General features: G+C 72.6%; 50 protein-coding genes (1 of these 50 cut by a window edge). 30 read left to right on the top strand and 20 right to left on the bottom strand.

Annotated features, from left to right (window positions below; genetic code table 11):
* The 4 genes from HS99_RS07040 to HS99_RS07025 all read left to right on the top strand — a co-directional run.
* Positions 1-1002, top strand: a 1002-nt coding sequence (locus HS99_RS07040; RefSeq protein ID WP_063737791.1) for a DUF8829 domain-containing protein, incomplete at its 5' end; no start/stop codon positions are given.
* A gap of 189 nt (positions 1003-1191) precedes the next feature.
* The gene (locus HS99_RS07035) at positions 1192-1830 is read left to right on the top strand and encodes a hypothetical protein (protein ID WP_063737792.1); all 639 of its coding nucleotides are present in this window, start codon (positions 1192-1194) and stop codon (positions 1828-1830) included.
* Between the two features lie 308 nt (positions 1831-2138).
* Complete coding sequence (locus HS99_RS07030) at positions 2139-2936, top strand: SGNH/GDSL hydrolase family protein (protein WP_030283042.1); 798 nt, start codon at positions 2139-2141, stop codon at positions 2934-2936.
* Between the two features lie 170 nt (positions 2937-3106).
* Positions 3107-3904, top strand: coding sequence for an SGNH/GDSL hydrolase family protein (locus HS99_RS07025; RefSeq protein ID WP_030552214.1), 798 nt, complete (start codon positions 3107-3109; stop codon positions 3902-3904).
* Positions 3905-3989: 85 nt separating this feature from the next.
* Here HS99_RS07025 and HS99_RS07020 read toward each other — a convergent pair whose 3' ends face one another.
* Positions 3990-4877, bottom strand: a complete 888-nt coding sequence (locus HS99_RS07020; protein ID WP_030552212.1) for a nitroreductase/quinone reductase family protein — start codon at positions 4875-4877, stop codon at positions 3990-3992.
* A gap of 756 nt (positions 4878-5633) precedes the next feature.
* On the opposite strand from HS99_RS07020, the gene HS99_RS44675 reads away from it, so the two are divergent.
* Positions 5634-6473, top strand: coding sequence for a hypothetical protein (locus HS99_RS44675; protein ID WP_157846578.1), 840 nt, complete (start codon positions 5634-5636; stop codon positions 6471-6473).
* Between the two features lie 99 nt (positions 6474-6572).
* Here the strand turns inward: HS99_RS44675 and HS99_RS07000 are convergent, their stop codons facing one another.
* Positions 6573-7703: a polysaccharide deacetylase family protein gene (locus tag HS99_RS07000; protein WP_063737793.1), complete on the bottom strand. Its 1131-nt coding sequence runs from the start codon at positions 7701-7703 to the stop codon at positions 6573-6575.
* A gap of 262 nt (positions 7704-7965) precedes the next feature.
* Positions 7966-9792 (bottom strand): AMP-dependent synthetase/ligase, encoded by a 1827-nt coding sequence (locus HS99_RS06995; RefSeq protein ID WP_030283028.1) that lies wholly within the window; start codon positions 9790-9792, stop codon positions 7966-7968.
* A 528-nt stretch (positions 9793-10320) separates the two neighbouring features.
* Here HS99_RS06995 and HS99_RS06990 point away from each other — a divergent pair.
* The 5 genes from HS99_RS06990 to HS99_RS06970 all read left to right on the top strand — a co-directional run bounded on the left by HS99_RS06990 (position 10321) and on the right by HS99_RS06970 (position 16570).
* Positions 10321-13413: a sensor histidine kinase gene (locus HS99_RS06990; protein WP_050366449.1), complete on the top strand. Its 3093-nt coding sequence runs from the start codon at positions 10321-10323 to the stop codon at positions 13411-13413.
* Positions 13410-13829 (top strand): roadblock/LC7 domain-containing protein, encoded by a 420-nt coding sequence (locus tag HS99_RS06985; protein WP_030283024.1) that lies wholly within the window; start codon positions 13410-13412, stop codon positions 13827-13829. Before HS99_RS06990 ends, HS99_RS06985 begins: the two co-directional genes overlap by 4 nt.
* Before the next feature lie 209 nt (positions 13830-14038).
* Positions 14039-14368 (top strand): DUF742 domain-containing protein, encoded by a 330-nt coding sequence (locus HS99_RS46350; RefSeq protein WP_232543114.1) that lies wholly within the window; start codon positions 14039-14041, stop codon positions 14366-14368.
* A 103-nt stretch (positions 14369-14471) separates the two neighbouring features.
* On the top strand, positions 14472-15008 hold the full coding sequence (locus HS99_RS06975) for a GTP-binding protein (RefSeq protein ID WP_030283018.1): 537 nt from the start codon (positions 14472-14474) through the stop codon (positions 15006-15008).
* A gap of 836 nt (positions 15009-15844) precedes the next feature.
* Complete coding sequence (locus HS99_RS06970) at positions 15845-16570, top strand: winged helix-turn-helix domain-containing protein (RefSeq protein WP_043388456.1); 726 nt, start codon at positions 15845-15847, stop codon at positions 16568-16570.
* 103 nt (positions 16571-16673) lie between these two features.
* On the opposite strand, the gene HS99_RS06965 is transcribed toward HS99_RS06970, so the two are convergent.
* Positions 16674-17666, bottom strand: a complete 993-nt coding sequence (locus tag HS99_RS06965; RefSeq protein WP_030283014.1) for an aldo/keto reductase — start codon at positions 17664-17666, stop codon at positions 16674-16676.
* Between the two features lie 322 nt (positions 17667-17988).
* Between HS99_RS06965 and HS99_RS06960 the strand changes: the two genes are divergently transcribed.
* The 4 genes from HS99_RS06960 to HS99_RS06945 all read left to right on the top strand — a co-directional run bounded on the left by HS99_RS06960 (position 17989) and on the right by HS99_RS06945 (position 20825).
* Positions 17989-18558 (top strand): TetR/AcrR family transcriptional regulator, encoded by a 570-nt coding sequence (locus HS99_RS06960; protein WP_030552199.1) that lies wholly within the window; start codon positions 17989-17991, stop codon positions 18556-18558.
* A gap of 109 nt (positions 18559-18667) precedes the next feature.
* Positions 18668-19279 (top strand): DUF4865 family protein, encoded by a 612-nt coding sequence (locus HS99_RS06955; RefSeq protein WP_030283010.1) that lies wholly within the window; start codon positions 18668-18670, stop codon positions 19277-19279.
* Positions 19280-19368: 89 nt separating this feature from the next.
* A complete protein-coding gene (locus tag HS99_RS06950; RefSeq protein ID WP_078867254.1) occupies positions 19369-19860 on the top strand; it encodes a carboxymuconolactone decarboxylase family protein in 492 nt (163 codons plus the stop codon).
* A complete protein-coding gene (locus HS99_RS06945) occupies positions 19857-20825 on the top strand; it encodes a phosphotriesterase family protein (RefSeq protein WP_046386778.1) in 969 nt (322 codons plus the stop codon). Before HS99_RS06950 ends, HS99_RS06945 begins: the two co-directional genes overlap by 4 nt.
* Before the next feature lie 162 nt (positions 20826-20987).
* Here the strand turns inward: HS99_RS06945 and HS99_RS06940 are convergent, their stop codons facing one another.
* Entirely contained in the window at positions 20988-21752 is a 765-nt protein-coding gene (locus tag HS99_RS06940; protein WP_030283003.1) for an SDR family NAD(P)-dependent oxidoreductase, read from the bottom strand.
* A 137-nt stretch (positions 21753-21889) separates the two neighbouring features.
* Between HS99_RS06940 and HS99_RS06935 the strand changes: the two genes are divergently transcribed.
* The gene (locus HS99_RS06935) at positions 21890-22501 is read left to right on the top strand and encodes a TetR family transcriptional regulator (RefSeq protein ID WP_078656801.1); all 612 of its coding nucleotides are present in this window, start codon (positions 21890-21892) and stop codon (positions 22499-22501) included.
* A gap of 137 nt (positions 22502-22638) precedes the next feature.
* Entirely contained in the window at positions 22639-23790 is a 1152-nt protein-coding gene (locus tag HS99_RS06930; protein WP_030282999.1) for an alpha/beta hydrolase, read from the top strand.
* 64 nt (positions 23791-23854) lie between these two features.
* Here HS99_RS06930 and HS99_RS06925 read toward each other — a convergent pair whose 3' ends face one another.
* The 3 genes from HS99_RS06925 to HS99_RS06915 all read right to left on the bottom strand — a co-directional run bounded on the left by HS99_RS06925 (position 23855) and on the right by HS99_RS06915 (position 26290).
* Positions 23855-24184 (bottom strand): MoaF-related domain-containing protein, encoded by a 330-nt coding sequence (locus tag HS99_RS06925; RefSeq protein ID WP_046386777.1) that lies wholly within the window; start codon positions 24182-24184, stop codon positions 23855-23857.
* A 538-nt stretch (positions 24185-24722) separates the two neighbouring features.
* Positions 24723-25130, bottom strand: a complete 408-nt coding sequence (locus HS99_RS45770) for a hypothetical protein (RefSeq protein ID WP_157846577.1) — start codon at positions 25128-25130, stop codon at positions 24723-24725.
* A gap of 362 nt (positions 25131-25492) precedes the next feature.
* Entirely contained in the window at positions 25493-26290 is a 798-nt protein-coding gene (locus tag HS99_RS06915) for an IclR family transcriptional regulator (protein WP_063736401.1), read from the bottom strand.
* A 201-nt stretch (positions 26291-26491) separates the two neighbouring features.
* Between HS99_RS06915 and aceB the strand changes: the two genes are divergently transcribed.
* Both aceB and HS99_RS06905 read left to right on the top strand, forming a co-directional pair.
* A complete protein-coding gene (gene aceB, locus HS99_RS06910) occupies positions 26492-28144 on the top strand; it encodes a malate synthase A (protein ID WP_030282990.1) in 1653 nt (550 codons plus the stop codon).
* A gap of 145 nt (positions 28145-28289) precedes the next feature.
* Entirely contained in the window at positions 28290-28691 is a 402-nt protein-coding gene (locus tag HS99_RS06905) for an allophanate hydrolase-related protein (RefSeq protein WP_030282988.1), read from the top strand.
* Positions 28692-28984: 293 nt separating this feature from the next.
* Here HS99_RS06905 and HS99_RS06900 read toward each other — a convergent pair whose 3' ends face one another.
* From HS99_RS06900 to HS99_RS06870, 7 genes are all read right to left on the bottom strand, one after another.
* Positions 28985-30370, bottom strand: a complete 1386-nt coding sequence (locus tag HS99_RS06900) for an 8-oxoguanine deaminase (RefSeq protein ID WP_030552196.1) — start codon at positions 30368-30370, stop codon at positions 28985-28987.
* A 70-nt stretch (positions 30371-30440) separates the two neighbouring features.
* Positions 30441-31946, bottom strand: a complete 1506-nt coding sequence (locus tag HS99_RS06895) for a nucleobase:cation symporter-2 family protein (protein ID WP_078958666.1) — start codon at positions 31944-31946, stop codon at positions 30441-30443.
* 312 nt (positions 31947-32258) lie between these two features.
* Complete coding sequence (pucL, locus tag HS99_RS06890) at positions 32259-33179, bottom strand: factor-independent urate hydroxylase (RefSeq protein ID WP_030282981.1); 921 nt, start codon at positions 33177-33179, stop codon at positions 32259-32261.
* Positions 33180-33209: 30 nt separating this feature from the next.
* Positions 33210-33545, bottom strand: coding sequence for a hydroxyisourate hydrolase (uraH, locus tag HS99_RS06885; protein ID WP_030282979.1), 336 nt, complete (start codon positions 33543-33545; stop codon positions 33210-33212).
* 108 nt (positions 33546-33653) lie between these two features.
* Complete coding sequence (gene uraD, locus HS99_RS06880) at positions 33654-34157, bottom strand: 2-oxo-4-hydroxy-4-carboxy-5-ureidoimidazoline decarboxylase (RefSeq protein ID WP_050366448.1); 504 nt, start codon at positions 34155-34157, stop codon at positions 33654-33656.
* Positions 34158-34381: 224 nt separating this feature from the next.
* Positions 34382-34765 (bottom strand): helix-turn-helix domain-containing protein, encoded by a 384-nt coding sequence (locus HS99_RS06875; RefSeq protein ID WP_030282975.1) that lies wholly within the window; start codon positions 34763-34765, stop codon positions 34382-34384.
* Positions 34762-35007, bottom strand: coding sequence for a thiamine-binding protein (locus HS99_RS06870; protein ID WP_078656799.1), 246 nt, complete (start codon positions 35005-35007; stop codon positions 34762-34764). Before HS99_RS06870 ends, HS99_RS06875 begins: the two co-directional genes overlap by 4 nt.
* A 219-nt stretch (positions 35008-35226) precedes the next feature.
* On the opposite strand from HS99_RS06870, the gene HS99_RS06865 reads away from it, so the two are divergent.
* From HS99_RS06865 to HS99_RS06810, 12 genes are all read left to right on the top strand, one after another.
* Positions 35227-36069: a TIM barrel protein gene (locus tag HS99_RS06865; protein ID WP_030552188.1), complete on the top strand. Its 843-nt coding sequence runs from the start codon at positions 35227-35229 to the stop codon at positions 36067-36069.
* 132 nt (positions 36070-36201) lie between these two features.
* Positions 36202-37095, top strand: a complete 894-nt coding sequence (locus HS99_RS06860; protein ID WP_030282968.1) for a 2-hydroxy-3-oxopropionate reductase — start codon at positions 36202-36204, stop codon at positions 37093-37095.
* A 466-nt stretch (positions 37096-37561) separates the two neighbouring features.
* On the top strand, positions 37562-38704 hold the full coding sequence (locus HS99_RS06855) for a glycerate kinase (protein ID WP_037829275.1): 1143 nt from the start codon (positions 37562-37564) through the stop codon (positions 38702-38704).
* A gap of 167 nt (positions 38705-38871) precedes the next feature.
* The gene (gene allB / locus HS99_RS06850; RefSeq protein WP_030282964.1) at positions 38872-40251 is read left to right on the top strand and encodes an allantoinase AllB; all 1380 of its coding nucleotides are present in this window, start codon (positions 38872-38874) and stop codon (positions 40249-40251) included.
* 79 nt (positions 40252-40330) lie between these two features.
* Positions 40331-41560: an allantoicase gene (gene alc, locus HS99_RS06845; RefSeq protein ID WP_070043272.1), complete on the top strand. Its 1230-nt coding sequence runs from the start codon at positions 40331-40333 to the stop codon at positions 41558-41560.
* A 103-nt stretch (positions 41561-41663) separates the two neighbouring features.
* Positions 41664-43124 carry a catalase gene (locus tag HS99_RS06840; protein ID WP_030282960.1) on the top strand — a complete coding sequence of 487 codons (1461 nt, stop codon included), beginning with the start codon at positions 41664-41666 and terminating at the stop codon, positions 43122-43124.
* A gap of 377 nt (positions 43125-43501) precedes the next feature.
* Complete coding sequence (locus HS99_RS06835; RefSeq protein ID WP_046387358.1) at positions 43502-44281, top strand: IclR family transcriptional regulator; 780 nt, start codon at positions 43502-43504, stop codon at positions 44279-44281.
* 195 nt (positions 44282-44476) lie between these two features.
* Complete coding sequence (locus tag HS99_RS06830) at positions 44477-45394, top strand: metal-dependent hydrolase (protein ID WP_033351831.1); 918 nt, start codon at positions 44477-44479, stop codon at positions 45392-45394.
* 35 nt (positions 45395-45429) lie between these two features.
* The gene (locus tag HS99_RS06825) at positions 45430-46518 is read left to right on the top strand and encodes a PDR/VanB family oxidoreductase (RefSeq protein ID WP_030552185.1); all 1089 of its coding nucleotides are present in this window, start codon (positions 45430-45432) and stop codon (positions 46516-46518) included.
* A 15-nt stretch (positions 46519-46533) separates the two neighbouring features.
* Positions 46534-47466 (top strand): M24 family metallopeptidase, encoded by a 933-nt coding sequence (locus HS99_RS06820; protein WP_063737794.1) that lies wholly within the window; start codon positions 46534-46536, stop codon positions 47464-47466.
* Complete coding sequence (locus HS99_RS06815) at positions 47463-49223, top strand: SDR family oxidoreductase (RefSeq protein WP_030552183.1); 1761 nt, start codon at positions 47463-47465, stop codon at positions 49221-49223. Before HS99_RS06820 ends, HS99_RS06815 begins: the two co-directional genes overlap by 4 nt.
* Positions 49224-49347: 124 nt before the next feature.
* Positions 49348-49971 (top strand): LysE family translocator, encoded by a 624-nt coding sequence (locus tag HS99_RS06810; protein ID WP_030282947.1) that lies wholly within the window; start codon positions 49348-49350, stop codon positions 49969-49971.
* 17 nt (positions 49972-49988) lie between these two features.
* On the opposite strand, the gene HS99_RS06805 is transcribed toward HS99_RS06810, so the two are convergent.
* The 5 genes from HS99_RS06805 to HS99_RS06785 all read right to left on the bottom strand — a co-directional run.
* Positions 49989-51173, bottom strand: coding sequence for an XdhC family protein (locus tag HS99_RS06805; RefSeq protein ID WP_030552181.1), 1185 nt, complete (start codon positions 51171-51173; stop codon positions 49989-49991).
* A gap of 143 nt (positions 51174-51316) precedes the next feature.
* Positions 51317-52801 carry an NCS2 family permease gene (locus HS99_RS06800; RefSeq protein WP_030282942.1) on the bottom strand — a complete coding sequence of 495 codons (1485 nt, stop codon included), beginning with the start codon at positions 52799-52801 and terminating at the stop codon, positions 51317-51319.
* A gap of 300 nt (positions 52802-53101) precedes the next feature.
* The gene (pucD, locus tag HS99_RS06795; RefSeq protein ID WP_043388449.1) at positions 53102-55468 is read right to left on the bottom strand and encodes a xanthine dehydrogenase subunit D; all 2367 of its coding nucleotides are present in this window, start codon (positions 55466-55468) and stop codon (positions 53102-53104) included.
* On the bottom strand, positions 55468-55950 hold the full coding sequence (locus HS99_RS06790; RefSeq protein WP_030552177.1) for a (2Fe-2S)-binding protein: 483 nt from the start codon (positions 55948-55950) through the stop codon (positions 55468-55470). The genes pucD and HS99_RS06790 overlap by 1 nt, the downstream gene beginning before the upstream one ends.
* Positions 55947-56373: the 3' end of an FAD binding domain-containing protein gene (locus tag HS99_RS06785; RefSeq protein ID WP_030282937.1), read on the bottom strand. It continues 461 nt past the right edge of the window; only the last 427 of its 888 coding nucleotides appear in the window; its start codon lies off the right edge, out of view; the stop codon is at positions 55947-55949. Before HS99_RS06785 ends, HS99_RS06790 begins: the two co-directional genes overlap by 4 nt.

Raw genomic sequence — 56373 nt, 5'->3', positions numbered from 1 at the left:
GCCGCCGGTGGCGGGACCCGGATGAAGTCGAACAAGCTGCCCAAGGTGCTGCACGAGGTGTGCGGGCGCTCGCTGGTGGGTCACGCGGTGTCGGCGGCCGGGGCCGACTTCGCCGGGCTGGCGAAGTACGGGCTGTTCGGTGCGCTCGGGCACCAGGAGTACCTGCTGCGGGCGCAGCAGCAGCTGACGGGCCTGTACGAGCAGGGGCTGGAGGTTCACCTGCGCGTGCTGGAGGCGGGTGACTTCGAGGACTACTGCTCGGCGCTCGGGCTCGATCCCCGGGCCCCGGCCGCGCGGGTCGCGTACGCGGGGGATCCGGAGCTGGCCGGCGAGCCATTCGTCTACGCGGGGGAGCCGCTGGTGGACCTCCTGCCGGTGCTGCTGGACGACCACCGGGCGCGGGTGCGGATGTCCGTGGCCTGCGCGGCGCTGCTGGGCGCGGTGGGTGACGACCCGACGGGGCAGCGGCGGATGGCGGCCGTGATGAGGTACGTGACCTCGGTCTACCTGGCGCTGGCCGAGGGTGCGGGGGAGGGCTGCCACCTGCTGACGCTGCGCTGCCACGGTCCGGAGGACGGCGAGGAACTCACCTCGGCTGTGGACGTCTGCGTGGAGCGGGGGCACCTGCACCCCGCCGGGCGGGATGCGGAGGCGTTCTGCGTCACGCTCGCGGCCGGGGTGGCCTCGGGCGGTGAGGGGGCGCTGCTCCTGCACGGCGATCCGTCCGCGGGGAACGGGGACGGGCCGCCGGACAGGTCGCCCGACGGGCCCTCGGGCGGGCCGCCGGGCGGACCGGGGCCCGGGCCGCGGGTGCGGGGCTGGGCGCTGGCCGGTGGGCGGCTGCGGCCGATGACCGCCCACGAGGTGTTCGACGAACTGGCCGACGACGCGGCGCGCGGGCTGCCCTTCCCGCCCGGTGTGGTCCCGCAGCCGGGGTTCCGGCTGCCGGACTTCCCGGGGGCGGGGGCCGAAGCCGGGGGCGGGGGTGGGCCGCTGGGGTGATCAGGGTGTTCGCGGCCGCCGCATCCGCCATGCGGTGCTGGGGACTGTTCATCGACCGCCTGTTCGGGGAAGATCGGAGAAGATCAACAGCAGGAGCGCGCGGTACCCCACGCCGCCGCTCCGGCCGCTCTGCTCGAACCGTGCTCCGCAGGTCCGGCGAGCCCGACAGCGAGAGGGGGGACGCGCGGCATGGGCCGGATCGAGTTCACGGCGGAGATCGCCGAGCTGCTCGGGAAGGTGCGTCGGCGTCCCACGGCGGGCTGGCCGTGGCGGCCGGGCGAGCAGGTGCCGGACGGGCTGCCGACGAAGCAGTCCTGGGGGTGGCTGTTCGCCCCGGACGGGCGGGTGCTGACCCTGGTGAACCCGAGGGACGGGATCTGCTCGCTGCCCGGCGGCTCGCTGGAGCCGGAGGACGCCGCTGACCCGGCGGCCGCGCTGGCCCGGGAGGCGAGCGAGGAGGCCCAGGCCGTGATCGGCCGGCCGTACTACCTCGGCTACCTCTACGACCGGGTCGGTTCGGCGAACGGCGGGCACGAGTGCGCGCGGGTCCGGATGGCGGCGGCGCTGCGGGCGGTCGGGCCGAGCGAGGCCGACCCGGCCTCGGGTCGGCACTACCGGCGGCTGCTGGTCGCGCCGGGGCTCGCGGTCGAGTTGCTGGGCTGGGGGGCGCCCGGGCTGCGCCAGGCCCGGGCGGCGGTCGCCGCAGCCGTCCATTGGCTCGGCGTGCCCGCCGCCGCGAACGAGACGATCGAGGAGCTGCCGGTCGAGGGCTGCACGGTCTTCCCCGGCCCGGTCTACCCGGGTGGCGGACGCTCCCCGGGGCGCTGAGTCGCGCCCCCGGTAACACCGTTCGGGCCCCGGCGCGCGTGCCGTTGCGCGCCGCGAACTGACGCACCGGCGGCCGTACGCTGACCGCCGGCTGACCGCGAGCCGACTTCTCGAAAGTTTTTCGTCTACACGCGATGACCGACGCGCGTCGACATACACCAGCACCCACCTGCGTGAACTCACGTTCTGTCGGGAGCAGTTCACTTCTCCGCTATCAGACTGTCCGTCAACGTCCTTGGCGTGAACGCTTCCGCGTTCGGCTACCGCCTGGTATCCCTTCTGTGACCCGCGTCATACCAGGAGGTGCAATGCTCCGCCCTGCTCGTGTCCTGTCCGTCGCCGCGATAGCGGCCGGCCTCACCATGACGACGCTCTTCACCGCGTCCGCCGCCAATGCGGCCGGCGTCAACTACGTCGCCCTCGGGGACTCCTATTCGGCCGGCGTCGGTGCCGACGGCTACCTGGGCGACAGCGGTAGCTGCAAACGCAGCACCAACGCCTACGCCTATCTGTGGAAGAACGCGCACAAGCCGTCCTCCTTCGCCTTCGTGGCCTGTTCGGGCGCGAGAACCGGGGACGTCCTCAACAGTCAGATCTCCGCGCTGAAGAGTTCCACCACGCTGGTCAGCCTGTCGGTCGGCGGCAACGACGCGGGCTTCGCCGACACCATGAAGACCTGCGTCCTGGGGTCCGACAGCGACTGCCTCAACGCCGTCAGCACGGCGAAGAGTTACGCGGTCAACACCCTGCCGGGCCAGTTGGACCGGGTGTATTCCGCGATCAAGTCCAAGTCGCCGAACGCCCACGTCGTGGTGATGGGCTACCCGCACCTGTACAAGGTCGGCGGCGACTGCCTCTTCGGCATCGGTGACACCAAGCGCGCCGCCATCAACGCCGCCGCCGACGCCCTCGACGGCGTGATCGCCAAGCGGGTCGCCAACGCGGGCTTCACCTTCGGTGACGTGCGCAGCGCCTTCACCGACCACGAGATCTGCGGCTCGCTGAGTACCTGGCTGCACAGCACCACCCTGCCCATCGACGAGAGCTACCACCCCACCTCTGCCGGCCAGGCCAGCGGCTACCTCCCGGTCTTCAGTCGCTCCTGAGCGCGTCGGTCAGGACGTCCGCCCGGTCGCCCGCGTGGCGGCGCCCTTGTGCCGGGGCAGTTCACTTCTCCCCGCGCCCACGGTCCGCCGACAACCTTGGCATGAACACTCTCGCTTTCGTCCACCGCTCGGCATTCCTTCCGTGTCCCACGCCATTACCTGGAGGTGCGATGTTCCGCCCAGCTCGTGCTCTCTCCGTCGCCGCGACAGCGGCCGTCCTCGCCATGACGACGCTCTTCACGGCGTCGTCCGCCAACGCGGCCGGCGTCAACTACGTGGCGCTCGGGGACTCCTACTCGGCCGGCGTCGGTGCCGGCAACTACCTGAGTGACAGCGGTAGTTGCAAGCGCAGCACCAACGCCTACGCCTACCTGTGGTCGAACGCGAACTCCCCGTCCTCCTTCTCCTTCGTCGCCTGTTCGGGCGCCAGAACCGGTGACGTCCTCAACAGCCAGATCTCCGCGCTGAAGAGTTCCACCACGCTGGTCAGTCTCACGATCGGCGGCAACGACGCCGGGTTCTCCAGCACCATGCAGACCTGCGTGCTCGGTTCCGACAGCGACTGCCTCAACGCCGTCAACACGGCCGAGAACTACGCGGTCAACACCCTGCCGGGCCAGCTGGACCAGGTGTACTCCGCGATCAAGTCGAAGTCGCCGAACGCCCACGTCGTGGTGATGGGCTACCCGCACCTCTACCAGATCGGCGGCTACTGCCTCTTCGGCATCGGCGACACCAAGCGCGCCGCCATCAACGAGGCCGCCGACACGCTGGACAGCGTCATCTCCAAGGAGGTCGCCAACGCCGGCTTCACCTTCGCCGACGTGCGCGACACCTTCGCCGGGCACGAGATCTGCGGCGGGCTGGACACCTGGCTGCACAGCACCACCTGGCCGATCGACGAGAGCTACCACCCGAACTCGTCCGGCCAGGCCGACGGCTACCTCCCGGTCTTCAGCCAGTCCTGAGACCGGGCCCGTCCCGCCCTGGTTCCGCCGTCCCGTCGGGACCGTGACGTGACAGCCGGTGCCGCCGGATCAGGGCACCGCAGGATCAGAGCGCGGTCGGCCCCGGCCGCACCGGCGGGAAGGGGATCCCGGCGAGCGCCGGCAACAGCTCCGCCTCCTCGTGGTCGAGGTGCGTTTCCAACTCCGCTGACATCCGGTCCAGTTCGGACCGCAGCCGGTCCGGCTCGGAGATCCCGATCTCGGCGAGCAGTGCCACCAGCTCATCCTTGATCCGCCCGATGGCCCGGTGCTGCTCGCCGAGTTGCTCCAGCACTCCGGCGAGCTCGGGGTGGCTGCGCGCGAGGGCCGGGAAGATCGCGGAGTCCTCCCCGGTGTGGTGGTGGGTCAACCCGGCGCAGAACGCCAGGCAGTGCTGGCGCAGTTGGAGTCCGAGCCCGGCCGGGCGGCCGGGGGAGTGCGACTGCGCCTCGGCCCGGACGTGGCGCAGCTGGGCCCGCAGCCAGGTGTGCGCCTCCAGCAGCTTGTCGGCCAAACTGCGCGCCTCGCTCGGCAGACCTGGCGGCGCCTCGGGCCGTTCCAGCACGACCACCGGCAACTCCCGTTCGGTGTGCGCCTGGTAGTCGCCGTACCCGGGCGCCGTACGGACCACGGTCTCGAACAGCCGCTTGCGGCGGTCACCTTCGGCGGGCACGGCGATCGCGTCGAAGGTCTCGGTGCCGAGTTCGACCCGCACCACCGGATGGGCCAGCAGGTTGCGGTACCACTGCGGGTGCTCCGGCGCCCCGGCCGCCGAGGCGACGACCAGGAGCAGGCCCTCGGACCGGACGAACCCCAGCGGCACGGTGTGCGGCCGACCGGAGCGAGCCCCGGTGGTGGTCAGCAACAGCAGGTCGCCGCCCTCGAACGGTCCGCCGACCCGGCCGCCGTTCGCGCGGAACTCCTCGATGATGTTCAGATTGAAGGACATAGGCATGCGTGTGTGGTGAAGTCTCCTGGGAACTCGAGGATCAGCGGCCACACGCGGCGCGCGCAAACAACTCGGCGGACACCGCAGTGGCCGCCTGGGTCAGATCAGGGCAGCGGAGAAAGTACTCATCGCGCATCGTCCCCTTGCACATCAGGTGCTGGCTCGGCTGTCGGCCGGCCCACTGCTCAGTGGCCGACGCCGCGCTGCACGCCCCCATTAGAGCCATGCCACGGACGCCCTGTCAACGCACAAGATCACCGGCGGACGGATGGCGGCGAAGAGATGGCGGAAGACAGGCTCTCCTGCTTGATGTGTGGGTCAGGCCGTTGTGGGTTGGCGCCCCGGGAGGGCGGGGCGGGGGGCGAGGGTGAGCACGACCAGGGCGATGACGGCGTCTGCGGAGTGGAAGCCGAAGCCTCGGCGGATGATCAGTCGGGTCGTGGTGCACCCACCCGGGCGATCGCCCTCACCCCGATCGCCGTCCTGGTTCCGATCCGGCGGAGGCGCTGGGCTGTCGAGCGCTCGTCCGGGACGGATCGCGGTGCGCTGACCTCCACTCAGGACCGCGCGTCGCCCCCCGAGGGGTCGTGATCCACCAGGCCTCAGATCTTTGATCGGTATGCGATGCGTGCCGCAATTCCACCTGGCTGGCCCCATGGCGTCACACCTTGGGCATGTCCGAAATGCCAGCCACAAGAGCTCTCATTACGTTCATCGCAGATCGGACGCCTGGTCGGCGTCCTCGCGACAGAGAGAAGTGACATGTTCACGCGCGCACTAACTTTGACCGCTGCCGGAATAGGCACGACGGTCCTTGCGGCCACCGGCATCACGTACGCCTCGTCTTCCGGAACCACCCCAGCGCCGCCGCCCGTCCAGCCGGCAGCCCAGCCTGCGGCCCCGCCAGCCCAACCAGCCGCCCCGGCCGCGGCCGCCCCTGGCGGCGGCAACGCGGGCGGAGAGAAGGCGGTCGCCTCTGGCGGCAGCAACGCAGGCGGAGAGAAGGCGGTCGCCTCTGGCGGCAGCAACGCAGGCGGAGAGAAGAACGAAAACCGCGGCCACGAGGGCGGCGAGGGCGGTGGACACGGCGAGGGCGGTGGACGCGGCCACGAGGGCGGTGGACGCGGCGAGGGCGGTGGACGCGGCGAGGGCGGTGGACGCGGCCACGAGGGCGGCGAACACGGTGAGGGCGGCGACCGCGGCGAGGGCGGTGGACGCGGCCACGAGGGCGGCGAACACGGTGAGGGCGAACACGGCGGACGCGGCCACGAGGGCGGCGAGCGCGGCCACCGCCACAAGGAGGGGAGGATCTTCTTCAACGAACGAACGTTCTCCGCCCACACCGAGGGCTGCATCACCACGGCCAGCGGCCTGGGTGCTACCAGTTTCAACGTTTTCAACGACAGCTGGAAGACCATCGAGGTCTTCCGCGGCTTCAACTGCGACCACGGTGGTCCGGTCGCCGTCGTGGGCCCCCACAGCTCCACCAACGGCGTGGCGGCCCGCCACTTCGACGAGGACGAGTCCGATTTCGGTGGCGCCTTCGATTGCGATGGCGTCGTGGGCAGCTTCCGGGTGATCGGCCACCGCGGCGAGTGGTGACAGCACCGTCCGGAGCACGGGGGCGATCCCGGCCCGCCGGAAGCCGGCGTGAAGAGATGACAGATGACGGCCCGCCAGCCTTGCCAGCCCGGGTGCCCGTCAGTGCAGGTAGTCCACCAGCCCGGCCGGCTTGAGTCCCGCGGCCTCGGCGGCCGCGAGGGCGCGGGGCAGGTCGGCGGCGAGGGCGTCGGTCCAGTGCATCAGGACCACGTCACCGGGCTGGAGCAGCCCCGGGTGCCAGATGTTGGAGGCGCCCCAGCTGAAGTCCGCGTCCGCGGTCAGCACCGTGCGGATGCCGCAGTTGGCGGCGGCCTGCAGGGTGTCGGTGTTCCAGGTGAAGAACGGCGGGCGGAACACCACGGGTGCGGTGCCGAACAGGCGGGTCATCGTGTCGCGCGCGTCGCAGATCTCGACCTGCTGCTGCTCCAGCGGGAGCTTGCTGAGGTCGGAGTGCGAGACGCTGTGGTCCTGGACGGAGGAGCCGGGCACGGCGGTGACCCGCTTGAAGAAGTCCGGGTCGGTGCCGGCCGGCATGGGCAGTGGGAAGGCGGTGATCGGCAGGTGGTGGTCGGCGATGAACCGTTCCGCCTCGGGGGTGCGCTGCCAGCCGTCGTCCACGGTGAAGAAGACGACCTTGTCGGTCGTCGGGATGGAGCCCGCCGCGACCGCGGGTGCGGGTGCCGGGCCGTCCACCCGTACGTCGTCCACCGAGAACGGGCCCTGCTGGTACCAGCCGTGCACGTACAGCCGGATGCTACGGGCGTTCGGGCCGGTGGTGAAGCGGGTGGTCAGTTGCTGCCACCCGCCGGACGTGGTCGCGGTCCAGGCGGGGGCGACGTCGTGACCGGTGCCGGTGGCGCCCAGGTGGACGAAGTTGCCGCGCACCCAGGCGGAGGCGGTGTAAGTGGTGTCGGGCTGGACGTCGACGGTCTGCGCGCACTCGCCGGTGGAGTCGGCGTTCGCCGGGGTGACGGTCAGCGCCGAGGTGCCGGAGTGGGCGGCCGTGGTGGTGACGGCCGCCTCGGCCGGACCGCCCGTGCAGTTCCAGCCGGGGACGCTGCCCCAGTCGGCGAGGTTGGGGGAGGGCAGCTCGAACCCGGGGTTGGTGGCGAGGTTGACGGTCGGGGCGCCCGAACCGGCCGCAGCTCCCGGGTCGGCGGCGGCCGCCGGGACGGCGAGGGCGGTGAGCAGCGCGACGGAAGCGGCCAGCGCACACAGGCGCGTGGACATCGACACGTGAGGACTCCAGCGGGTGGGGGGCACGCCCGTGGGGAGGGCGTGAACGGGAATCTGGGCCGTGGAACCGGGGCGCTCCCGGAGGGGCGGGAGCGGGTGGTGTCGGTGCGCCGCACGCGGACCGAAGAGCAACAATGGACTGGACCAATCGACCCGTCAAGGGAACGGCAGGTGAACCGGGCGATGAACGACTGAGCGCCGGAAGCAATAAGACGTGACGTCAGAAAATGGGCGCCGCAAGCCGATCCAGGATCGATCAGGAGAGGTAGAGCTCCTCGATGTCCGTCGAGTAGTGCTCCGCGATCGCCGCTCGCCGAAGCTTGAGCGAGGGAGTCAGCAGCCCCTGCTCCAGGCTGAACTCCCTTGGCAGCAGCCGGAAGGCGCGGATCGACTCGGCCCGCGAGACGGCGGTGTTCGCCGCCGCCACCGCGCGCTGGATCTCGACGTGCAACTGTTCGTCCGCGAGCACCGCCCAGGCGTCCAGCTGCTCCCGTCCGTGGCTCTTCAGCCAGTGCGCCAGCGCGGCCGGGTCGAGCGTGATCAGCGCCGCCACGTACGGGCGGTCGTCGCCCACCACCAGGCACTGGGAGACCAGCGGATGTGCCTCGACCCGTTCCTCGAGTGCCGCCGGGGCGAGGTTCTTCCCGCTGCTGGTGACGATCAGGTCCTTCTTGCGGCCGGTGATGGTGAGGTAGCCGTCCTCGTCCAGCCGGCCCAGGTCGCCCGTCCCGAACCAGCCCTCGACCAGTGATTCGGCCGTGCACTGCGGGTGGTTGAGGTAGCCGTCGAAGACCGAGCCGCCGCGCACCCACACCTCGCCGTCGTCGGCGATCGCCACCGAGGCGCCCGGCACCGGCTGCCCGACTGTGCCCAGCTTCTGCCGTCCGGCCGGGTTCGCGGTGATCGCCGCGGTGGTCTCGGTGAGGCCGTAGCCCTCGTACAGCTGGAGCCCGGCGCCGGTGAAGAACAGTCCCAGCTCCCGCCGCAGCCCGGAACCCCCGCACATCACCGTGCGCACCCGGCCGCCGAGCACGGCGCGCAGCCTGGGGTAGACGGTCCGCTCGTAGGCGAGGTGGCGCAGCCGTAGCGCCGCACCCGGGCCGGGGCCCCGGCCGAAGGTCTTCTGCTCCCGGGCGGCGGCCCAGTCGACGGCCACCTGCCGGGCCTGCTCGAAGAGTTCGCCGCGCCCGGCCTCCTCGGCGGCGCGTCTGGCCCGCTGGAAGATCTTCTCGAAGACGTACGGGACGGCGTGCAGGAAGCTCGGCCGGAAGCTCTCCAGTGCGGGAAGCAGGGCGTCAGTGGAGACCTCGGGGATGTGGCCGATCCGGAAGCCGCCGCGGACGGCCGCGATCTGGACGGCCCGCCCGTAGACGTGCGCCAGCGGCAGGAACAGCAGGGTGGCGGGCTGGCCGCCGCCGGTGTCGCGGAGCACCTCGCCCCAGCCGGCCAGCAGCGAGTCGGCCTCGGCGGCAAGGTTGCCGTGGGTGATCAGGCAGCCCTTGGGGCGTCCGGTGGTGCCGGAGGTGTAGACCACGGTGGCGATGTTGGGGGCCGCGACGCCGAGTCGCTGGCGGTGTACCAGCGCGTCGGGGACGTCCCGGCCGTCCTCGGTGATCGCGGTGACGCAGTCGCGGTCGAGCTGCCAGATCCCGGTCAGGTCGGGCAGCGCGTCGCAGACCGCGCCGACGGTCATCGCGGCGTCCTCGTCCTCGACCAGGCAGGCCACCGCCTGGGTTTCGGCGAGGATCCAGCGCACCTGCTCGGGCGCGGCGGTGGGGTAGACCGGGACGGTGATCGCGCCGATCGACCAGAGTGCGTAGTCGAACAGGGTCCATTCGTAGCGGGTGCGGGACATCAGCGCGACCCGGTCGCCGTAGCGCACGCCGTGGGTCAGCAGGCCCTTGGCGAGGGCGATGACCTCGTCCCGGAACTCCCGCGCGGTGACGTCCTGCCAGCCTCCGTCGCCGGTCCGTCGGGACAGTTGGACCAGGTCGGGGGTGCGTTCGGCGGTGTCGTACAGGGAGTCGGCGAGTCCTCCGGTGGCCTCGGGGCCGGCCGGGGCGGGGGTGGTGAACTCGCGCACGGTCCTCCCCAGTTCGCGTCTCGCGGCGCTGTCTGCCGGTCCCGGCGCACGGGTGCCGGGACGGCGGCGCCCGGTCGTGCGGGTGGAGCGAAACTATCGGATCGGCCTGTCACTGCCCAGGGTTGTGACGGTGGCGCGACGAGATCGGCACCGGTCCGCGGGAACGGTGTCGTAACTGCGGAGGAATCGGGGAGACTCTCCAGCGGCGTCGCGGCCCGGCGGTGGACGGTGAGCCGGCGGTGCGGCGAAGGTGCGCCCGTGATGCGCCGGTCGTGCGCCCGTGGCGCGGGCGGGACCGCGATCGGTGTCTGACGTGTTCGGGGCAAGGTGGGAAGCGGAATGGTTCGACCCTCGAACGTGTGGTCAGGGCGTAGTAGAGTCTCGCAGACCTGTGGCCGGGAGGCTTCCCCAGCCTCCTCCCCCAGGCCTCCCCAAAGTCCCGCCGAACCCGCCCCCAGCACCCCAGCACCCCGGAACCCCTCCGTACCGCTCCCCGTCCGCGCCTGGCACTTCCCGACCGAGGACTCCATGCGTCTGCGCAGCAGCTCGATCCGCGCGAAGATCATCGCGCTGCTCCTGGTGCCCATCGTCGCGCTCATCGCCCTGTGGGTGTACGCGACGCTCGCCGCCACCGGGGACGCCTGGAACCAGCTGGCGATCAGCCGTACGTACAAGGACTACGGAACGGCCGTGGACCAGTACGCGGGCGACCTGCAGAACGAGCGCCGCGCCGCCGTCCAGCACCTGGCCGACCCGAACTCGCCGGTCGCCCGGGACGCCTTCGCCCGCGCCACCGCCGCCACCGACCGCAGCCTCGCCGTGCTGCGGCAGAAGAAGGATGCCGCGGGCGACCGGCTCTCCACCGCCCAGCGGGCCCGCCTGGTGCAGATCATCGCCGCCGCCGACCAGATCGGCCCGCTCCGGGCCCAGGTCGGCCGTCTGGCGCTCAACTGGGAGTTCGCGCTCGGGCAGTACAGCGACCTGGTCCGGCCGGTGTTCGGCTTCCGGTCCGCCTACGTCGCCCGGCAGAGCGGCCAACTCCCGCGTCAGGGCACCATCCTGATCGAGCTGGTGCGCGCCCGCGAGTACCTCTCCCAGGAGGACGCGGCGATGGAGGGCCTGCGCACCGGCGCGACCAGGCCCACCCCCGAGCAGTACCAGACCGCGCTGGACGCCCTGCACGACCAGCAGGCGCTGTACACCGTCTACATCGCCGAGCTCGAGCCCGCCGACCAGGCCGACTACATCGCCCTGCGCGGCGGCGAGGCCTGGGCCGCGCTGGCCCGCGCCGAGGCGGACTTCGTCGGCGCCGGCGGCCCCGAGCGGGTGGTCCAGGCGCTCAACGCCGACAACTGGCGGCAGACCGCCGACCGCTCCCTCGGTGACCTCTCCTCCATCAACTCCCGGATCGCCGCCGGACTGGACGACCGCGGCCGCTCCGCCGCGATCGCGGCACTGTGGCGCGGCGGCATCGCCGGTGCCATCGGCCTGGTCGCCGTCGTGCTGTCGGTGCTGATCTCGTTCCGGATCGGTCGTGGCCTGGCCCGCGAGCTGATCAACCTGCGCAACGCGGCCAACGAACTCGCGACCACCCGGCTGCCCGCCGTCATGCTGCGGCTGCGCCGCGGCGAAGCGGTGGACGTGGCCGCCGAGGCGCCCGAACTGCACTTCGGACAGGCCGAGATCGGGCAGGTCGGCCAGGCCATCAACGCCGTCCAGCGGGCCGCCGTCGAGGCCGCCGTCGAGCAGGCCGAACTGCGCCGCGGCGTCTCGGCCGTCTTCGTCAACCTGGCCCGGCGCAGCCAGGTGCTGTTGCACCGCCAGCTCACCCTGCTCGACACCATGGAGCGCCGCACCGAGGACCCGGCGGAGCTGGCGGACCTCTTCAAGGTCGACCACCTCACCACCCGCATGCGCCGCCACGCCGAGGGCCTGATCATCCTGGCCGGCGGCTCGCCCGGACGTGCCTGGCGCAAGCCGGTCCGGATGGTGGACGTGGTCCGAGCGGCGGTCGGCGAGGTCGAGGACTACGCCCGGGTGACCGTCCGGCCGTTCCCCGGCACCGGCCTGCTCGGCAGCGCCGTCGCCGACGTGACCCACCTGATCGCCGAACTCGTCGAGAACGCCGCGGTGTTCTCTCCGCCCAGCACCCAAGTGACCGTCCAGGGGGAGGTGGTGGCGCACGGCTTCGCGCTGGAGATCGACGACCGCGGGCTCGGCCTGGGCGAGCAGCTCCTCGCCGAGATCAACGAACGTCTGGCCGTGGAGCAGGAGTTCGACCTCGCCGACACCGACCGGCTCGGGCTCTTCGTGGTCAGCCGGCTCGCCCGGCGGCACGGAATCCGGGTCCATGTCCGGCCCTCCCCGTACGGCGGAACGACGGCCGTGGTGCTGATCCCGCGCGAGCTGCTGGCGGAAGCGCCGGACGGCCTGCCGGAGCCGCCCTCCGCCGGGGCCGGTGGCCGCCGCCCGGCGGGACGGACGGCCGGTCGCACGACGGGGCGGCGCGACCTGGTCGCGGTGCCGGACCCGGCCCCGGGCGCGGGCGCGGCTGTGGGCACCCCTGCAGGGCCGGACCCGGTTCCCTCCTCAGCCTCGGAAGCGGCGGAGAGTCCGGCCGGGCGGCACCGGGGCAGCGGCGGTCCACGGCCGTCCGTGCCCGAGGAGGGGCGTACGGCCAACGGGCTGCCGCGCCGGGCGGCGCGGACCAAGGGCGGCCCGGTCCTGGTACCCGCGCCGGGGACGGACGCCGAGGGCGCGTCGGGAACCGGGCGGCACCGGCGGGAGGCGGCGGAGGCCGCGGCGCTCCACGGGCAACTGGAAGCCGCGCCGGTGGACCGCGCTTCCCTGGGCGCCGCTGCCGCTGCCGCGGACGCCGTTGCCCTGGACGCCGCCCGGGAGGACGGCTCAGTGGACACCACCCCGGTGAACACGGCGGCGCCCCGGACGCCGGGCGGCCTGCCCCGGCGGGTCCGGCAGGCGAACCTGGCACCGCAGCTCAAGGAGCAGGCGAAGGAGCGGCTCCGCGGGGAGACCGGGGCCGTGGACCGCGCAGCCGGGTCGGGCGCGCGGGCCGTCGAGGCACCGGACGCCCGGGACGCCCGGGAACGCTCGCCGGAGGAGGCCCGGGCCACCTTCGCCTCGTTCCAGCGCGGCTTCACCCGTGGACGTGGGACCACCGCCCCCGCCAGGACCCAGGACGGCACCGTTCCGGGCCGGGCCACCGGCGGCGACGCCCCGGCCGCAGCGAACCGTCCGGCCGCGCCCAGCAGCCGCCCAGCGCCCGGCACCCGCCCCACGGCCGTACCGGCCTGGCAGCCTCCGGACCCGTCCCGGCGGGCGATCAGCCCGGCGCCGGCCCCGGCGGCGCTCCCCGGGCCCGACCCCGAGGACGCCGGCCGAGCGCCGCTCATCCGCCGGATCCAGCCGGGCCAGCCGGTGCGGCGGAACCCTGCGGGCGCCCCGCCCGTACCTCAAGTGACACCCTCAGCACCCGTAACACCGGAAGTACCGGCAGTGCCCGCACCACCCGCAGGACCCGGACAACCCGCAGGACCCGCGGTATCCGCAACACCCGCAGTGCCCGCATCACCCGCTCCAGCGGAAGGAACTGATTCATGACCACTTCGACGCAGCCGTCGGGGGACCTCAACTGGCTCCTGGACGACCTGGTGGGCCGCGTCGCGGCCCTGCGGCACGCGGTGATCCTCTCCAGCGACGGGCTGGCCACCGGTGCCTCGCGCGACCTCGACCGGGAGGACGCCGAGCACCTCGCCGCCGTCGCGGCCGGGTTCCACAGCCTGGCCAAGGGCGCCGGCGGGCACTTCAAGGTCGGCGGCGTCCGGCAGACGATGGTGGAGCTGGACGAGGCGTTCCTGTTCATCACGGCCGCCGGCGACGGCTCCTGTCTGGCCGTGCTGAGCGAGGCCGAGGCGGACATCGGCCAGATCGCCTACGAGATGGCCCTGCTGGTCAAGCGGGTCGGCGAGCACATGGCCGCCGAGCCGCGCACCGAAACCGCCGCGCCGAGGGGCTGAGCGGTCCGATGGCGGATCCGAAGGCGGACGGGCCGGGCGGCCCGGCGGCACCGGAGGGCTCGACGACACCGGCCGGGCCCGCCGGCGCGGAGCAGGTGCCGGGGCCGGAGTCCCCGGACGGACCAGAGGTCGACCTGTTCCGTCCGCGCACCCCGGCCGACGACCGGTGGTTCGACGACGAGGCCGGCCCGGTGGTGCGGCTCTACTCGATGACCCGGGGCCGCACCCGGCCGGTCGAGGAGGGCCTGTTCGACCTGATCTCGCTGGTCACCGCCAAGGACCCCGGGCCGGACGCGGGGGCCGTGCCCGCGCACGTCCTCGACCCGGAGCACCAGACCCTACTGGCCTGGTGCCGTCACGAGCCGCTGTCCGTCGCCGAACTCGGCTCCTACACCGACCTGCCGGTCAGCGTGGTGCGGGTCCTGCTCGGCGACCTCTACGACGCCGACCTGATCAGCGTCACCCGACCCGTTCCGCTCGCCGAGCTGCCGGACGAGCGCCTGCTGCGAGACGTGATCAATGGACTCCGTGCGCTCTGACCACACCCCGCCGAGCACGTCCGGGCACGCTCCGGGCAGTGCCGGACCGAACCCGGCCGGGAGCGCCAACGACCCGCGCTGGCGGGGCGGGCCGGGCGTCGCGGTGAAGATCCTGGTGGCGGGTGGGTTCGGCGCGGGCAAGACCACCCTGGTCGGCTCGGTCAGTGAGATCCGGCCGCTGCGCACCGAGGAGGAGCTCAGCGAGCTGGGGCGCCCGGTGGACGACACCTCGGGCGTGGAGACCAAGCGCACCACCACGGTGGCCATGGACTTCGGCCGGATCGACCTGCGGCCCGGCCTCGCGCTCTACCTGTTCGGGACGCCCGGGCAGGACCGGTTCTGGTTCATCTGGGACGAGTTGGCGCGCGGCGCGCTCGGTGCCGTGGTGCTCGCCGACACCCGGCGACTGGCCGACTGCTTCCCCTCGGTGGACTTCTTCGAGCAGCGCGGCATCCCGTTCCTGGTCGCGGTCAACTGCTTCGAGGGCACCGAGCGCTTCGCCCCGGAAGAGGTCCGGGACGCGTTGGACCTCGACCCGGGGATCCCGGTGGTGCTGTGCGACGCGCGGCTGCGGGAGGACGGGAAGGAGTTGCTGGTGACGCTGGTCGAGCACGCCGCCGCGCTCCGCCGACGGGCCTGAACGCAGGCCCGAGCCCAGAGCGGGGTGCAGGACCGAGCGGAGGCTTGAGCGCAGATCGAGGCGCTGGCCTGAGGGGCCGTGGGATCGCCGCTGGTCAGAGGCCATCCGCATATTCGGCGTCTCATTCGGCCGTCCATATGCCGGACGTTCGACGTCCGGAAGGTTGCCTAGACAGCCTCGGGCGTGGAAGGCTCTGTGGACGGAAGCCGTCCCGGCCGTGCCGCCGGGAGGGCCGTCAGAACGACGCAGCACGACGCCGAACGAGGCAGGACGAAGGGGGAGGGCAGCAGGGATGACCGTCGACCAGCGACGCATCGCCTCCGTGCCCGGTCCCGTCATGCCGGTGCTCACCGTCCGCCGCTACATCGACCACGCGCTGATCTGCAGCGCCTGTTGTCGCTGACCGGCTTCGCCCCGACCCGGTACGTCCCCGGCACCTCCGGCCCACACCCGGCCGCCGTCCGACGCACCATCGAACCCGTCGACCGGGCCGCAGCGGATCACCCGTCAGGTGCGCCCGCGCCTTCCCAACCGGCCCCGGGCCTTCCCAACCGGCCCCGCCCCGCGGAGAAACCACCAGTGAACATCGTCCGCCCCAGCAGCCCCACCGGTCGGACCGGTCCCGGCACGGACTGCCGACGGGGTCGCCACGACCTCGAGCCGTTCTGGCCGTCCCGGCAGCCGCACCTGTTCGACCAGACGTGTCCGGGCTCGCCCAGCGCGTCCCGGCCCTCCGCCCGCTGAACCCGACCCACCCGGTCCAGCTCCGGCAGTACGCCCGGTCGACGCGCAGACGACTCCACCCCGTCCGTCACGCGCGAAATGAGCGGCACACCATGTCTTCCTCCTCCACGGCCACCCTGCCCCTGCCCACCGCGACCACCCCGCACCTGCGCGCGGTCCGGTCCGTTCCCTCCCTCTCCGCGATCCCCTCCACCGCCCCGGCCGTTCCCGGCCCGTCCGGCTCCCCGGTCGTCGGGCCGAGCCGTCCGGGGGCGGTCCCGTCCGCCGGGCCGCAGCCCGGTGCGGTCGTACCGCCGGCGCCCGCCTCGCTGCTCGCCGCACTGCCGGAGGGAGCGACCGTGGTCGCCGCCCTGCCCCAGGGTGCGCTGCCGCAGGGACTGCTCGCCCAGTACGGTGCCCAGGCCGGCGGGCCCGCGGGCCACCCGATGGTCGGCTACCTGGTGCTGGTGCCGGCCGAGAACCCGACGCCGGCACCGGGCGGCCTGCCCGGGGCCGGCGCAGCGGGCGCCGTGCGGCCGGTCCGTCCGGCCGGACGCGGCATCACCGTCGACGCCGAGCGGCGGAACGCCTACGTCGACGGGCGGCTGCTCGACCTCACGTACCTGGAGTTCGAACTGCTGGCCCACCTCACCGAGCACCCGCAGCGGGTGCACACCCGGGACCACCTGGTCTCGGCGGTCTGGGGCTACGGCCACGTCGGCGACGGCCGCACGGTCGACGTGCACGTCGCCCGGCTGCGCCGCAAGCTCGGACCGACCTACCGCGACTCGATCGTGACGGTGCGCCGGGTCGGGTACAAGTACACGCCGGTCCACTGATCGAAGGGATCGGCCGGAACGACAGGTGACGGCTGACAGATAACAGATGACAGCTGACGGATTTCATCAGCTGTCATCTGTCATGCGTCGGTGGCGGCCGCTCTCACGCGCTCAGCCGGTCGATCTCCGCCAGCTCCTCCTCCGTCAGCGGCCCGCCGGCCAGCGCGTCGAGGTTCTGGTCCAGCTGGGCCACGCTGCTCGCCCCGATGATCACCGAGACCACCCGAGGGTCCCTCAGCACCCAGCACAGCGCCAGCTGGGCCAGGCTCTGCCCGCGCCTCTCGGCGACCTTGTTCAGCGCCCGCAGCTGCTCAAGTTTCGGCCCGGTCAGCACCTCCTCGGTCAGGAACCTCCCGACCGACATCCGCGACCCGGCGGGCACCTGCCCGGAAAGGTAACGGTCGGTCAGCAGCCCCTGCGCGAGCGGAGAATAGGCGATCAGGCTGGTCTGGGTGTCGCCCACCGCGTCCAGCACGCCGGCCTCTTCCACGTGCCGGTCGAGGATCGAGTACGCCGACTGGTTCATCAGTGCCGGCGTCCCCAGCTCGCGCAGGATCGCCGCCGCCTCCCGGTGCTGCTCCGCCGGGTAGTTGGAGATCGCCGCGTACAGCGCCTTGCCCGAGCGCACCGCGCTGTCCAACGCCCCCATCGTCTCCTCGATCGGGGTGTCCGGGTCGTAGCGGTGCGAGTAGAAGACGTCGACGTAGTCCAGCCCCATCCGGCCGAGCGACTGGTCCAGGCTGGCCAGCAGGTACTTGCGGCTGCTGCCGTTGCCGTACGGGCCGGGCCACATGTCCCAGCCGGCCTTGGTCGCGATGAAGAGCTCGTCGCGGTACGGCCGGAAGTCCTGCGCGAAGAGGTAGCCGAAGTTGCGCTCCGCGCTGCCGTACGGCGGACCGTAGTTGTTCGCCAGGTCGAAGTGGGTGACGCCGCGGTCGAAGGCCCGGCGCAGCACCGCCCGTTGCACGTCGAGCGGTTGGGAGTCACCGAAGTTGTGCCAGAGCCCCAGCGAGACGGCGGGCAGCTGCACGCCACTGCGGCCGGCCTTCCGGTAGGTCATCGAGGCATAGCGGTCATCCGCGGCGAGGTAGCTCATGGCGGACATCTTGCCAGCAGGTCCGGCCTGATCAAGCCCTGCGTGATGCCGCCCCGGCGGTCCGGCGCGAACGTCCCCCGGCCGCCCGCCCGCGCAACGCGCCGCGCACCCCCTGCCCGGCGTGATGCCCGCCACCGTACGTGACGTGACGCGCGCCACCGGCCGTGACGGAATGCCCAACGCCGGCGCGGGGGATGACGAACGGTCGAGGGGCCGTGGCCGCCGGGGGGCGGCGCACGGCCCTCGATCCTCCGGCGCAGTCCCATCCAGGATTCGGGGAACCCCTTCCCTTCTGTACCTACTGGTATGTACAGTGATCCACATGACCACCCAGGACCGCCTCATCGAGAGCACTCAGGCCCTCCTCTGGGAGCGCGGCTACGTCGGCACCAGCCCCAAAGCCATCCAGCAGCTCTCCGGCGTCGGCCAAGGCAGCATGTACCACCACTTCAACGGCAAGCCCGACCTCGCCGCCGCCGCCCTGCGCCGCAGCGCCGAGCAGATGCGGGGTACCGCCGAGGCCGACCTCGCCGCCCCCGGCACCGCGTACGACCGGATCGCCGCCTACCTGAACCGCGACCGCGAGGTGCTGCGCGGCTGCCGGATCGGCCGGATGGCCCAGGACCCGGACGTGGTCGCCGACCCGCAGCTGCGCGCCCCGGTCGAGGAGACCTTCGACTGGCTGCGCGGCCGGATCGCCGAACTGGTCGCCGAGGGCCAGGCCCACGGCGAGTTCGCCCCCGGCCTCGACCCGGCGGACACCGCCGCCGCCGTGGTCGCCGTCGTCCAGGGCGGCTACGTCCTGGCCCGCGCCGCGGACAGTGCCGCGCCGTTCGAACAGGCCGTCCGCGGCGCCCTCGGCCTGCTCGCCACACGGCGCCGGCAGGCCTGACGGGCGACGTCCACCGCACACGACCCCCTCCGGCCGCCCGCCCCCCTCGGGCGGGCCCGCCGCCTCCGGCCGCCCACGCCGCCAGCCGTTCGAGCCCAGGAGCCCCGCCGTGCACGCCATGCAGTACGAGATCACCCTGCCCGCCGACTACGACATGGGCGTCATCCGCAAGCGCGTGGCCGACAAGGGCCACCTGCTCGACGCCCACCCCGGGCTCGGTCTCAAGGCGTACCTGGTCCGCGAGCGCGGGCAGGGCGGTTCGCCGGTCAACCAGTACGCGCCGTTCTACCTCTGGCGCACCGCCGAGGGCATGAACGGCTTCCTCTGGGGCCCGGGCTTCCGCGGACTGAGCGCCGACTTCGGCCGCCCCGCCGTCCACCACTGGCTCGGTGCGGGCCTGGTCGAGGGCACCCGCACCGACGCCCCGACGACCGCCACCCGCACGACCGTACGGCTCCCGGAAACCGCGGACCCGGCCGAGGCCCTCGAACAGGCCGTCGCCGAACTCGCCCAGTTCGCCGCCTTCACCGAGCTTCCCGCCCGCCCCGGGCAGTCCGCCCTGCACACCGCCGCCGTCGCCGTGGACCCCAGCCGCTGGGAACTGCTCACCCTCGCCCTCTGGCACGGCCCGGCTCCCGAGGACGCGCCTGGCACCCGCTACCAGGTGCTGCACCTGTCCCGCCCCGAACTCGACCGGCTGCCGGCCGGCCGCCACTGGTGAAAGGCCCCGCCGCCGTGACCCCCGATCCCACGACCCCCGATCCCACGACCCCCAATCCCACGACCCCTGAGACCACGCCCCCCGAGCCGATGACCCCCGCCGACCTCACGCCCGCACCGCTCGACCGCGAAGCCGGGTACGCCCTGCTCGCCGAGCTCGCCGGCCCGGTCGCCGTCGCCACCCTCGGCGGCCTGGACGGACTCGCTCCCGGCTTCGCCGACTGGATCGTCACCAGCCTGTTCGGTGGCACCTACCAGCGCCCCGGTCTGGCCCTGCGCGACCGCCAGATCGCCAACCTCGCCGCCCTCGCCGCCCTCGGCGGCGTCGAGCCGCAGCTCGCCGACCACGTCCGCAACAGCCTGCGGATCGGCATGACGCGGGAGGAGATCACAGAGGTGATCGTCCATCTCGCCCCGTACGTCGGCGTCCCCAAGGCCCTGGCCGGCCTGCGGGTCGCCGCCTCCACCTTCACGGCGGCCGAGGCCCCGACGACCAAGGCCCCCGCCGCCGGCACTCCCGAGTCCGACACCCCAGCGCCCGACACCTCGGCGTCCGTCACCCCGGCGGAGGCCCGCGCATGACCGCCGCCCCGGCCGCCCCGACCGTCCGGACTGTACGGACCGTCCTGGGCGACATCGACCCCGCCCAGCTGGGCGTCACCGACTCCCACGACCACCTGTTCATCCGCAGCCCCCGCTTCCCCGGCCAGGAGCTGGACGACCCGGCAGCCGCCGAGGACGTGCTGCGTGCCTACGCCACCGTCGGCGGCCGCACCCTCGTCCAGTGGACGCCGTGGGGCATGGGCCGTGGTGCGGACGCCCTCGCCGAGCTGTCCCGCACGACCGGCGTCCACATCGTCGCCGCCACCGGTGCGCACCAGACCGCCCACTACGCCCCGGGCCGCTTCCCCGGCCCGGACCTCCCGATCCCCGACCTCCAGGCCCCGTACGCAGACCTCGCCGAACGCTTCGTCACCGAGCTCACCGCCGGGCTCCCCGGCGCCCCCGAGGGCGTGCGACCCGGCCTGATCAAGATCGCCGACGACGCCGGCCCGCTCACCGCGCACACCCGCCGGACGATGGCCGCCGCGGCCGAGGCCCACCACGCCACCGGCGCCCCGATCGCCGTGCACCTCGAACCCGACGGTGACCCGCACGGCGTCCTGCGCAGCCTCCACGGACGGCACGGGGTCCGCCCCGACCGGATCGTCCTCGGCCACCTCACCCGTTTCACCGACCGGTCGCTGCACCGCAGTCTCGCCGCCGAGGGCGTCTTCCTCGCCCTGGACAGCCCCTCCCGGATCGGTCACCCCGCCGACCTCCAGGCCTTCGACGTGATCGCCGACCTGGTCGAGGCGGGCCTCGCCGACCGGCTGCTGCTCGGCGCCGACACCACCACCCGTACGGCCCGTGAGCTCGGCGGCCCCGCCCGGCTGCTCACCGACCTCGCCCCGCGGCTGTCCCGCACCTTCGGGCCCGAGCTGCCCGACCGACTGCTGCTCGCCAACCCGGCGTCGGCCTTCGCCGTTGACTGGTGCACCCCGTGAACGCCCGGCGGGGGAGCGGCTGACCCCCGCCGGGCGCACGCGGTCACCTAGCACGGCCACCTGCGGCCGGGACGAGGGCCGCAGGTGGCCGGAGAAACCCGCGGGGCCTGTGCCGTACAGGGGACGGCACAGGCCCCGCGCCCGACCGGGCCGACGGACGGGTCACATGTGGGTGCCGCCGTCGATGCGGAGTTCGGTGCCGGTGACGAAGGCGCCGTCGTCGGAGGCCAGCATGGCGATCACGCCGGCGACCGTCTCGGGGCCCGCGAAGCCCTGGCCGAGGGCGGGGGAGAGCTTGGCGAGCAGGCTGAAGTCGGCGTCGGCGGGCAGGCCCGGGTTGTTGGTCATGCCGCTGTCGATGCTGCCCGGCGCGACGCAGACCGCGCGCAGGCCCTGCTTCGAGTACTCCGAGGCGATCGCGTGGGTGAAGGACTGGATGCCGCCCTTGGTCGCGGCGTACGCGGCCATGTAGGGGTGGGCGAAGGCCGCGGAGGTGGAGCTGAAGTTGACCACCACGCCCCGGCCGGTCGCGAGCAGTGCGGGGAGGGCCTCGCGGGTCATCAGGAAGGTGCCGGTCAGGTTGACCGCCAGGAGCTCGTTCCAGAACTCCAGGGTGGTCTCGTGGGTGTGCGAGGAGCGCAGGATGCCGGCCGCGTTGACCAGGACGTCCAGGCCGCCCAGCGCCGCGACCGCCTCGGCCATGCCCGTGACGACGGCGGCCTCGTCCGCGATGTCGAGCACCTGGACGGTCAGGCGGTCGGCGGTGCCGTCGGCGGTCGCGCGGTCCAGGGTCCTCTTCAGGCCGTCCTCGTTGACGTCGACGGCGACGACCGTCCCGCCCTCGGCGAGGATCCGGTGGACGGTCGCCTGGCCGATGCCAGAGCCGCCGCCGGTGATCAGGACGTTCCGTCCGCTGAAGCGCTCCATGGTGGTACTCCTTCGTTCGCGGTCTCTCGACCTCGAGAGGCACAATACGCCTGAATGGCACGTCGTGCCAAAAAGTCCTGTCGTGCCTCCTCGGCGTGCGGAGCCATGGCGGCACGGAACTGCGTACGCTGGCCCTCGTGACCGGACGCCCCACCCTGACCCAGCGCCGCCGTGACGCCACCCGGCTGGACATCGCCCGCACCGCCGCCGCGCTCTTCGCCGAGCAGGGCGCCGAGGCGACCACCGCCGAGGAGATCGCCGCCGCCGCGGGCATCTCGCTGCGCACCTTCTACCGCTACTTCTCGGTCAAGGAGGACGCCGTCGCCCCGCTGCTCGCGGCGGGCGGACAGCGCTGGGTGGACCTCCTGGCCGCGAGCCCGACGGACCTCCCGCTGCGCGAGGCGCTGGAACGCTCGGCGGTCGAGTCGCTGACCCCGGCCGACGACGAGGCCGTCGAGGCCATGCACTGGACCCGCAGCCTGCTGCGCGACCCGCGGCTGGACGGCACCTGGCAGCGCGTCCACGCCGGATCGGAGGAGCGGCTGCGGTCCGTGCTGGCCGCCCGCTGCCCGGACGGCGCCGATCCGCTGGAGATCCGACTGGCCGCCGCCGCGGCCACGACGGCGATCCGGGTCGCCCTGGAGCAGTGGGCCGGCTCCGACGCCCCGGTCGCCGGCCCGGGTTCCCCGCGGGACCTCGGCGCCCGCTGCATGCGCGAGCTCACGGCGGGGCTGCGACTCCTCACCTGACCCCCAGCCGCCGGTCAGCTGTCTCACAGCTCCCGCTAGGGTTGGTCCTCGCGCCCCCGTGGGGGAACCGGGGTGACCTCCTCGGATGTCCCTGAGCGGAGGGGACGCGGAGTTCGAGGCGTGGGAGCAACTGGGACATGGGTCTGACGAGCCACAAGGTGCTGGCGCTGGCCGTGCTGATGGCGGTCGTGATGATGGTCGGCACGGTCTGGCTCTGGCCCAGACTCGCCAAGAAGAGCTGGCAGGCGGTGCTCGGCCGAATTGGCACGCTGCTCGCCACCCAGGTCGCCGTGCTCGCCGCACTCGGCCTGGTGGCCAACAACTACTTCGCGTTCTACAGCAGTTGGGACGACCTGCTGGGCACCGGCAGCACCGGCCCGGTGGTGATCCACAACAAGGCGGACGCCTCCGGGCGCCTGATGGTGGAGACCATCGGCCAGGCCTCGGTCAAGGGCGGCGGCGCGATGGGCCGCGAGCCCAGCCAGTCCGGGGAGATCCGCAAGGTCCGGATCGACGGCCGGGAGAGCAGGCTGTCGACCGAGGGGTACGTCTACCTGCCGCCCCAGTACTTCCAGCCGGAGTACGCGCAGAAGCAGTTCCCGGCCGTGATCGTCAGCACCGGATTCCCAGGAATCGCCGAGAACCTGATCACCCGTTTCAATTACCCGGGTGCCGCCCTCAAGCTGCTGCAGGAGGGCCGGATGCAGCCGACCGTCATGGTCCTGATGCGTCCCTCGCCCGCACTGCCGCAGGACACCGAGTGCGAGGACATCCCGGGCGGAGCCCAGTCCGACACGTACTTCACCAAGGACGTCCCCTCGGCGATCGAGGCGAGCTACCGGGTCTCGGCCGACCCGCGGGCCTGGGCCTACATGGGCAACTCGACCGGCGGCTACTGCGCCGTCAAGTTGGCCATGCGCCACCCGGACGTCTTCCCGACTGCCGTCTCGCTGTCCGGGTACTACGAGGCCGCCGACGACCCGACCACCGGTGACCTCTTCGGCGGCAGCAAGCAGCGCCGCAACGAGGCCAACCTGATGTGGCGGCTGAAGAACCTGCCGCAGCCGAACATCTCGCTCCTGCTGGCCGGCACCAAGAAGGGCGACGGCAACTACAAGCAGGACACCGAGGCGTTCATCGACGCGGTGCACAGCCCGATGAAGGTCTCGTACAGCATGCTCGAGAACGGCGGCCACAACTTCGAGACCTGGAGCGCACTGCTGCCCTCCTCGCTGGAGTGGCTGTCCCAGCACCTCAAGGTGCCGGACCAGCCGGGCCGGACCGTCTGACGAGAGCGCACCGAACCCCGGGGACCGGCCACGGCCCCCGGGGCTCAGTGCGTCGCCACGCGGCTCAGGCCACCCGCTCCAGGGTCCCGGTGTGCAGTTGGCCGACCCGGCCGCCCTCGCCCTCGAAGGTCCAGAAGGCCCGCACGGTCAGCGCGTTGAGGTCCATCACGTGGCTGACGGTGATCCCGCTCTGCTCCGTCCAGCTGACGAAGTAGATCCCCGGAGCGATCTCGGCGACGTGCAGCCGCACGTCCTCCCACTGGCCCGCCGACTCGCCGAGGCCCTCCCAGCGCAGCCGTGCGCCGTCGGCCGAGTAGGTGTTGCGGAAGGCCGCGCCGTTGTCGACCCGGAAGACGTAGGTACGGCCGGCGAAGGCGGGCAGGGACGCGGTCATGGTGGGGCGGAACCTCTTCTCGGGAGCGTGGGACGGGCCGTACGGACCGGGCACACCGGGACTCGGCGCACTTGTGCACCGCGGAAAATGCCAGGGTTCCAATTTATCCGACCGGGCGGACTCGGGCGGCCCGCGCCACGGTGCGGTCCGCCACCGTCGCGCCGCTCACGCTGCGCGACCGGCCCCTGGGCCGGCGCCGGGACTGATCAATTCGGCGGCCACCCAGGGTCGTTGATCGACACCACTGTGAGCTGCGCGACAACCGGCCCGATCGAGTTATCCGTCCACGCGCGGACTGCCCAGCCTGCAACGGGTCGTCCGCCCCCGCGGACCCCGTCGCCGGGATGCCGAGTCCTGTCCACCCGCCGGCGGGCAGCCGAGCACGACAGCGGACGGGAGCGGGGGAATCAGGTCAGTGCCCGGCCCGTGCGCGCCGGCGTGCGGGCCGCGGCCAGGGGTGAAGCCGCTCCACAGCGTGCGCGTCCACCGCTGACCGCCCGGGGCGTGTCCGACACGCCCGCCCGCAGACCAGCCGCTCTCAGGAACCGGCAGCCGTCTCGACCACGTTCAGGTCGAACGGCTGCCGGTTGTTGCTCCTGTCCCGGTCGTCCGGGCTGCGCACCTCGACCGACCCGCCGGTCAGCATGCCCAGCCGCACGTCGAGGCCGACCCGCACCGGTACGAGCGCGGTCGCGCTGCGCCCCTGCTTCAGCCCGGCCCCGAAGACGCAGCGCACCTCGTGCCCGCCCCGCAGCACCGCACAGTCGGCGGGGAAGTACGGCCCCTGCGGGGTCACGCCGTCGGGCAGGGTGACGATCACGGTGAACGGCGAGGCCGTGGTGTCCGGGCCGCGGTTCGCGACGAAGGCACGGACGGTGGTCGTGCCGCCGGGCGGAGCGGCGTCCGGGTCCTCCCGGACCACCTCCAGGTCGGAGTCGGACCGCACGGCCGCCGGGCCCACCACCGGAATCCGCGGCTCCGGCCGGGGCGCGGTACGTGGGGCCGCCCAGGACGGCCCGGCGGCCAGCAGCGCGACCGCGCAACCCGCCGCCGTCGCCGCCGTGAACGCCGTCCCGCCGGATTCGACCCGAAGCCGCCTGCGCCTGCCCTGCCCGCCTGCCACCACCGCTCACCGCTCCCTCGTCCTCCGGCCGCCCGCTCCGTCGCGGGCCGCGTCCGCACCAGGGTGGTGGCACCGGGGCGCCGGACCCGGCGCAACCCGCCCACCGGTCCGTCGAACGGAGGACACTGCGGACGGCCGGCATCCAGGCCACACCCTCCCGCCGCAGCAGGAGGATTGACGTGGCGTCAGGGAGCGAGGACCTGTCCCAGTCGGGTCGCGATCTGGTGCATCACCGGCACCAGCGAGGACGCCCCCGCCTGCTCCTCCAGTGCCCGGATCCGGGCCTCCGGGCCGGACACCGACAGGGCGGTGGGCGTCGGCGCGCCCGGTACCGCGAGCGCGATGCAGCGGACGCCGATCTCCTGCTCCTGGTCGTCGACCACGTACCCGCGCTCGCGCGCCTCGGCGAGCTGGTCCATCAGCTCCTGCGGGTCGGTCACGGTGTACTCGGTGTGCGCGGGCAGCGAGTTGGGGCCCAGGATCGCGCGCGCCTCGTCCTCCGGGAGCTGGGCGAGCAGCGCCTTGCCGACGCCGGTGCAGTGCGGCTGCACCCGCCGTCCGACCTCGGTGAACATCCGCATCGAGCGCCGGGACTGCACCTGCCCGACGTACACCACCTCGCCGCCCTCCAGCACCGCCAGGTTGGCGGTCTCGCCGGTGGCCTCCATGAGCTCGGCCAGGTACGGCCGGGCCCAGCTGCCGAGCAGGCGGCCGGCCGTCTCCCCGAGGCGGATCAGCCGGGGGCCGAGGGTGTAGCGGCGTGCGGTGTCCTGGCGGACATAGCCCTGCTGGACGAGGGTACGAACCAGTCGGTGGATGGTCGGCATCGGGAGGCCGGAACTGCTGGAGAGCTCGCTGAGGGTGGCCACCCCGCCGGAGTCGGCCAGTGCCTCCAGGAGTTGGAAGGCGCGCTCGACGGACTGCACGCCGCCGCTCGCGCGGTCGGCGCCTGTCGTCGATGCTGTGTCGGGGGTCGCAACCACCGGCGTTCCCTTCGCTGTCGGGGAGGAGTAAAGTCCCGGCGACCTCTTCAACAAACCGTTGAAATTCTGTATCGCGGAAACTAGTCTCCACCTTACAGAATCGAACTCGCCGACAGGCGGGTATCGATCGAGGAAGTTCCCGAGGAAGTTCCCACCGGAACTCCCTCTGCCAGGCTCAACCGTCTTAGGAGTGTCCTGCTCATGGCTGCAGATCAGGGGCCCGTCGGCGCCTCCCCCGCCGCTCCGGTCGTCACTGTCGCCGGACCGCGCGTCCACCGGGCGGAGGAGGTGCTCACTCCGGAGGCGGTCGCCTTCGTCGTCGGCCTCCATCGCGCCTTCGAGGGACGCCGGCAGGAGCTCCTGGCCAGGCGGAAGGCCCGACGCGCCGAGATCGCCCGTACGGGCACGCTGGACTTCCTCCCCGAGACCGCCGACGTCCGGGCCGGGGACTGGAAGGTCGCCGAGGCGCCGCGCGCGCTCCAGGACCGCCGGGTCGAGATCACCGGCCCCACCGACCGCAAGATGGTCATCAACGCGCTCAATTCCGGGGCCAGGGTCTGGCTCGCCGACTTCGAGGACGCCACCTCCCCGACCTGGGAGAACGTGGTCAGCGGTCAGGTCAACCTGATCGACGCCTTCGAGGGCCGGATCGACTTCACCAGCTCGGCCGGCAAGGCCTACACCCTCAAGCCCGCCGCCGAACTCGCCACCGTCGTGGTCCGCCCGCGCGGCTGGCACCTGGACGAGAACCACCTGCTCGTCGACGGCGTCCCGGTCGCCGGCGCGTTCGTCGACTTCGGCCTGTACTTCTTCCACAACGCGGCCCGGCTGCTCGCCAAGGGTGCCGAGGACCCGAACTCCGGCCCGTACTTCTACCTGCCGAAGACCGAGAGCCACCTCGAAGCCCGGCTCTGGAACGACGTCTTCACCCACGCCCAGGCCGAACTCGGCATCCCGCACGGCACCGTCCGGGCCACCGTGCTGATCGAGACCATCACCGCCGCCTTCGAGATGGACGAGATCCTCCACGAGCTGCGCGACCACGCGGCCGGCCTCAACGCCGGACGCTGGGACTACCTGTTCTCGATCGTCAAGAACTTCCGCGACGCCGGCGAGCACTACATCCTGCCGGACCGCAACAGCGTCACCATGGCCTCGCCGTTCATGGCCGCCTACACCCGGCTGCTGGTGCAGACCTGCCACAAGCGCGGCGCCCACGCGATCGGCGGCATGGCCGCGTTCATCCCCAGCCGCAAGGACCCGGAGGTCAACGCGGCCGCGCTGGAGAAGGTCAAGGCGGACAAGGACCGCGAGGCCGGAAACGGCTTCGACGGCTCCTGGGTCGCCCACCCGGACCTCGTCCCGGTCGCCCGGGCCTCCTTCGACGCGGTGCTCGGCGAGCGGCCCAACCAGAAGGACAACCCGGGGCCGGCCGAGCCCGTCACCGCCGCCGAACTGCTCGACGTCGCGGGCGCCGGCGGCACCTGCACCCACGCCGGGCTGCACAACGCCGTCCAGGTCGGCATCCGCTACATCGAGGCCTGGCTGCGCGGGCTCGGGGCGGTCGGCATCTTCAACATGATGGAGGACGCCGCCACCGCCGAGATCTCGCGCTCGCAGATCTGGCAGTGGATCCACAACGGGGTCGTGCTGTCCGACACCGGCGAGAAGGCCACCGCCGAGCTGGTCCGCAGCCTGGTCGCCACCGAACTGGCCGAGCTCCGTGCCGAGTTGGGCGCCGAGGCCTACCAGGCCGGCCGCTGGCGCGAGGCCGCCCAGCTCTTCGAACAGGTTGCCCTGGCCGATGAGTTCGCGGACTTCCTGACCCTCCCCGCGCTTCCCCTGCTGGGCTGAGCACCAATCTATCCACCGGCGCCACCGCTGCCGCCTGCCGGGCTGTAGCAGTTCCGCCGCCCTTTGCTCCGTTCCGTACGGCGACGAATCCACCTGTCCTCTCGTCGCCGTACGGAACGGTCTTTTCCTCGCGAGGAGTTCACCGATGGCACGCATCTTCTTCAACGGCCAGGCGATGGTCGGCGGACCGTTCCACGGCAAGGTCGCCGACGCCCTGATCGGCCCCGCCCGCACCGCACCCGGGTACCGCTTCTTCTCCATCGACCACAGCGGCGGGACGGACGTCTGCCCGGGTCTGCTGGCCGACCCGGCCGTGGACAGCGCGATCGAGGGGGAGCTGTACGACATCAGCCTGGAGCGCCTGCGGGACGTCATCCTGCCCGGCGAGCCCCGGGAGCTGGAACTCGGCGTGATCAAGCTGGAGGACGGCTCCCCGTGCCTGTCCATGCTGCTGGCCCGGGGCGAGGTCGAGCGCGGCGTGCACCGCGAGATCACCCATCACGGCGGCTGGCGCGCCTACCTGGCGACGCTGGGGCGCGCGGGCTGACGGCTGGCGCCCTGATGGCCCGGCGGCCCGGCGGCCCGGCGGGGAACAGACTTCAGCAACAGATGACGAAAGTTGTCATCCGTTTGCTGAAGTCTGTCTGCTGAAATCTGTTCGTTGAAATCTGTTGGCTGCGTGTGTCCGCCAGCGCCCGGCCGCCGACCCCGCCCGCACATGCACCGCGGCCCCGAACCCTCGCCGTGGGTTCGGGGCCGCGGTCCGTACGCCCTGCCGGGCCTACGGAGTCCGGGTGCGCACCGTCCCTGGGCGCCCCGGAGCTCTTCGGTGTCGGGCCGTCACACCGGCCGGGAAGCCAGTTCCTTGGCGGCGCGGGCGCAGGCTCGGGCGATCCGGTCCTCGTTGACGGTGGTCAGCTCGCCCTTCTCGACCACGGCGTTGCCGTTGACGAACAGCACCGCCAGCGGCGGCAGCGCGCCGAAGGTGAGGGCCGCGACCGGGTCGGCGATCGAGGAGTGCATGACGCCGTCGATCTTCCACAGCGCCAGGTCGGCCAGCTTGCCGGCCTCGATCGAGCCGATCTCGTTCTGCCGGCCCAGCACCCGGGCCCCGCCCATGGTGCCCAGCCGCAGCGCCTGACGCCCGGTCAGCGCGGTCGGGTAGCCGTGCAGCCGGTTGATCAGCAGCGCGTTGCGCAGCTCGGTGCCCAGTTCGCCCGACTCGTTGGAGGCGGTGCCGTCGACGCCGAGCCCGACCGGTACGCCGGCCTCGAGCATGTCGGGCACCCGGGCGATCCCGGCGGCCAGGCGGGCGTTGGAGGACGGGCAGTGCGCCACGCCCGTGCCGGTCTCGGCGAACTTGGCGATGTCGGAGTCGTTCATGTGGACGCAGTGCGCCATCCAGACGTCCTCGCCGAGCCAGTCCACCGACTCGAAGTAGTCGGTCGGTCCCATACCGAACAGCTCCTTGCAGAACTGTTCCTCCTCGGCCGTCTCCGAGCCGTGGGTGTGCAGCCGGACGCCCTTGCGGCGGGCGAGTTCGGCGGACTGGCGGAGCAGGTCGGTGGAGACCGAGAACGGCGAGCAGGGCGCGATCGCCACGTGCAGCATCGAGCCGAACGAGGAGTCGTGGTAGTGGTCCACGGCGGCCTCGGAGGCGGCCAGGATGTCGTCGAGCTCCTCGACGGCGTGGTCCGGGGGGAGCCCGCCGTCCTTCTTGCTGCGGTCCATCGAGCCGCGCAGCGCGGTGAAGCGCAGACCGAGTTCCTGGACGGCCTCGATCGAGGCGCCGAGGACGTCCCCGCCGTCCTTGGGGAAGACGTAGTGGTGGTCCGAGGCGGTGGTGCAGCCGGACTTCAGCAGGGCGGCGGCCGAGCCCTGGCTGGCGGCGTGCACGAGCTTCTCGTCGATCCGGGCCCAGGTCGGGTAGAGGGCGACCAGCCAGTCGAAGAGGATGTTGTCCTGGGCGAGCCCGCGGGTGATCCACTGGTAGAAGTGGTGGTGGGTGTTGACCAGGCCCGGGGTGATCAGGTGGCCCTCGCCGTTGATGCGGCGCACCACGTTGTCCAGCCAGTTGGGGGCGGGGCCGTCCCCGACCGACTCGATCCGGTTCCCGAGGATGACGACGTGGCCGCGGGCGTACTCGGTGTCGGCGGCGTCGACGGTGGCGATCGCGACGTTCTCGATCACGATCCGCTGGTCGGCGGGTGGGGGCTGGACTGCCATGGTGTCACTCCTATGGGGGGAGGGTCGGGAGGGGCGCGCACCGCACGGTGCGCGCCCCTGCCCGGACCGGTCAGGACGGTGTCGCCGTCGGCACCGTCGCGCCGGGGGCCTGGCCGGATCTGGATTCCGGTTCCGGTCCTGACCGGCGGGCGGCCCCGACGTGGTGGAAGAGCAGGTTGAGCAGGACGGCCATCACGCAGCCGGCGGATATCCCCGAGTGCATCAGGGTCCGGACGGCCTCCGGGAAGGAGTCGTAGAAGTTCGGCACGGCGATCGGGATGATGCCGACGCCGAGCGAGACCGACACCAGGATGGTGTTGGCACTCGACTCCATGCCGGCCTCCGCGAGGGTGCGGATCCCGCTCGCCGCGACCGTGCCGAAGAGCACGATCCCGGCGCCGCCGAGGACGGGCTGCGGCACCAGGGAGACGAGCGATCCGAGCACCGGGAAGAGCCCGAGCAGGATCAGGATGCCTCCGCCGGCCGCGACCACGAAGCGGCTGCGGATCTTCGTCAGTGCCACCAGCCCGATGTTCTGGGCGAAGGCGCTGGCGGCGAAGCCGTTGAAGACGGGGCTGAGCGCGGTGGCCAGTCCGTCGGCCCGCAGGCCGGCGGCGAGCGTGGGTTCGTCGGCCTCGCGCTCGACGATCTTGCCGAGGGCGAGCATGTCGGCGGTGGACTCGGTCATCGAGACCACCATGACGATGCACATCGAGACGATCGCGGCGGCGTCGAACGCGGGCGCGCCGAAGTGGAACGGGGAGGGGAGCGCGAAGACCTTCGCGTCCTGGACCGCGCCGAAGTCGGCCAGCCCCAGCGGGAAGGCGATCAGGGTGCCGAACGCCAGACCGATGAGCAGGGACAGCTGCTGCCAGAAGCCGCGCAGCAGCCGGTTGCAGAGCACCACCGCGACGAGGGTGATCGCGGCGAGGCCGATGGCCCGCATGGAGCCGTATCCGGCGGCGCCCGGCGAGCCGCCGCGCGCCCAGTTCACCGCCACCGGGAGCAGGGACACCCCGATGAGGGTGATCACGGTGCCCTGGACGACCGGGGGGAAGAACCGGATGAGCTTGCAGAAGTACGGCGCCGCGAGGAAGCACAGGGCCCCCGCGACGATCACCGCTCCGAAGATCACCGGGAGGGCGTCCTTCGGTCCGTGTTCTTCGGCAATGGCGATCATGGGCGCGACGCCCGCGAACGACACGCCGTTCACGAACGGCAGTCGCGCGCCGATCCTCCAGATGCCGAGGGTCTGGAGCAGGGTGGCCAGTCCGGCGGTGAACAGGCTGGCCGAGATGAGCAGGGCGAGGTCGGCGGCGGAGAGTCCGACGCCGGCGCCGACGATGAGCGGGGGTGCGACGACCCCCGCGTACATCGCGGCGACGTGTTGGAGCCCGGTGGAGAACAGCTTCACCGGGGGCAGCACCTCGTCCACGGGGTGGATACCGGGGTGGGTACCGGGGTGGGTACCGGACCCGGACGGCTTGCCGGGGAGGCGGGTTGAGTCGCCGTCCAGGCCTGGGGTTCTTGCTGGGGTGGAACCGCCGTCGTTACTGCTGGTGGTGCTGGGTGCCATGTCGAGCCCCTCTTGTGCCCGTGGCTCCCGGCGCGCCCGTGGCGCTGGAGACCCCCCGAGGGCGGGACGGCGGAGCAAGGATCCCTCGGGGCGCTTCTCCAGTGCCCCGGGCCGGCCGCCGTGAGGCAGACACGAACTCCGGTTGGTGGGGGTGGAGAAACAGGTGGTGCGGGTGGTGCGGTCCGCCCGGACTCGACCGGCCCGTGCGGACCGGAGGTGCGGCGACTCCGGGCGGAGGCCGTGGGTGAGCGGGGTGGAGCGAGGTGGAGCGAGGTGGAGCAGGGGTGAAGCGGGTGGCGCGGTGGGGGGAGGTCAGACGACCGGGATGACCGGTACGACGCCCTCACGGTGCACGGTGCCCTCGATCAGGCCGTACATGCGGTCCGCGGCGTAGTAGACCTCGTTCTCGTTCTTCAGCCCGAAGGGCTCCAGGTCGACCAGGAAGTGGTGCTTGTTGGGCAGTTCGAGGCGCACCTCGTCGACCTCGGCGCGGTTGTTGAGGACCCGGGTGCCCATCGAGTGCAGGGTCTGCTGCAGCGAGTAGGAGTAGGTCTCGGCGAACGCCTCGAGCATGTGCCGCTTCACGTGGGTGTAGGAGCGGTTCCAGTTGGGCTGGGCCTCGCCGTCGCGACCGCTGTAGCCGTACTTCCAGCGGGCGGTGACCTGGGTGGCGAGGATGCGGTCGTACGCCTCCTGGAGGGTGGTGTACTTGTCCTTGATGTAGCCCCAGAACTCCGAGTTGGTGGAGTTCATCACGATCAGGTCCTTCAGACCGGAGATGACCTGGACCTTCTCGCCGTCGTAGACGACCTCGGTGGTGCGGGTCTCCTGGCCGCTGCGGACGAAGGAGTGGCCGACCTCCTCCGAGCCGATGAAGCGGGCCGAGCTGTCCGGCGTCTTGATCCGGTCCCAGGCGTACTCCTCGATCCGGATCCGGGCGCTGTGCACGACGCCGCGCTCGGTGTCGTCGACGAAGTGCCGGGCCAGCAGGATGCCGAAGGCCTCGGCCGAGTCGATGCCGTACTCCTTGGCGAAGGCGAAGACGGTGTTCTTGGTGGTGTCGGTGGGGAGGCAGTTGGCGTTGGACCCGGTGAGGTGGACGTCCTCGAACTCGCCCTGGAGGGCGACCGAGACGTTCAGGTCCTTGATCTCGTGCCGGGTGGAGTCGCGGTAGACCCGGACGATGCGGTTCTCCGCCTTGCCGTACTGGTTCTGACCGAGCACGTGGGCCATGACAGGCTCCTAAGCTTCAAGGTCGGTCTACTAGCTTCCGCGGTAGACCGAGTATCCGAACGGGTTCAGCAGCAGCGGCACGTGGTAGTGGTGCTGCGCGGGCGCGACCGTGAAGACGATCGAGACCTCGGGGAAGAACGGCGGCTCCTCGGACTTGCGCGCGTAGTAGGCGGCGGTGTCGAACAGCAGCCGGACGACCGAGCCCGCCTCCACGGCCGGCAGGTCCTTGACCCGGCCGTCGGAGTCCGTGGCGGAGGTGCCGAGCACCTGCCAGCCACCCTCGGTGTGCAGTGCGAGCTCGACCGGAACACCCTCGGCCGGGCGGCCGAGGCTGGTGTCGAGCACGTGGGTGGAGATGCCAGTCATGGGTGAAGTGACCTTACTGATGGCAGAGATGATCGCGCGTCAGTCGAAATGGTAAAGAGCGGCGCACGGGCGGCGTCGGACCGCCCACGAAGCATTCTTGACGAGAGGTCAGGAAGCGTCGAGGAGGCGGTTGAGCCGGATGTCGTTGATCTTGCGCAGTTCGCCCCGGACGATCTCCGCCTCGGTGGCGGGATCGTTGGGGTGGCGCTCGCGCAGCGCGGCGAGCATGGTGGCCGCGGTGCGGCCGGTCGCGCAGATCAGGAACACGTGGCCGAACTTGGCCTCGTAGGCGGCGTTGGCCTCGTGCAGTTCGTCGAGGACCGCTTGGTCCACGCCCTGGATCCCGGCCTGTTCGCGCTCGGAGGTGGCGTCGCCCGCCTTGGGCTGTCCGATCCGGGCGTGTCCGGCCATCGCGTCGCGCAGGTCCGCGGCGGTCAGTCCGGCCATCGCCGCCGCGTTGGCGGCGAGCAGGGCCTCACGGCTGGACCAGGGCTTGGCCTCCGCGACGGCGGCGGCCCAACGGGGGCTGGAGCAGACCTCCAGCAGGATCCCTTCGAGCTCGGCGGCATCGGCCGCGGCCAGGGCGTCAAGGGCGTGGGGGTGGTTGGTCACGGGTGGACCTCCTGAAGAGTGGTGCCACCCGGAAAAGCTAGATCGGCCCCACCCGGCCGTCAACAGTTTGTTGAACGGTTGGTGGTTACGTTTTGAACCGGCCCCCGGTGCGGGGCCCTTTCGTGTGCGATTCGCCAAGTGTGCCCCGCCGTGCGCCGATCCAGACTTCTCGGCACCGGCGGGGTCACCCGGTCGGCGGACCGCCAGGGGCGGCCCGGGGTCGCTCAGGAGGGCTTCGAGCCGTCCTGGCGGTTCAGGTAGTTGTACACGGTGAAACGGCTGACGCCCAGGGCCGAGGCGACCGTCTCGACCCCGTGGCGGACGGTGAAGGCGCCGCGCTCCTCCAGGAGGGCGACCACCCGCTGCTTCTCCCAGCGGTCCAGCTCGGCCAGTGGACGGCCGTCGAACTGCCGGGTCATCTCGGCCAGCAGCCGGTCCAGCGCACTGCTCAGGTGCGGCAGCCGGACGGCCAGGGCCGGGGTGCCCTCCCACTCCAGGACGACGTCCTCGGCCTTCGCCTCGTCCAGCGGGACGGGCGTGGCACCGACCGCGGCCAGTAGCGGCTTGACCGCCGCGGCGAGCGGGTGTTCCACGTGCTGCTCGGTCACGGCGTACCGCCCTCCTCGCCCAGCAGGCTGACCTGGACCGAGATCCGGGTCGCCCCGGCGTCCAGGGTCTCCCGGAGCAGTCGGGTCACCGCGGCGAGGACCTGCTCGGCCTCGCCCTCGGCGCCGGTTCCGAAGGGGCCGACCAACACGTCCAGGCCGGCCTCGTCGACGACCTTGCGGGCCGCCGCGGCGTGCTCCGGGAACGTGTCCAGTTCGAACGGTTCTGTCGTGAACTCCACCATCAATCGCACGTGCTCACTGTATCGAGCGGGGGGTGGACGGGGGCAGGGGCTGGGCGATCGAACAGCCAGGGGTGCTGGTGGCGGGCCCCTCCCGGCCGCTTCAACAAAATGTTGCGACAGCCTTGACACTGCCTCGCCGGGCCGGAGATGCTTCCACCACACAGAATCCCTCTTCCGGATCGTGGAAGTTGCGGATGAAGGAAGAGAGAGTGAGAGGTGATGGACGTGACGGCGGCTGCCAAGCACAGCTTCACGGTCAACCTGTCGATACTGTTCGGCGAACTCCCGCTGCTGGAGCGACCCGCGGCCGCGGCCGCGGCCGGCTTCACGGCCGCCGAGCTCTGGTGGCCCTTCGGCACCGAGCACACCCCGAGCCAGGCCGAACTGGACGCGCTGCGCAAGGCGTTCGGTGAGGCGGGCGTCCGGCTCGCCGGCCTGAACTTCCTGGACGACCTGAGCCGGGGCGCCCGGGGCACCGTCTCGGTCCCGTCCGAGCGGGACCGGTTCCGCGCCAACGTCCCGGTCGCCGCGGAACTCGCCGCCTCGCTCGGCGCCACCGCGCTCAACGCGCTGTACGGCAACCGGATCGAGGGCGTCGAGCCGGCCGAGCAGGACGCGCTCGCGCTGGAGAACCTGGTGCTCGCCGCCGAGGCGGCGCACGGGATCGGCGCGATCCTGCTGATCGAGGCCCTCAACAAGGCCGAGTCGCCGGACTACCCGCTGGTCTCCGCGGCCGCCGCGGTCGACGTGGTCGACAAGGTCAACGCCGCCACCGGCCTGGGGAACGCCAAGTTCCTCTGCGATCTGTACCACCTGGCCAAGAACGGCGAGGACCTGGCGGCGGTGATCGACACCTACGCCGACCGGATCGGCCACGTGCAGATCGCCGACAACCCGGGCCGCAACGAGCCCGGCACCGGCGAGCTGGACTTCGAGGACCTCTTCGCCCGGCTCAGCGCCGCGGGCTACACGGGCTCGATCGGCCTGGAGTACCGCCCCTCCACCGGCGTCAGTGCGGACAGCTTCGGCTGGCTGCCGCGCGAGCTGCGCGCGGCCCGCTAGCCCAGGCGGTCCGGCAGTCCCGGCAGTCCGGCAGTCCGGCAGCCCAGGCGGTCCGGCAGCCCCCGCAGCGCGGCGCCCGACGGCCGCCGGAAAGCCACCCCTCCCACCCGCACACGTAAGGAACCCGACGCGATGAGCGCCTCCCGCAAGATTGCCTTCGTCGGCCTCGGCATCATGGGCAAGCCCATGGCCGTCAACCTGGTCAAGGCCGGCCACCACGTGACCGGCTTCGACCTCTCCCAGGCCTCGATCGACACCGTGGTCGCGGCCGGTGGCCACGGCGCCGCCAGCATCGCGGACGCGGTGAAGGACGCCGAGGTCGTCATCACCATGGTCCCGGCCGACCCGCACGTCGAGGCGGTCATCCTCGGCGAGGGCGGTGTCCTGGAGAACGTCGGCGCGGGCACCCTCGTGATCGACATGTCCTCGATCACCCCGCAGACCTCCATCAAGGTCGGCAAGGCCGCCCGCGAGAAGGGCGTGCGCACCCTGGACGCCCCGGTCTCCGGAGGCGAGGCCGGCGCGATCGAGGCGGTGCTGTCGATCATGGTCGGTGGCGAGGCGGCGGACTTCGCCGAGGCCAAGCCGCTGTTCGACGCGCTGGGCACCACGGTCGTCCACGTCGGCCCGGACGGCGCCGGCCAGACCGTCAAGGCCGCCAACCAGCTGATCGTCGCGGTCAACATCCAGGTGCTCGCCGAGGCCGTGGTGTTCCTGGAGAATGCCGGCGTCGACCTCGCCGCCGCGCTGGACGTGCTCGGCGGCGGCCTGGCCGGCTCCACCGTGCTCAACCGCAAGAAGGCGAACATGCTCAACCGCGAGTTCGCCCCCGGCTTCCGGATCGACCTGCACCACAAGGACATGGGCATCGTCACCGACGCCGCCCGTGCCGTGGGCGCCGCGCTGCCGGTCGGCGCCGTGGTGGCCCAGCTGGTCGCCTCCGCCCGGGCCAACGGCGACGGCCCGCTCGACCACTCGGCGCTGCTGCGCGGCGTCGAGCGGCTCTCCGGCCGCGAGGTCAAGTGACCCGCGAGGTCAACTGACCCACGCGGTCAACTGACCCGCGGGCTCAACCGACCCGCGCGGTCAAGTGACGAAGGGGCCCCGGCGCCCCGACAGACTCCTCCTGGCGGCGTGTACCTGATCCGGTCGTGCCCGCGCCGCCAGGAGGCCAGGCCCGACCGGCGTGCGGGCAGGGGCTCATCCGCCCGCCCGCCGGTCGACCCAAGCCGGTGACGCGCACACCCTCCCCCGGGGGCACTTCGGTCGTGCCTGTTGCGTGTCGCCCGGCCCCCTCCCCGCCGAGGGGAGCCCCTCGTACGTCGGAAGCGGGACGAGGGGAACGGCGGGGAGGGGGCGCCGCACCTCCGCGGCCCGCGCCGCACCTCCGCGGCCCTGGCCGCACCACCCGGGCGGGGGTCGCGTTCCCCGGGCCACCGGACACATGCTTGTCGAACCACCGCCAGACCCCGTACGGAAGTGAGGACCACCGATGCCCCCCACCCCCCACCAGGGTCACGTGGTCGTAGCGCCGGACAAGTTCAAGGGCACCCTCGAGGGTGCCGAGGTCGCCGCCCGGATCGCCGCCGGCATCAGGCGCGCCGCGCCCGGCACCGAGGTGCGCGAACTGCCCGTCGCCGACGGCGGCGAGGGCACCCTGGCCGCGGCGCTCGCGGCCGGCTTCGACCGCGTCCCGGCCAAGGTGGCCGGTCCGACCGGTCTGCCGGTGGACGCCGCGCTCGCCGTCCGCGGCGACACCGCCGTGGTCGAGCTGGCCCAGGCCTCCGGCCTCGCCCGGCTGCCCGGCGGCCGGACCGCCCCGCTCGCGGCCGGCTCCTACGGCGTCGGCCAGCTGATCGGCCGGGCGGTGTCCAGGGGCGCCAAGCGGATCGTCCTCGGCCTCGGCGGCAGCGCCTGCACGGACGGCGGCGCCGGCATGGTGCAGGCGCTCGGAGTCAGCCTGCGGGACGCCGACGACGTCGAACTGCCGCCCGGTGGCGCCGCGTTGCGCCGCCTGGAGCGGATCGAGCTCGGGCCGCTGGCCGGTCTGCTGACCGGCGTCGAGGTCGTGGTCGCCTGCGACGTGGACAACCCGCTGCTCGGACCGCGCGGCGCCACCGCCGTGTACGGCCCGCAGAAGGGGGCCGACGGCGACGACCTGGTGGTCCTGGAGGAGGGGCTGACCCGCTTCGCCGACCAGGTGGCCGCGGTCACCGGACGCGACGTGCGGCAGGCCCCCGGCGCCGGGGCCGCGGGCGGGGTGGGCTTCGCCGCCCTCGCACTGCTCGGCGCCACCATGCGACCCGGTATCGAGCTGCTGCTCGAACTGCTGGGTTTCGACGAGGCCGTGCGTGGGGCACGTCTCGTCGTCACCGGCGAGGGCTGCCTGGACGCACAGACGCTCCACGGCAAGGCCCCCGCCGGAGTCGCCGCGGCGGCTGCTCGGGCGGGGGTTCGGGTGGCCGCCGTGGCGGGTCGGCTGGAGCTGTCCGAGCCCGAGTGGCGGGCGGCCGGCTTCACCGCCGCGATCGCGCTCACCGACCTGGCCGAGCAGCCGGGGGACAGCATGACCAGGGCCGGTGAGCTGGCCGAGGTGGCGGGGGAGCAGCTGGCCGGAGCGCTTCTGCCGGCCTGATCCCTCGTACGTTCCTCCATTGACGTTTTGTTGAAGGCGGCCCTAGGCTCCCGGCAATCCTTCGGTTCCCACCCACTCCGACCACCCGCGAGCGCCTCCCCGGGCCGTGTGGTCCGGTGTGTCCCCGCGTACCCCCATCCCCCCAGTTCCAGGTTTCGGAGGTCCCCATGCCGTTCAGCCAGCCAGCGGTGATCCGCTCCCGCCGGGCGGTGCTGCCCACCGGTGAGCGCCCCGCGGACGTGCTGATCCGGGACGGGAGGATCGAGCAGGTCGCCGCCCACGGATCGCTGGTGGTCGGCGACGGCGAGCTCGTCGACCTCGGCGACACCGCCCTGCTGCCCGGCCTGGTCGACACCCACGTGCACGTCAACGAGCCCGGCCGCACCGAGTGGGAGGGCTTCGCCACCGCCACCCGGGCCGCCGCGGCCGGCGGCGTCACCACGATCATCGACATGCCGCTCAACTCGATCCCGCCCACCACCACGGTCGACGGGCTGGCCGTCAAGCGGAAGACCGCCGAGGGCCAGGCATGGGTCGACCTCGGCTTCTGGGGCGGGGCCGTCCCCGGCAACGTCGCCGACCTCGAACCCCTGCACCGGGCAGGCGTGTTCGGCTTCAAGAGCTTCCTCGCCCCCTCCGGCGTCGACGAGTTCCCGCACGTCGAGGCCGCCGACCTGGAGGCCGCCCTGGCCGAGCAGGCCCGGATCGGGGCACTGGCGATCATCCACGCCGAGGACCCGGCCGTGCTCGCCGCCGCACCGCAGCAACCCGGCGTCCACTACCGGGACTTCCTCGCCTCCCGCCCGCCCGGCGCGGAGACCGCGGCGGTCGCCCACCTGCTCCGCACGGCCCGGCGCACCGGCGCCCGGGTGCACATCCTGCACGTTTCCTCGGCCGCCGTGCTGCCGCTGCTGCGGCGGGCGCGCGAGGAGGGCGTACGGGTGACCGCGGAGACCTGTCCGCACTACCTGACCCTCGCCGCCGAGCAGGTGCCGGACGGCGACACCGCCTTCAAGTGCTGCCCGCCGATCCGCGACGAGGCGAACCGGGACGCGCTCTGGGAGGCTCTGGCCGACGGAGAGTTCATCGCCGTCGTCTCCGACCACTCGCCGTCCACCCCCGACCTCAAGCTGCTGCCCGAGTACGGCGGCAGCGGCGACTTCGCGGCCGCCTGGGGCGGCATCGCCTCGCTGCAGCTGGGCCTGCCCGCCGTCTGGACCGAGGCCCGCCGCCGCGGTCACACCCTGGCCGACGTGGTGCGCTGGATGTCCACCGGACCGGCCGAACTGGTCGGCCTCACCGGCACCAAGGGCGCCATCGCGCCCGGCTGCGACGCCGACCTGGTGGCCTTCGACCCCGACGGCGAATTCTCCGTCCACGCAGGTGAGTTGCATCACCGCAACCCGGTGACCCCGTACGCGGGAAGGACGTTGACCGGTGCCGTCCGCACCACCTGGCTGCGCGGCCGCGCGGTGGACACCGGCGCCGAGCCCTTCGGGCGCCAGCTCACCCGCCCCGCCGACTCCCGCCCCGAAAAAGCCTCCTGAGCCGGCGCCGCTTCCCGACCCGGAGCGGCGACCGAGCCGGCACCGCCTTCTGAACCGACACGTCTTCCGAGGAGAGTCAGTGACCACTGCCGACACCCCGAGCGCTCCCTTCACCGAGCTGGTCAACCTGGCCTCCCGACTGCTCGGCGCGGGCGTCGTCGCCACCAACGAGGACACCTTCGCGGACGCCGAGAACCTGCTGGTGGCCAAGCCGGCCGAGTTCCGCCCGCACACCTTCGGCCACAAGGGCCAGATCATGGACGGCTGGGAGTCCAAGCGCCGCCGCGGCGTCTCCGCCGAACAGCCGCACCCCACCGACCAGGACCACGACTGGACGATCGTGCGGCTCGGCGTCGGCGGCGTGATCCGCGGCGTGATCGTCGACACCGCCCACTTCACCGGCAACTACCCGGAGAGCGCCTCGGTCGAGGCGGCCTCCGTCCCCGGGCACCCCTCGCCCGAGGAACTGCAGGACGCCGAGTGGACCGTCATCGTGCCGCGCACCCCGCTCCGGGGCGACACCGCCCACGAGTTCGCCGTCCAGGACGACACCCGCTACACCCACGTGCGGCTCAGCATCTTCCCGGACGGCGGCGTCGCCCGGCTGCGGGTGCACGGTGAGGTGCTGCCCGACCCGCGCGAACTGGACGGCCTCACCTTCGACCTGGCCGCCCAGGAGTACGGCGGCGTGGCCGAGGCGGCGTCCGACCGCTACTTCTCCTCCCCGCACAACCTGAACGCTCCCGGTCGCGCCTCCGTCATGGGCGAGGGCTGGGAGACCCGGCGTCGGCGCGACAAGGCCAACGACTGGGTGCAGATCGCCCTGGCCGGGGGCGGCGAGGTCCTGGCCGCCGAGGTGGACACCACCCACTTCGTCGCCAACGCCCCCGGCTGGGCCGACCTGATCGGCTTCGACGCCTCGACCGGGCAGGCTGCGACTTCACAGACACCGGCCGACGGTGAGTGGTTCGAGATCCTTCCCCGGACCCGCCTGCAGCCCGACACCCGGCACCGCTTCCGGCTCGACGTCGGCCGCCCGGTGACCCACGTGCGGATCAACGTCTACCCGGACGGCGGCCTCGCCCGCCTGCGGCTCACCGGCCGCCTCACCGAGGCCGGCCGCGCGGCCCTCGCACTGCGCTGGTTCAACGCGGTCCCGGCCGCCGAGGCCGCGGCCGCCCTCGCCGACGCCGGCCTGACCTCCGAGGAGGCCGACGCGCTGGCCGCCGCCCTCCAGCCGGCCGACGGCCCGGACGGCGAGCACTCCGCCCGCCGCCGCTCGGCGCTGTGGCGCCTGCTGGGCGTCTAGGGCCTGTCTTACGGCCTGGCCCGGGGCCCGTCTCCCGGGTCGGGGCTCGCGCGCCCGCTCCACCTCTCCACGCACCGCCTTATCGACACCCGAAGGACCCTCCATGTCCAAGACCCTGACCACGGAGTCCGGCGCCCCGGTCGCCGACAACCAGAACTCGGCCTCGGCCGGTGAGTACGGCCCGCTGCTGCTCCAGGACCAGCACCTGCTGGAGAAGCTCGCCCGCTTCAACCGCGAGCGCATCCCGGAGCGCGTGGTGCACGCCCGCGGCTCCGGCGCGTACGGCTACTTCGAGGTCACCGACGAGGTGTCGAAGTACACCCGGGCGGCCTTCCTGTCCGAGGTCGGCAAGCGCACCGAACTCTTCCTGCGCTTCTCCACCGTGGCCGGCAACCTGGGCGCCGGCGACGCGGTGCGCGACCCGCGCGGCTTCGCGGTGAAGTTCTACACCGAGGAGGGCAACTACGACCTCGTCGGCAACAACACCCCGGTGTTCTTCATCAAGGACCCGATCAAGTTCCCCGACTTCATCCACTCGCAGAAGCGCGACCCGTACACCGGCGTGCAGGAGGCGGACAACGTCTGGGACTTCTGGGCCCACTCGCCGGCCTCGACCCACCAGATCACCTGGCTCTTCGGCGACCGCGGCATCCCGGCCTCGTACCGCCACATGAACGGCTACGGCTCGCACACCTACCAGTGGGTCAACGCCGAGGGCGAGGCCTACTGGGTGAAGTACCACTTCAAGACCAACCAGGGCATCCGCAGCCTGGACGGCGACCAGGCCGCCGAGGTGCTCGGCGCCGACGCCGACTCGCACCAGCGCGACCTCCACCAGGCCATCGAGCGCGGGGTGTTCCCGTCCTGGACCCTCTACGTCCAGCTGATGCCCGTCGCCGAGGCCGCGGACTACCGCTTCAACCCCTTCGACCTCACCAAGGTGTGGCCGCACGCCGACTACCCGCTGGTCAAGGTCGGCCGCCTGGTGCTCAACCGGAACCCGGAGAACGTCTTCGCCGAGGTCGAGCAGTCCGCGTTCTCGCCGAACAACTTCGTGCCCGGCATCGGCCCGTCCCCGGACAAGATGCTCCAGGGCCGGCTGTTCGCCTACGCCGACGCCCAGCGCTACCGCCTCGGGGTCAACCACACCCAGCTGCCGGTGAACGCCCCGCGCGCCACCGAGGCCAACAACTACGGGCGCGACGGCCACAACGCGCTCAACCCGGCCGGCCGCGGCAAGAACTACGAGCCCAACTCGTACGACGGCCCGGTCCAGACCGACGGCGCGCTCGCCGCGCCGCTCAAGCTGGACGGCCACACCGGCACCTACACCACGCCGGCCCACACCAAGGACGACGACTTCTTCCAGGCCGGCGAGCTGTACCGGCTGATGTCGGAGGGCGAGAAGACCCGCCTGATCAACAACATCGCGGGCTCCCTGTCGCAGGTCGCCCGGGACGACGTGGTCGAGAAGAACCTCGCCCACTTCCACGCCGCCGACGAGGAGTACGGCGCGCGGCTCGAGGCGGCCGTCGCCAGGCTCCGCGCGGGCGACGAGGGCTGACGCCCCGGAAGCCCTCACCGGACCATCCGTCCGCACCCTCACGGCCGCCGGGGCCCGCACCCCGGCGGCCGCCCGACGAGCCCCTCCCCCCCGGGCAGTGGGGGAGGGGCCCGTCGGGCGTTCCGGGGGGCCCGGCTCATGCGGGCCGGGGTCGCAGGTCGCAGGTCGCGGGCACGGGTCGCGCGGGCCGAGGGCGCGGGCCGCGCGGGGCGGGGGCGCGGGCCGGGCGGGTCGGTGCGCCCCTTCTACCAGGCGACCGGCGGTTGCTCCACGGAATGTTCACGGATATTCACGGACGGCAGTCGACCGGCCCCCGGGGTGGATAGGCTGGAGACTGCCCGCGGTCGCTCCGTGGGGGGACATCGGAAGGGGACGACATGTCGACACCAGCCCCGGGTCGTCACGCCGCGCTGGACCAGGGCCTGGCGGGCCCGTTCACCTCCCTGCAGCACGCCCTCAGACTGCTGGAGGCCGTCGACCGGCACCCCGACGGCGCCACCCTGGTCGCCCTCGCGCGGGAGACCTCGCTGGGCCTGCCGACCGTCCGGCGGCTCGCGGAGATCCTGGAGATCGAGGGCTACCTCCAGTGCCAGGACGGCGGTTGGGTGCTCGGCGGCACCTTCGCCCTGCTCGGGCAGCACAACCGCGAACAGCTCGTCAAGGCCCGGCTGAACCGCAAACTTGCCGAACTCCGGGACGAGTTGGGTGCTGCGGTGTACTTCAGCCGGTACCACGACGGGGAGTTGACGGTCGAGGCGGTCTCGGCGGCCGACTACGCGCCCGCCGTGCAGGAGTGGGTGGACTTCCGCGCCACCGCACACGCCAGTGCGATCGGCAAGTGCCTGCTCAGCCAGCTCGACTCGGACGGGCGGCGGGACCACCTCTCCCGGCACCCGGTCGCCCGGCTCACCTCCCGTACGGTCACGGACGCCGACCAGTTGATGCACCGGCTGGAGCGCCAGCCCGCCACGGTGCCGGTGCTGGACATCCAGGAGTACGCGCTCGGCACGGTCTGCGCGGCGGTGCCGATCACGGCGGGCAGCACGGTCGGCTGCCTGGCCACCTCGATGCCGGTGGACAACATCCACAAGCTGAAAGCCGCCGCCGAGCTGCTGGCGGCCCGGGCCGCGCCGCTGATGCTGGCCATGGCGGTCTGAGCGCCGCACGGTCGTCGGTCACGTAGGGAGCCCCGCCGGGATCCGGCGGGGCTCACGTGTTTCCCGGGGCGCCCGGCGGTGCAAACACTATTAGACGGGATGTCGATAAGGGTGGGAGAAACCCTTGCCCCGGCCGCTACCCGCGAGTACGTTTCCCTGAAGCCGAGCCGCCGCCCCAGCTCAGGAGGGCCTGCCATGCCCCGCTCCACTCCCGTCCCCGCCCTCGCCGCCCCTGCCGCGCGCGTCCACGAGAGCCTCGTCCTGGAGCCCCGGGACGTCCGCTTCGACTGGGCCCGGCTGCCGCTGCACTGGATCCCGGACGAGCCGATGGCCACCCACGTGATCAACGTGCTGCACCTGCTGCTGCCTGAGGGTGAACGCTGGTTCGTCAAGGTGTTCAAGGAGGCGCTGCCGCTCATCCGGGACGAGCAACTGCGCGAGGAGGTGCTCGGCTTCATCGGGCAGGAGGCCATCCACGCCGAGGCCCACCAGGAGGTGCTCGACCACCTGCTCGGCCAGGGCCTCGACCCGCGCCCGTACGTCCGGCAGGTCTCCTGGCTCTTCCAGCGCGTCCTGGGCGACAAGCCCGGCCTGACGCCGGCCCAGCGGAGGGAGAACGTCATCGAACGGGTCGCCTTCGTCGCGGCGATCGAGCACTTCACCGCCTTCCTCGGCAACTGGGCGCTCAACTCCCCGGGCCTGGACCGGGCCAAGGCCGATCCGACGATGCTGGACCTGCTGCGCTGGCACGGCGCCGAGGAGGTCGAGCACCGCAGCGTGGCCTTCGACCTGATGGTCCACCTGGACCCGGGCTACCTGCGCCGGGTCCGCGGGATGGCACTGTCCGGGCCGCTGCTGGTGCACCTCTGGGTGCGCGGCGCCCGCTTCCTGCTCGCCGCCGACCCGACGCTGCAGGGGCGGCTCAAGCCCAGCTGGCGGGAGGCGGGCCGGATCGCCAGGCGCGGACTGCTGCCCGACCCGATCCGCTCGATCCGCTCCGGGCTGCGCTACCTGCGGCCGGGCTACCACCCGACCCAGGAGGGGTCCTCCAGCCAGGCGCTGGGCTACCTCGCCACCTCCCCGGCCGCCCGCGCCGCGGCGGCGCACGGGTGACAACCGCCCCTCTCCCACCCCAAGGACCCCGCCGGATGGACCTGTCCACCCCACCCCCCGACCTCTACGGCCGCCCCCGCACCGACACCTTAATCCGCCGACTCACCGCCTTCGGCGACCGCTACTCCCCGGCGCTCGGCGGCCCCCTGCTGCGGCGCAACCCCCGCCGCCCGCTCAGCCGCCCCACCCCGCCGCTGCAGCTGGCCGTCGCCGCCCGCCGCCAACTGGCCTCCGAAGTCGTTGAATTGACCTTCGCCGACCCATCCGGCGGCCCGCTGCCGCCCTGGCAGCCCGGCGCCCACCTGCGTCTCGCCCTACCCTCCGGCCGCGAGCGCCACTACTCGCTCAGCGGCGACCCCGCCGACCGCCTCCGCTACCGGATCGCCGTCCGGCGACTGCCCGGGGGCGGCGGCGGATCGGCCGAGGTCCACGACACCCTGCACCCGGGTGCCCGCCTGACCGCCCGCCGCCCGCGCAACGGCTTCGCCTTCTGCGCCGAGCCCGCCGTCCTCCTGCTCGCCGGAGGCATCGGCATCACCCCGCTCCTGCCGATGGCCCGCGAGGCGCAGCGCCACGGCCTCGACTGGCGCCTGGTCCACGTCGGCCGCAGCGCCGACACCCTGCCCTACGCGGACGAGCTGCGCGCCCTCGACGCGCACCGCGTCGTGCCGCGCACCGACGACGAGCACGGCGGCGTCCCCACCGGCGCCGAACTGCTCGCCCACGCCCCGCGCGGCGCCGCCGTCTACTGCTGCGGGCCGGCTCCGATGCTCGCCGCCGTCCAGCGGGCCCTGGACGCATCCCCCGCGGCCTCCCTGCACTTCGAGCGCTTCGGCGCCGCCCCGATCACCGACGGCGAGCCCTTCGCCGTCCGGATCGGCGCCGACGGCCCGACGCTGGACGTCCCCGCCGACCGCTCCGCCCTGGATGTGCTGCGCGAGGCCCGTCCGGACCTCCCGTACTCCTGCCACCAGGGCTTCTGCGGCACCTGTGAGGTGCGCCTGCTCGCCGGTCGGCCCGACCACCGGGACCGCCGCCTCACTCCCGAACAGCGCGCCGCCGGCGCCCTGCTGCCCTGCGTCTCCCGGGCCGCCGAGGGTGAGACCCTCGTGCTCGACATCTAGAAGGAGAGCCCCTCGATGCCTCCGACGGCCCCGACGGCCCCGACGGTGAAGGCGACGCCCGCCTTCCCGTACACCGAGCGCGACCTCGCCCGCTTCCGCGAGACCCAGCAACTCGCCTACCACTGCGCCGAACAGGTCGCCGCCTGGATCGAACCGGGCGTCACCGAGCGGCAGGCCACCGCCGAGCTGCGCCGCCGCCTGATCACCGCCGGGGTGCAGGACTTCTTCCACGTCCCCTTCGCCTGGTTCGGCGACCGCACGGCCTTCCGGCACTTCCACACCCCGCTGCAGTTCTTCGCCGGCAACCGCAGGTTGGAGGAGGGCATGCCGTACGTGCTGGACTGCGCGCCGGTCGTGGACGGCTACACCGCGGACATCGGCTACGGCGGCAAGATCGGCGAGAACCGGGTCTGGGACCGCCTGGCCGCCGACCTCCAGGTCTACCGCGAGCTGATCCTCGCCGAGGTGCGCGCCCGCCGACCGCTCAACGAGGTGTACGCCGCGGTGGACGCGCAGATCGCCGCGCACGGCTACGACAACCGCCACCAGGTCTATCCGGGGCGGGTGATCGGCCACCAGGTCACCCGTACCACCGTGCGCGGCCCGGCCGGGGTGAACGTCCTCGGCTTCGGCGTGCGCACCCTGCAGACCCTGGGCCGGGAGCTCATCTCCGAGCGCCTGCACGGCCGTTCGCCGCTGTGGGCGGACGGCCGGTCGTCCCGGCACGCGCCCACCCCGGGCCTGTGGGCGGTCGAACCGCACATCGGGTTCCGCGGCGTGGGCATCAAGTTCGAGGAACTGCTGGTGGTCACCGAGGACGACGCCCACTGGCTCGACGACGACCTCCCGCACGTCCGCCGCTGGTCCGCCGGGACCGCCGCGGCCACCGAGCCGACCGAGCGGACCGAGCCCACTGACGAGCCGACCACCCTGGAGGCCACCCGATGACGCCCCCGCCGTCGCCAGCCCCGTCTCCCGCGCCGACGCCCCCGGTCCGCCGCCGGACCGTCCACTCCGGCGGACTCCCGCTCGCCGTCTTCGAGCAGGGCGACCCGCAGGCCCCCACCGTCCTCCTGGTGCACGGCTACCCGGACACCCACATCGTCTGGGACGACATCGCCGCCGATCTCGCCCGCGACCACCACGTGGTCCGCTACGACGTGCGCGGCGCCGGCGAGTCGGCCGCCCCGGCGGACCGCGACGGCTACCGCCTGGAGCGGCTCGCCGACGACCTGTTCGCCGTCGCCGAAGCCGTCAGCCCCGACCGCCCGGTGCACCTGGTCGCCCACGACTGGGGCTCGATCCAGTCCTGGGAGGCCGTCACCGTGCCCGGCGCCCGGCACCGGATCGCCTCCTACACCACCCTGTCCGGCCCCAGCCTGGACCACATGGGCTACTGGTTGCGCCACCGGCTGCGCCGCCCCACCCCGCGCCACCTCTGGCAACTGCTCCACCAGGGCCTGCACTCCTGGTACATCACCGTCTTCCACCTGCCCTACCTGGCCCCGGCCGCCTGGCGCCTCGGCCTCGCCCGGGCCTGGCCGCGGGTGCTGCGCGACCTGGAGCACGTCACCCCGCGCGCCGACCACCCGCAGCGCACCCTGCGCCGGGACGCGGTCCGCGGCATCGAGCTGTACCGGGCCAACTTCCGCCCCACGATGGGAAGTCCGCGCGAACGCCCGACCGAGGTCCCGGTCCAGCTGATCACCCTCACCCGGGACCGCTACGTCGGCACCTACCTCTCCGAGGGCCTGGAGCGCTGGGTGCCCGATCTGACCCGACGCACACTGCACGCCGGCCACTGGTCGGCGCTGCTGGAGAAGGGAGCCACCGTGGCCGGCATGGTCCGCGAGTTCACCGCCCGGATCGAGTCGGGACGGTCCCGGGAGGCCGACGGCGACGGCCGCCTGGTCGTCGTCACCGGCGGCGGCAGCGGCATCGGACGGGCCACCGCGCTCGCCTTCGCCGAGGACGGCGCCCGGGTGGTGGTCTGCGACCTGGACCTCGCGGCCGCCGAGCGCACCGCCGAACTCGCCTCGCTGATCGGCCCGCAGGCACACGCCTACCGGGTGGACGTCTCCGACGGCGCGGCGGTGGACGCCTTCGCCCAGCGCGTCGCCGCCGATCACGGCGTGCCCGACGTGGTGGTCAACAACGCCGGCATCGGCCACTCCGGGACCTTCCTGCAGACCACCGAGAAGGAGTGGCAGCGCGTCCTGGACGTCAACCTCTGGGGCGTGATCCACGGCTGCCGCGCCTTCGGCGCCCTGATGGCCGACCGCGGCCAGGGCGGCCACGTCGTCAACGTCTCCTCGGCCGCCGCCTACCTCCCCTCCAAGGCGCTCACCGCCTACGCCACCAGCAAGGCCGCCGTGTTCATGCTCTCGGACTGCCTGCGCGCCGAGTTCGTGGGCCACGGCATCGGCGTGTCCACCATCTGCCCCGGCATCGTCAACACCAACATCACCCGCACCTCCACCTTCTCCGCCAGCACGGCGGCCGAGCAGACCGCCAAGCAGGCCCGCGCCGCCAGGCTCTACGCCCGCCGCGGCTTCCCGCCGGAGAAGGTCGCCACCGCGATCCTCGCCGCCGTCCGGACCGGCAAGCCCGTCGTCCCGGTCACCCCCGAGGCCAAGGCCGCCCGCCTCCTCTCCCGGCTCAGCCCCGGCCTCCTCCGCCTCGCCGCCCGCCTCAACGTCACCTGAAGCGACTGCCGGGCCTGCGATGCGTTCCTGGCCTGGCTCGCCGGCGGCGGGTTGCCCGGCCTCACCGGGCCGGTGGAACAGGGCGTGTGAACGCGTCATCGGGCGTGTGAGAGCATCCGGGCCCATGGAGATGACAACCGCCCTGTGGTCCTTCGCCCTCGTCGTGGGGCTGCTCACGCTCACGCCCGGGCTCGACACCGCGCTGATCCTGCGGACCTCCGCGCTCGGGCGGCGGCGGCAGGCCTGGGGCGTGGTGCTGGGCATCCAGACCGGGACGCTGATCTGGGGGACGCTGACCTCGGCCGGGGTGACGGCGCTGCTGACCGCCTCGCAGGTGGCGTACGAGGTCCTGCGCTGGGCCGGGGCCGCCTACCTGGTGTGGATGGGCGTCGGGATGCTGCGCAAGCGGGGGACCGAGGCCGCGGCCGAGCAGGAGGAGTCCGTCGAGGGCGGATTCGGGCACGGCTGGCGGCGCGGCACGCTGACCAACCTGCTGAACCCCAAGGTCGGGGTGTTCTACGTGGCCGTGCTGCCGCAGTTCATCCCCGCCGGGGCCCCGCACTTCGCCGCCGGGGTGGCGCTGACCTGCGTGCACGTCGTGGAGGGCGTGCTCTGGTCGACCTTGCTGGTCGGCTTCGCCCGGGTGCTGCGGGGCTGGCTGCGCCGCCCGGCGGCCCGGCGGGTGATGGACCGGGTGACCGGCGCCGTGGTGGTGGGCTTCGGCCTGAAGCTGGCGCTGGCCGACTGAAGGGGCCGCCCCGGGTCTCAGGCGGCGTCGGTCCGCCGTGCGGCCTGCGGCTCCTCCGCGGCGGCCGCGGCGTCGTGGTGGATCGGCCCGTCGCCTGCGCTCAGCGGCAGGCAGCTGCCGCCGCGACGGTGGGCGACGATCTCGGCGGCGACGGAGACGGCGGTCTCCTCCGGGGTGCGGGAGCCGAGGTCGAGGCCGATGGGGGAGCGCAGCCGGGCGAGTTCGGCGTCGGTGAGCCCGGCTTCGCGCAGCTTGGCCTGCCGGTCGCGGTGGGTGCGCCGGGAGCCCATCGCGCCGACGTAGCCGACCGGCAGCCGCAGGGCGCGTTCCAGCAGCGGGACGTCGAACTTGGCGTCGTGGGTGAGCACGCACAGCACGGTGCGCCCGTCGATCCGGCCGAGCTGGGAGTCCAGGTAGCGGTGCGGCCAGTCGACGACGACCTCGTCGGCCTCGGGGAAGCGCCGGGTGGTGGCGAAGACGGGCCGGGCGTCGCAGACGGTGACGTGGTAGCCGAGGAACTTGCCGATCCGCACCACGGCGGCGGCGAAGTCGATGGCGCCGAAGACCAGCATCCTCGGCGCGGGCACGTAGGACTCGACGAAGCAGGTGACCGTGCCCTGCCCGTGCTCGTCGCAGGGCCGTCCGTCGAGGCCGAGCACGATCCGCCCGGTCCGGCCGGCGTCCAGCATGGCCCGGGCCTCGGCGACGAGGGAGCGCTCCAGGGCGCCCACCGTGGACGGTCCGACGGAGAGTGCCCCGTGCTGTCCGGTGGCGGTGACGGCGATGGTGGCGCCGAGCATTCCGGCCGGTCCGGCGATGATCCGGGCGAGGGCGACGGGCGTGCCGTCGGCGATGAGGGCGAGGCCGGCGTCCATTCCCGGGGCGGCCCCGGGGACGACCGGCTGGACGAACACGTCGAGGATCCCTCCGCAGGTCAGCCCGACGGCGAAGGCGTCCTCGTCGCTGTAGCCGAAGCGCTCCAGCACCGGTTCGCCGGATTCGACGGCGGCCTGGCAGAGCTCGTACACCGCACCTTCGACGCACCCGCCGGAGACGCTGCCGACCGCCTCGCCGGCCGCGTCGACGGCCAGGGCGGCGCCAGGGTCGCGCGGGGCGCTGCCGGAGACGCCGACCACGGTGGCCACGGCGAAGGAGCGCCCGGACGCGTGCCAGGCCTGCAACTGCTCGGCGATGTCCTGCATGTCGGAGGCTCCTTACACGGTTTCGACAGTAGCGGGAGACGCCGCCGTACGGGAAACGATCCCGTACGGCGGCGGTGGTGCCAAAAGGTGCGCTGGTACCCGCAGGCGGTGGTGCCCGCAGGGCGGTGGCGCCCAAGGACCGGCTAGTGCACGCCCAGCCAGGACTTGATCGGGCTGAGTGCGAAGTACAGGACGAACACCCCGGTGAGGATCCACATCAGCAGCCCGGGCTCGCGCCACTTGCCCTGCCCGGCCTTGATCACCGAGTAGGAGATGACGCCGGCGGCGACGCCCGCCGTGATGCTGTAGGTGAAGGGCATCAGCACGGAGGTCAGGAAGGCCGGGATGGCGACCTCGCGGTCGGACCAGTCGATGTGCCGGGCCTGGCTCATCATCATCGAGCCGATCACCACCAGGGCGGCGGAGGCGACCTCGACCGGGACGATGCCGGCCAGCGGCGAGAAGAACAGCATCAGCGCGAACAGGGCGCCGGTGACGGTGGAGGCGAGGCCGGTCCGGGCGCCGTCGCCGACACCGGTCGCGGACTCGACGAAGACGGTCTGGCCGGAGGCGCCCGCCAGGCCGCCGATCGCACCGCCGGCGCCGTCGACGAACAGGGCCTTGGACAGGCCGGGCATCCGGCCCTGCCGGTCCGCCAGTCCGGCCTCGGTGCCGACGCCGATGATGGTGGCCATGGCGTCGAAGAAGCCGGCCAGGACCAGGGTGAACACCGCGACGGAGGCGCTGATCGCGCCCATCCCCCTGCCGCCGAAGGCGCCGAACAGGTCGACGTGGCCGAACAGGCTGAAGTCGGGGGCGGCGACGGGGCTGCCGGGCCACACCGGGACGGAGTTCGCCCAGGCCTTGGCGGGTACGTGGGCGAGCTTGTCGACGGCCATCGCGACCACGGTGCCGCCGGCGATGCCGATCAGGATCGCGCCGCGCACGCCGCGCGCCATCAGCACGAAGATCGTGAGCAGGGTGAGGCAGAAGATCAGGACGGGCCAGCCGGAGAGTTCGCCGAACGGGCCGAGCGAGAGCGGGGTGGGGCCGCCGGTGTGCACGAAGCCGGCCTTGTAGAGGCCGATGACCGTGACGAACAGGCCGATGCCGATGGTGATCGCGTGCTTGAGCGGCAGCGGGATGCCGTTCATGATCTTCTCGCGCAGTCCGGAAACCACCAGCAGCACGATCAGCAGGCCGTAGATCACGCACAGGCCCATGGCCTGGGACCAGCTGGTGTGCGGTACGACGAGCGCGGAGACCGCGCCGGAGACCGAGAGCCCGGCGGCGAGGGCCAGCGGCACGTTGCCGACCAGGCCCATCAGGATGGTGGTGACGGCGGCGGCGAGGGCCGTGGCGGTGGTCAGCGCGGCGTGGTCGAGCTTCACGCCGGTGACGTCCGCGCCGCTGAGGATCAGCGGGTTGAGCAGGATGATGTACGCCATCGCCATGAAGGTGGTGACGCCACCACGCAGTTCGTTGGCGAGGGTCGAGCCGCGGGCCGAGATCTTGAAGTACGCGTCGAGTGCGCCCTTCGGCCCTGGTGCCGGGGGCGAGGGGTGGGTCTCGTCCCCGGTGGGTCTGTCTGCTTCGGTGGTGCCGGGCTCCGTGGGGATCCTGGTCATGTCCACTCCCAAGTGTCAATGGGGGTTGGGGTGGGGCGAGCCGACCTGGTTGCCAGTCAACGAAGTTGGCGGCAGGGGGACGGTATCGACTCACTGGGGCACTCTTCGGGGGAGTGCCAGCGGTGCAGAGAGGGTGGTGCGCACCACTGCGGAACCCCGGCGTGGGAGGGCAGCGGGTGGGGGTCCCCGGGGCGGCGGGGAAGACTCGTCGCCGCCCCGGGAAGTACTGCTCGGTTGTGCTGTTCGGCAGTGCTGTTCGGTGCTGCTGTGCGGTGGTGCCGTGGAGCCGAACTCCGGGGGTCAGCCGGGCTGTTCGGTGGTCAGGTGCTCGGGCCGGACCGGGATCCGGTTGAGCGCGAGACCGGTCGCGTTGCGGATCGCCGCCACGATGGAGGGGGTCGCCGACACGGTCGGCGCCTCACCGACGCCGCGCAGCCCGTACGGGGCGTGCGGGTCGGGCAGTTCGAGGACGTCCACCGGGATCGGAGGGGTGTCCAGGATGGTGGGGATCAGGTAGTCGGTGAAGGAGGCGTTGCGCACCTTCCCGTCGCGGACGATGATCTCCTCCATCACCGCGAGCCCGAGCGCCTGGGTGCAGCCGCCCTGGATCTGGCCGACCACGGAGAGCGGGTTGAGCGCCTTGCCGACGTCCTGGACGGCGGTGAGCTCGACCACCTTGACCAGGCCCAGCTCCACGTCCACGTCCACCACCGCGCGGTTGGCGCAGAAGGTGTACTGGACGTGGCCGAAGCCCTGGCCGGTCTCCTTGTCGAAGGCCTGGGTGGGCCGGTGGTGGTGCTCGCGGGTGAGGTCGATCGCCTCGTCGCCGAGCAGGTCCACCATCGGGACGAGCACGCCGGCGCTCTCCGAGACGACCTTGCCGCCGGCCAGCGTGATGTCCTGGTGGGTCCAGCCGTAGCGGCGCCGGCCCTTCTCGATCAGCGCCCGCCCGACGGCCTCGGCGGCCAGCTTCACAGCACCGCCGGTCATGTACGTCTGGCGCGAGGCGGAGGTCGAACCGGCCGATCCCACCTCGGTGTTGGCCGGGTGGATGGTGACCTGCTCGACGCCCAGCTCGGTGCGGACGATCTGGGCGTGCACGGTGACGCCGCCCTGGCCGACCTCGGCCATCGCGGTGTGCACCATGGCGACCGGCTCGCCGCCGATCACCTCCAGCCGCACCCGGGCGGTGGAGTAGTCGTCGAAGCCCTCGGAGAAGCCGACGTTCTTGATGCCGACCGAGTAGCCGACCCCGCGCACGATGCCCTCGCCGTGCGAGGTGTTGGACAGCGCGCCGGGCAGCGCGCGGACGTCCAGGTGCTCGGTGTCCAGCGGCGGCGGCAGCGGCATGTCCTTGGCGCGCTGCAGCAGTTCGACCACCGGCGCGGGGGAGTCGATCTGCTGGCCGGTGGGCATGAAGTCGCCCTCCGACATGGCGTTCAGCTGCCGCAGCTCCACCGGGTCCATGCCGAGTTCGGCGGCCAGCTTGTCCATCTGCGACTCGTAGCCGAACGCCGCCTGCACCGCGCCGAAGCCGCGCATCGCCCCGCAGGACGGGTTGTTGCTGTAGAGCGCGATGGCGTGCATCTTCACGTTCGGGATCACGTACGGGCCGTGCCCCAGCGAGGCGGCGTTGCCGACCACGGCGGGGGAGGCGGAGGCGTAGGCGCCGCCGTCCAGCACGATCCGGCAGTCGGCGAAGACCAGCTTGCCGTCGCGGGTGGCGCCGTGCTCGTAGTGCATCCGCGCCGGGTGGCGGTGGACGTGGCCGTAGAAGGACTCGTCCCGGGAGTAGACGATCTTGACCGGCTTGTCGGTGTGCTGGGCCAGCAGGCAGGCGTGGATCTGCATCGAGATGTCCTCGCGGCCGCCGAAGGCGCCGCCGACGCCGGCCAGCGTGAGCCGGACCTTCTCCTCGGGCAGGTCCAGCACCGGGGCCATCTGCTCCCGGTCCACGTGCAGCCACTGGGTGGCGATGTAGAGGTCGATGCCGCCGTCCTCGGCGGGCACGGCCAGGCCGGACTCGGGGCCGAGGAAGGCCTGGTCCTGCATGCCGACCTCGTAGTCGCCGCTGACGATGACGTCCGCCATCGCCCGCACCTCGTCGGTCACGCCGAGGCCGGAGACCAGCTTCTGCTCGTGGCAGATGTTGCCGTACGCGTGCGACTTGTACTCGTGCGGCTCGTGGACGTACCCGTGGGTCTCCGGGTCCAGGCACTGCTCCTCGGTGACGATCGGGGTGAGCACCTCGTACTCGACCTTGATCTTCTTCACCGCGCGCCGGGCCGTCTCCGGGTGGTCGGCGGCGACCAGCGCGATCGCCTCGCCGTGGTACCGGATCTTGTCGATGGCCAGGACCGGCTGGTCCCGGATCTCCAGGCCGTAGTACTTGGAGCCGGGGATGTCCTCGTGGGTCAGCACGGCGTAGACACCGGGCACCTTGAGCGCCTCGGAGATGTCCACCGAGAGGATGTTCGCCCGGGGGTGCGGCGAGCGCAGCGCCATACCCCAGAGCATGTCCTCGTGCCACAGGTCGGACGAGTACGCGAACTCGCCCCTGACCTTGAGGTTGCCGTCCGGGCGCAGCGGCGAGCCGCCGATGCCGTCCTTGGAGGCCTGGTTGATGTTCTGCAGGTTCTTCTGACCCTGGATGGTCCGCGTAGCCATCAGGAAACCTCCCCGGCGCACTTGCGGGCCGAGGCGAGCCGCACCGCGTCCATGATCTTCTCGTAGCCGGTGCAGCGGCACAGGTTGCCCGACAGCGCCTCGCGGATGTCGTTGTCGCTCGGCTGGGTGTCCTTCTCCAGCAGGGCGTCGGTCTGCACGAGCAGGCCGGGGGTGCAGAAGCCGCACTGGACGGCCCCGGCGTCGACGAAGGCCTGCTGGACCAGGCCCAGCTCGCCGGTTTCCTCGGCCAGGCCCTCGACCGTGCGCACCTCGCGGTCCTGCACCTGGCCGGCCGCGACCAGGCAGGAGCAGACCGGCACGCCGTCCAGGTAGACGGTGCAGGAACCGCACTCGCCCTGCTCACAGGCGTTCTTCGAGCCCGGCAGGCCGACGCGCTCGCGCAGCACGTAGAGCAGGCTCTCGCCCTCCCAGACGTCGTCTGCCTCGACGGGCTTGCCGTTGGCGGTGAACGTGACCCTCATGCCGCGCTCCTGATCTGCTTGCCGTAGTCGTTCCAACACCAGGTGAGGGTGCGGCGGGCCATCACGGCCAGCGCGTGCCGCCGGTAGTCGGCGGTGCCCCGGACGTCGTCGATCGGGGAGGCGGCGGCCTTCACCAGCTCGCCGAAGCGCTGGACCACCTCGGTGCCCAGCAGCTCCCCGCTCTCCCAGAGCCCGCGCTCGGCGAGCACACCCTGGAGGTACTCCTCGGCCTCGACGGCGCGGCGCGGCGTGGGGGCAGCCGAACCGATACCGGTGCCCACGGTCCCGTTCTTCGGGTGCAGGGCGAAGCCGAAGGCGCACACCGCGATCACCATCGCGTTGCGGGTGCCGATCTTCGAGAACTGCTGCGGGCCGTCCGCGACCGGCACGTGCACGGCCCGGATCAGCTCGTCGGCCTCCAGG

It is taken from the genome of Kitasatospora aureofaciens (assembly GCF_001188955.3).
Taxonomy (GTDB): Bacteria; Actinomycetota; Actinomycetes; order Streptomycetales; family Streptomycetaceae; genus Kitasatospora; species Kitasatospora aureofaciens.
The sequence above is the reverse complement of the archived record's forward strand: the minus strand, read 5'-3'. Positions and strand labels throughout refer to the sequence as shown.

What these genes read in the sequence shown, in the direction of transcription:
- aceB (WP_030282990.1), top strand. Translation starts at nt 26,492, where the DNA reads ATGGCTGCAGATCAGGGGCCCGTCGGCGCCTCCCCCGCCGCTCCGGTC.
- pucD (WP_043388449.1), bottom strand. Translation starts at nt 55,468, where the DNA reads ATGGCTACGCGGACCATCCAGGGTCAGAAGAACCTGCAGAACATCAAC.
- HS99_RS06945 (WP_046386778.1), top strand. Translation starts at nt 19,857, where the DNA reads ATGACCGCCGCCCCGGCCGCCCCGACCGTCCGGACTGTACGGACCGTC.
- HS99_RS06860 (WP_030282968.1), top strand. Translation starts at nt 36,202, where the DNA reads ATGAGCGCCTCCCGCAAGATTGCCTTCGTCGGCCTCGGCATCATGGGC.
- HS99_RS07020 (WP_030552212.1), bottom strand. Translation starts at nt 4,877, where the DNA reads ATGCCTATGTCCTTCAATCTGAACATCATCGAGGAGTTCCGCGCGAAC.
- uraH (WP_030282979.1), bottom strand. Translation starts at nt 33,545, where the DNA reads ATGACTGGCATCTCCACCCACGTGCTCGACACCAGCCTCGGCCGCCCG.
- HS99_RS06820 (WP_063737794.1), top strand. Translation starts at nt 46,534, where the DNA reads ATGCCTCCGACGGCCCCGACGGCCCCGACGGTGAAGGCGACGCCCGCC.
- HS99_RS06970 (WP_043388456.1), top strand. Translation starts at nt 15,845, where the DNA reads ATGTCTTCCTCCTCCACGGCCACCCTGCCCCTGCCCACCGCGACCACC.
- HS99_RS06855 (WP_037829275.1), top strand. Translation starts at nt 37,562, where the DNA reads ATGCCCCCCACCCCCCACCAGGGTCACGTGGTCGTAGCGCCGGACAAG.
- HS99_RS06870 (WP_078656799.1), bottom strand. Translation starts at nt 35,007, where the DNA reads ATGGTGGAGTTCACGACAGAACCGTTCGAACTGGACACGTTCCCGGAG.
- HS99_RS07000 (WP_063737793.1), bottom strand. Translation starts at nt 7,703, where the DNA reads ATGTCCACGCGCCTGTGTGCGCTGGCCGCTTCCGTCGCGCTGCTCACC.
- HS99_RS06960 (WP_030552199.1), top strand. Translation starts at nt 17,989, where the DNA reads ATGACCACCCAGGACCGCCTCATCGAGAGCACTCAGGCCCTCCTCTGG.
- HS99_RS06940 (WP_030283003.1), bottom strand. Translation starts at nt 21,752, where the DNA reads ATGGAGCGCTTCAGCGGACGGAACGTCCTGATCACCGGCGGCGGCTCT.
- HS99_RS06905 (WP_030282988.1), top strand. Translation starts at nt 28,290, where the DNA reads ATGGCACGCATCTTCTTCAACGGCCAGGCGATGGTCGGCGGACCGTTC.
- HS99_RS07025 (WP_030552214.1), top strand. Translation starts at nt 3,107, where the DNA reads ATGTTCCGCCCAGCTCGTGCTCTCTCCGTCGCCGCGACAGCGGCCGTC.
- pucL (WP_030282981.1), bottom strand. Translation starts at nt 33,179, where the DNA reads ATGGCCCACGTGCTCGGTCAGAACCAGTACGGCAAGGCGGAGAACCGC.
- HS99_RS06930 (WP_030282999.1), top strand. Translation starts at nt 22,639, where the DNA reads ATGGGTCTGACGAGCCACAAGGTGCTGGCGCTGGCCGTGCTGATGGCG.
- HS99_RS06925 (WP_046386777.1), bottom strand. Translation starts at nt 24,184, where the DNA reads ATGACCGCGTCCCTGCCCGCCTTCGCCGGCCGTACCTACGTCTTCCGG.
- HS99_RS06865 (WP_030552188.1), top strand. Translation starts at nt 35,227, where the DNA reads ATGGACGTGACGGCGGCTGCCAAGCACAGCTTCACGGTCAACCTGTCG.
- HS99_RS06985 (WP_030283024.1), top strand. Translation starts at nt 13,410, where the DNA reads ATGACCACTTCGACGCAGCCGTCGGGGGACCTCAACTGGCTCCTGGAC.
- HS99_RS06965 (WP_030283014.1), bottom strand. Translation starts at nt 17,666, where the DNA reads ATGAGCTACCTCGCCGCGGATGACCGCTATGCCTCGATGACCTACCGG.
- HS99_RS06840 (WP_030282960.1), top strand. Translation starts at nt 41,664, where the DNA reads ATGTCCAAGACCCTGACCACGGAGTCCGGCGCCCCGGTCGCCGACAAC.
- HS99_RS06790 (WP_030552177.1), bottom strand. Translation starts at nt 55,950, where the DNA reads ATGAGGGTCACGTTCACCGCCAACGGCAAGCCCGTCGAGGCAGACGAC.
- HS99_RS06835 (WP_046387358.1), top strand. Translation starts at nt 43,502, where the DNA reads ATGTCGACACCAGCCCCGGGTCGTCACGCCGCGCTGGACCAGGGCCTG.
- allB (WP_030282964.1), top strand. Translation starts at nt 38,872, where the DNA reads ATGCCGTTCAGCCAGCCAGCGGTGATCCGCTCCCGCCGGGCGGTGCTG.
- HS99_RS06830 (WP_033351831.1), top strand. Translation starts at nt 44,477, where the DNA reads ATGCCCCGCTCCACTCCCGTCCCCGCCCTCGCCGCCCCTGCCGCGCGC.
- HS99_RS06895 (WP_078958666.1), bottom strand. Translation starts at nt 31,946, where the DNA reads ATGGCACCCAGCACCACCAGCAGTAACGACGGCGGTTCCACCCCAGCA.
- HS99_RS06800 (WP_030282942.1), bottom strand. Translation starts at nt 52,801, where the DNA reads ATGACCAGGATCCCCACGGAGCCCGGCACCACCGAAGCAGACAGACCC.
- HS99_RS06805 (WP_030552181.1), bottom strand. Translation starts at nt 51,173, where the DNA reads ATGCAGGACATCGCCGAGCAGTTGCAGGCCTGGCACGCGTCCGGGCGC.
- HS99_RS46350 (WP_232543114.1), top strand. Translation starts at nt 14,039, where the DNA reads ATGACCCGGGGCCGCACCCGGCCGGTCGAGGAGGGCCTGTTCGACCTG.
- HS99_RS44675 (WP_157846578.1), top strand. Translation starts at nt 5,634, where the DNA reads ATGTTCACGCGCGCACTAACTTTGACCGCTGCCGGAATAGGCACGACG.
- HS99_RS06950 (WP_078867254.1), top strand. Translation starts at nt 19,369, where the DNA reads ATGACCCCCGCCGACCTCACGCCCGCACCGCTCGACCGCGAAGCCGGG.
- HS99_RS06900 (WP_030552196.1), bottom strand. Translation starts at nt 30,370, where the DNA reads ATGGCAGTCCAGCCCCCACCCGCCGACCAGCGGATCGTGATCGAGAAC.
- HS99_RS06990 (WP_050366449.1), top strand. Translation starts at nt 10,321, where the DNA reads ATGCGTCTGCGCAGCAGCTCGATCCGCGCGAAGATCATCGCGCTGCTC.
- HS99_RS06815 (WP_030552183.1), top strand. Translation starts at nt 47,463, where the DNA reads ATGACGCCCCCGCCGTCGCCAGCCCCGTCTCCCGCGCCGACGCCCCCG.
- HS99_RS06810 (WP_030282947.1), top strand. Translation starts at nt 49,348, where the DNA reads ATGGAGATGACAACCGCCCTGTGGTCCTTCGCCCTCGTCGTGGGGCTG.
- HS99_RS07030 (WP_030283042.1), top strand. Translation starts at nt 2,139, where the DNA reads ATGCTCCGCCCTGCTCGTGTCCTGTCCGTCGCCGCGATAGCGGCCGGC.
- HS99_RS06825 (WP_030552185.1), top strand. Translation starts at nt 45,430, where the DNA reads ATGGACCTGTCCACCCCACCCCCCGACCTCTACGGCCGCCCCCGCACC.
- HS99_RS07035 (WP_063737792.1), top strand. Translation starts at nt 1,192, where the DNA reads ATGGGCCGGATCGAGTTCACGGCGGAGATCGCCGAGCTGCTCGGGAAG.